General features: G+C 67.5%; 53 protein-coding genes and 1 riboswitch (2 of these 54 running past the window's edge). Of the genes, 27 read left to right on the top strand and 26 right to left on the bottom strand.

The genetic code is table 11. From position 1 onward, the window contains the following. The 5 genes from BM115_RS17795 to BM115_RS17775 form a co-directional block, all read right to left on the bottom strand. Positions 1 to 514 carry the 5' portion of an amidase gene (locus tag BM115_RS17795; protein ID WP_092296754.1) on the bottom strand. Its footprint begins 959 nt before the window's first position, so only the first 514 of its 1473 coding nucleotides appear in the window; the start codon lies at positions 512 to 514; its stop codon lies beyond the left edge, outside the window. Positions 515 to 533: 19 nt separating this feature from the next. Beyond that, positions 534 to 1382, bottom strand: a complete 849-nt coding sequence (gene fghA / locus BM115_RS17790) for an S-formylglutathione hydrolase (protein ID WP_092296873.1) — start codon at positions 1380 to 1382, stop codon at positions 534 to 536. Between the two features lie 11 nt (positions 1383 to 1393). Continuing rightward, positions 1394 to 2500 (bottom strand): S-(hydroxymethyl)glutathione dehydrogenase/class III alcohol dehydrogenase, encoded by a 1107-nt coding sequence (locus tag BM115_RS17785; RefSeq protein WP_092296751.1) that lies wholly within the window; start codon positions 2498 to 2500, stop codon positions 1394 to 1396. A gap of 99 nt (positions 2501 to 2599) precedes the next feature. After that, positions 2600 to 3964, bottom strand: coding sequence for an NTP/NDP exchange transporter (locus tag BM115_RS17780; protein WP_092296748.1), 1365 nt, complete (start codon positions 3962 to 3964; stop codon positions 2600 to 2602). A gap of 9 nt (positions 3965 to 3973) precedes the next feature. Beyond that, positions 3974 to 4918, bottom strand: a complete 945-nt coding sequence (locus tag BM115_RS17775) for an aldo/keto reductase (RefSeq protein ID WP_092296745.1) — start codon at positions 4916 to 4918, stop codon at positions 3974 to 3976. Between the two features lie 167 nt (positions 4919 to 5085). Here BM115_RS17775 and BM115_RS17770 point away from each other — a divergent pair, with 167 nt between their 5' ends. From BM115_RS17770 to BM115_RS17750, 5 genes are all read left to right on the top strand, one after another. Beyond that, on the top strand, positions 5086 to 5949 hold the full coding sequence (locus tag BM115_RS17770) for a branched-chain amino acid ABC transporter permease (protein WP_177219959.1): 864 nt from the start codon (positions 5086 to 5088) through the stop codon (positions 5947 to 5949). Further along, positions 5946 to 6968, top strand: a complete 1023-nt coding sequence (locus tag BM115_RS17765; RefSeq protein WP_092296740.1) for a branched-chain amino acid ABC transporter permease — start codon at positions 5946 to 5948, stop codon at positions 6966 to 6968. The genes BM115_RS17770 and BM115_RS17765 overlap by 4 nt, the downstream gene beginning before the upstream one ends. Next, positions 6965 to 7717: an ABC transporter ATP-binding protein gene (locus BM115_RS17760; RefSeq protein ID WP_092296737.1), complete on the top strand. Its 753-nt coding sequence runs from the start codon at positions 6965 to 6967 to the stop codon at positions 7715 to 7717. Before BM115_RS17765 ends, BM115_RS17760 begins: the two co-directional genes overlap by 4 nt. Beyond that, on the top strand, positions 7710 to 8414 hold the full coding sequence (locus BM115_RS17755; RefSeq protein WP_092296734.1) for an ABC transporter ATP-binding protein: 705 nt from the start codon (positions 7710 to 7712) through the stop codon (positions 8412 to 8414). Before BM115_RS17760 ends, BM115_RS17755 begins: the two co-directional genes overlap by 8 nt. A gap of 150 nt (positions 8415 to 8564) precedes the next feature. Further along, positions 8565 to 8852: a hypothetical protein gene (locus BM115_RS17750; protein WP_143093916.1), complete on the top strand. Its 288-nt coding sequence runs from the start codon at positions 8565 to 8567 to the stop codon at positions 8850 to 8852. Here the strand turns inward: BM115_RS17750 and BM115_RS17745 are convergent. From BM115_RS17745 to BM115_RS17715, 7 genes are all read right to left on the bottom strand, one after another. Beyond that, positions 8831 to 9151 carry a c-type cytochrome gene (locus tag BM115_RS17745; RefSeq protein WP_369823487.1) on the bottom strand — a complete coding sequence of 107 codons (321 nt, stop codon included), beginning with the start codon at positions 9149 to 9151 and terminating at the stop codon, positions 8831 to 8833. The two genes, BM115_RS17750 and BM115_RS17745, sit on opposite strands and share 22 nt — an antisense overlap. Further along, entirely contained in the window at positions 9148 to 10347 is a 1200-nt protein-coding gene (locus BM115_RS17740; RefSeq protein ID WP_255370884.1) for a PQQ-dependent sugar dehydrogenase, read from the bottom strand. The genes BM115_RS17745 and BM115_RS17740 overlap by 4 nt, the downstream gene beginning before the upstream one ends. 186 nt (positions 10348 to 10533) lie before the next feature. Next, entirely contained in the window at positions 10534 to 11715 is a 1182-nt protein-coding gene (locus tag BM115_RS17735; RefSeq protein WP_092296722.1) for an ABC transporter substrate-binding protein, read from the bottom strand. 126 nt (positions 11716 to 11841) lie between these two features. Beyond that, on the bottom strand, positions 11842 to 13203 hold the full coding sequence (locus BM115_RS17730) for a GntP family permease (protein WP_092296719.1): 1362 nt from the start codon (positions 13201 to 13203) through the stop codon (positions 11842 to 11844). A gap of 116 nt (positions 13204 to 13319) precedes the next feature. Further along, positions 13320 to 13712 (bottom strand): RidA family protein, encoded by a 393-nt coding sequence (locus BM115_RS17725; protein WP_092296716.1) that lies wholly within the window; start codon positions 13710 to 13712, stop codon positions 13320 to 13322. Positions 13713 to 13744: 32 nt separating this feature from the next. After that, positions 13745 to 15208: an N-acyl-D-amino-acid deacylase family protein gene (locus BM115_RS17720; RefSeq protein WP_092296713.1), complete on the bottom strand. Its 1464-nt coding sequence runs from the start codon at positions 15206 to 15208 to the stop codon at positions 13745 to 13747. A 2-nt stretch (positions 15209 to 15210) separates the two neighbouring features. After that, positions 15211 to 16113 carry a MurR/RpiR family transcriptional regulator gene (locus BM115_RS17715; RefSeq protein ID WP_092296710.1) on the bottom strand — a complete coding sequence of 301 codons (903 nt, stop codon included), beginning with the start codon at positions 16111 to 16113 and terminating at the stop codon, positions 15211 to 15213. Between the two features lie 126 nt (positions 16114 to 16239). Between BM115_RS17715 and BM115_RS17710 the strand changes: the two genes are divergently transcribed. From BM115_RS17710 to BM115_RS17700, 3 genes are read left to right on the top strand one after another with little or no spacing between them, the layout of a single operon-like run. Continuing rightward, a complete protein-coding gene (locus BM115_RS17710) occupies positions 16240 to 17520 on the top strand; it encodes an amino acid deaminase (RefSeq protein WP_092296707.1) in 1281 nt (426 codons plus the stop codon). Between the two features lie 15 nt (positions 17521 to 17535). Next, positions 17536 to 18471 carry a sugar kinase gene (locus tag BM115_RS17705; protein WP_092296704.1) on the top strand — a complete coding sequence of 312 codons (936 nt, stop codon included), beginning with the start codon at positions 17536 to 17538 and terminating at the stop codon, positions 18469 to 18471. Positions 18472 to 18529: 58 nt separating this feature from the next. Continuing rightward, positions 18530 to 19171: a bifunctional 4-hydroxy-2-oxoglutarate aldolase/2-dehydro-3-deoxy-phosphogluconate aldolase gene (locus tag BM115_RS17700; protein ID WP_092296701.1), complete on the top strand. Its 642-nt coding sequence runs from the start codon at positions 18530 to 18532 to the stop codon at positions 19169 to 19171. 115 nt (positions 19172 to 19286) lie between these two features. Here the strand turns inward: BM115_RS17700 and BM115_RS17695 are convergent, their stop codons facing one another. The 5 genes from BM115_RS17695 to BM115_RS17675 all read right to left on the bottom strand — a co-directional run bounded on the left by BM115_RS17695 (position 19287) and on the right by BM115_RS17675 (position 23345). Continuing rightward, on the bottom strand, positions 19287 to 19418 hold the full coding sequence (locus BM115_RS17695; protein ID WP_092296698.1) for an entericidin A/B family lipoprotein: 132 nt from the start codon (positions 19416 to 19418) through the stop codon (positions 19287 to 19289). 151 nt (positions 19419 to 19569) lie between these two features. Further along, positions 19570 to 20892 carry a GGDEF domain-containing protein gene (locus tag BM115_RS17690; RefSeq protein WP_092296695.1) on the bottom strand — a complete coding sequence of 441 codons (1323 nt, stop codon included), beginning with the start codon at positions 20890 to 20892 and terminating at the stop codon, positions 19570 to 19572. Between the two features lie 353 nt (positions 20893 to 21245). Next, positions 21246 to 22559 carry a hemolysin family protein gene (locus tag BM115_RS17685; protein WP_092296692.1) on the bottom strand — a complete coding sequence of 438 codons (1314 nt, stop codon included), beginning with the start codon at positions 22557 to 22559 and terminating at the stop codon, positions 21246 to 21248. Positions 22560 to 22701: 142 nt separating this feature from the next. Beyond that, the gene (locus BM115_RS17680; protein ID WP_092296689.1) at positions 22702 to 23049 is read right to left on the bottom strand and encodes a HigA family addiction module antitoxin; all 348 of its coding nucleotides are present in this window, start codon (positions 23047 to 23049) and stop codon (positions 22702 to 22704) included. Next, a complete protein-coding gene (locus BM115_RS17675; protein WP_092296686.1) occupies positions 23046 to 23345 on the bottom strand; it encodes a type II toxin-antitoxin system RelE/ParE family toxin in 300 nt (99 codons plus the stop codon). The genes BM115_RS17680 and BM115_RS17675 overlap by 4 nt, the downstream gene beginning before the upstream one ends. A 175-nt stretch (positions 23346 to 23520) precedes the next feature. Between BM115_RS17675 and BM115_RS17670 the strand changes: the two genes are divergently transcribed. The 4 genes from BM115_RS17670 to BM115_RS17655 all read left to right on the top strand — a co-directional run bounded on the left by BM115_RS17670 (position 23521) and on the right by BM115_RS17655 (position 27915). Continuing rightward, positions 23521 to 24411 (top strand): helix-turn-helix domain-containing protein, encoded by an 891-nt coding sequence (locus BM115_RS17670; RefSeq protein ID WP_092296683.1) that lies wholly within the window; start codon positions 23521 to 23523, stop codon positions 24409 to 24411. A gap of 79 nt (positions 24412 to 24490) precedes the next feature. Next, a riboswitch (FMN riboswitch) is annotated at positions 24491 to 24658 on the top strand. A gap of 128 nt (positions 24659 to 24786) precedes the next feature. Next, entirely contained in the window at positions 24787 to 25476 is a 690-nt protein-coding gene (gene ribB / locus BM115_RS17665; protein ID WP_092296680.1) for a 3,4-dihydroxy-2-butanone-4-phosphate synthase, read from the top strand. Positions 25477 to 25622: 146 nt separating this feature from the next. Next, positions 25623 to 26099 carry a surface-adhesin E family protein gene (locus tag BM115_RS17660; protein ID WP_092296677.1) on the top strand — a complete coding sequence of 159 codons (477 nt, stop codon included), beginning with the start codon at positions 25623 to 25625 and terminating at the stop codon, positions 26097 to 26099. A gap of 97 nt (positions 26100 to 26196) precedes the next feature. Continuing rightward, complete coding sequence (locus tag BM115_RS17655) at positions 26197 to 27915, top strand: mechanosensitive ion channel family protein (RefSeq protein WP_092296674.1); 1719 nt, start codon at positions 26197 to 26199, stop codon at positions 27913 to 27915. A gap of 24 nt (positions 27916 to 27939) precedes the next feature. Here the strand turns inward: BM115_RS17655 and BM115_RS17650 are convergent, their stop codons facing one another. Then, positions 27940 to 28356, bottom strand: a complete 417-nt coding sequence (locus tag BM115_RS17650; RefSeq protein WP_092296671.1) for an RT0821/Lpp0805 family surface protein — start codon at positions 28354 to 28356, stop codon at positions 27940 to 27942. A gap of 602 nt (positions 28357 to 28958) precedes the next feature. On the opposite strand from BM115_RS17650, the gene BM115_RS17645 reads away from it, so the two are divergent. Further along, a complete protein-coding gene (locus tag BM115_RS17645; protein ID WP_177219958.1) occupies positions 28959 to 30473 on the top strand; it encodes a glucan biosynthesis protein G in 1515 nt (504 codons plus the stop codon). Next, positions 30446 to 33049, top strand: coding sequence for a glucans biosynthesis glucosyltransferase MdoH (mdoH, locus tag BM115_RS17640; protein WP_092296668.1), 2604 nt, complete (start codon positions 30446 to 30448; stop codon positions 33047 to 33049). Before BM115_RS17645 ends, mdoH begins: the two co-directional genes overlap by 28 nt. A gap of 114 nt (positions 33050 to 33163) precedes the next feature. Here mdoH and BM115_RS17635 read toward each other — a convergent pair whose 3' ends face one another. Further along, the gene (locus BM115_RS17635; RefSeq protein WP_092296665.1) at positions 33164 to 33748 is read right to left on the bottom strand and encodes a hypothetical protein; all 585 of its coding nucleotides are present in this window, start codon (positions 33746 to 33748) and stop codon (positions 33164 to 33166) included. Positions 33749 to 33940: 192 nt separating this feature from the next. Between BM115_RS17635 and BM115_RS17630 the strand changes: the two genes are divergently transcribed. Next, positions 33941 to 35158, top strand: coding sequence for a Bcr/CflA family multidrug efflux MFS transporter (locus tag BM115_RS17630; protein ID WP_092296662.1), 1218 nt, complete (start codon positions 33941 to 33943; stop codon positions 35156 to 35158). Here BM115_RS17630 and BM115_RS17625 read toward each other — a convergent pair whose 3' ends face one another. Continuing rightward, positions 35159 to 36025, bottom strand: coding sequence for a mechanosensitive ion channel family protein (locus BM115_RS17625; RefSeq protein WP_092296659.1), 867 nt, complete (start codon positions 36023 to 36025; stop codon positions 35159 to 35161). It lies immediately after the preceding gene. A gap of 153 nt (positions 36026 to 36178) precedes the next feature. Further along, entirely contained in the window at positions 36179 to 37381 is a 1203-nt protein-coding gene (locus BM115_RS17620) for an ammonium transporter (protein ID WP_092296656.1), read from the bottom strand. A 508-nt stretch (positions 37382 to 37889) separates the two neighbouring features. On the opposite strand from BM115_RS17620, the gene BM115_RS17615 reads away from it, so the two are divergent. The 3 genes from BM115_RS17615 to BM115_RS17605 all read left to right on the top strand — a co-directional run bounded on the left by BM115_RS17615 (position 37890) and on the right by BM115_RS17605 (position 39284). Then, entirely contained in the window at positions 37890 to 38171 is a 282-nt protein-coding gene (locus BM115_RS17615) for an HU family DNA-binding protein (protein ID WP_008651272.1), read from the top strand. A gap of 148 nt (positions 38172 to 38319) precedes the next feature. Beyond that, complete coding sequence (locus tag BM115_RS17610; RefSeq protein WP_092296653.1) at positions 38320 to 38805, top strand: acyl-CoA thioesterase; 486 nt, start codon at positions 38320 to 38322, stop codon at positions 38803 to 38805. A gap of 2 nt (positions 38806 to 38807) precedes the next feature. Next, entirely contained in the window at positions 38808 to 39284 is a 477-nt protein-coding gene (locus BM115_RS17605; RefSeq protein ID WP_369823485.1) for a CreA family protein, read from the top strand. 20 nt (positions 39285 to 39304) lie between these two features. On the opposite strand, the gene BM115_RS17600 is transcribed toward BM115_RS17605, so the two are convergent. From BM115_RS17600 to BM115_RS17590, 3 genes are all read right to left on the bottom strand, one after another. After that, entirely contained in the window at positions 39305 to 41065 is a 1761-nt protein-coding gene (locus BM115_RS17600) for a class I adenylate-forming enzyme family protein (protein WP_092296650.1), read from the bottom strand. A 90-nt stretch (positions 41066 to 41155) separates the two neighbouring features. Continuing rightward, positions 41156 to 41920: an SDR family oxidoreductase gene (locus tag BM115_RS17595; protein WP_092296647.1), complete on the bottom strand. Its 765-nt coding sequence runs from the start codon at positions 41918 to 41920 to the stop codon at positions 41156 to 41158. A 194-nt stretch (positions 41921 to 42114) separates the two neighbouring features. Further along, positions 42115 to 43014, bottom strand: coding sequence for an arylamine N-acetyltransferase family protein (locus BM115_RS17590; RefSeq protein ID WP_092296644.1), 900 nt, complete (start codon positions 43012 to 43014; stop codon positions 42115 to 42117). 212 nt (positions 43015 to 43226) lie between these two features. Here BM115_RS17590 and BM115_RS17585 point away from each other — a divergent pair, with 212 nt between their 5' ends. Both BM115_RS17585 and BM115_RS17580 read left to right on the top strand, forming a co-directional pair. Then, positions 43227 to 43724 (top strand): Mpo1 family 2-hydroxy fatty acid dioxygenase, encoded by a 498-nt coding sequence (locus tag BM115_RS17585; RefSeq protein WP_092296641.1) that lies wholly within the window; start codon positions 43227 to 43229, stop codon positions 43722 to 43724. 297 nt (positions 43725 to 44021) lie between these two features. Next, positions 44022 to 44480 carry an HU family DNA-binding protein gene (locus BM115_RS17580; protein WP_092296638.1) on the top strand — a complete coding sequence of 153 codons (459 nt, stop codon included), beginning with the start codon at positions 44022 to 44024 and terminating at the stop codon, positions 44478 to 44480. 99 nt (positions 44481 to 44579) lie between these two features. Here BM115_RS17580 and BM115_RS17575 read toward each other — a convergent pair whose 3' ends face one another. After that, entirely contained in the window at positions 44580 to 45569 is a 990-nt protein-coding gene (locus tag BM115_RS17575; protein ID WP_092296635.1) for an isopenicillin N synthase family dioxygenase, read from the bottom strand. A gap of 368 nt (positions 45570 to 45937) precedes the next feature. Further along, complete coding sequence (gene kdgD, locus BM115_RS17570; RefSeq protein ID WP_092296864.1) at positions 45938 to 46852, bottom strand: 5-dehydro-4-deoxyglucarate dehydratase; 915 nt, start codon at positions 46850 to 46852, stop codon at positions 45938 to 45940. A 427-nt stretch (positions 46853 to 47279) separates the two neighbouring features. Between kdgD and BM115_RS17565 the strand changes: the two genes are divergently transcribed. The 7 genes from BM115_RS17565 to BM115_RS17535 all read left to right on the top strand — a co-directional run. Beyond that, positions 47280 to 48644 carry an MFS transporter gene (locus BM115_RS17565; protein WP_092296632.1) on the top strand — a complete coding sequence of 455 codons (1365 nt, stop codon included), beginning with the start codon at positions 47280 to 47282 and terminating at the stop codon, positions 48642 to 48644. Positions 48645 to 48672: 28 nt separating this feature from the next. Beyond that, positions 48673 to 50268: a galactarate dehydratase gene (gene garD, locus BM115_RS17560; RefSeq protein WP_092296629.1), complete on the top strand. Its 1596-nt coding sequence runs from the start codon at positions 48673 to 48675 to the stop codon at positions 50266 to 50268. Between the two features lie 274 nt (positions 50269 to 50542). Beyond that, positions 50543 to 51523 carry a hypothetical protein gene (locus tag BM115_RS17555; RefSeq protein ID WP_092296626.1) on the top strand — a complete coding sequence of 327 codons (981 nt, stop codon included), beginning with the start codon at positions 50543 to 50545 and terminating at the stop codon, positions 51521 to 51523. 18 nt (positions 51524 to 51541) lie between these two features. Next, a complete protein-coding gene (locus BM115_RS17550; protein ID WP_092296624.1) occupies positions 51542 to 52882 on the top strand; it encodes a hypothetical protein in 1341 nt (446 codons plus the stop codon). 47 nt (positions 52883 to 52929) lie between these two features. Further along, positions 52930 to 54930 carry an 8-amino-7-oxononanoate synthase gene (locus BM115_RS17545; RefSeq protein ID WP_255370883.1) on the top strand — a complete coding sequence of 667 codons (2001 nt, stop codon included), beginning with the start codon at positions 52930 to 52932 and terminating at the stop codon, positions 54928 to 54930. A gap of 18 nt (positions 54931 to 54948) precedes the next feature. Further along, positions 54949 to 56094 (top strand): aminotransferase class I/II-fold pyridoxal phosphate-dependent enzyme, encoded by a 1146-nt coding sequence (locus BM115_RS17540; RefSeq protein ID WP_092296621.1) that lies wholly within the window; start codon positions 54949 to 54951, stop codon positions 56092 to 56094. After that, on the top strand, positions 56087 to 56167 hold the 5' end (the start) of the coding sequence (locus BM115_RS17535; RefSeq protein ID WP_177219955.1) for a GIY-YIG nuclease family protein. The gene runs 732 nt beyond the window's last position; the window shows 81 of its 813 coding nt (coding positions 1-81); it begins with the start codon at positions 56087 to 56089; its stop codon lies off the right edge, out of view. The genes BM115_RS17540 and BM115_RS17535 overlap by 8 nt, the downstream gene beginning before the upstream one ends.

Raw genomic sequence — 56167 nt, 5'->3', positions numbered from 1 at the left:
TGCGCAGCGCCAGTGCCGCCGCCGCGCCGCCACTGCTGCCGCCCGCCGTGCGCGTGGCATCGTAAGGATTCAGCGTGGCGCCGTACACCGGGTTGAACGTCTGCGAGCCCAGCCCGAACTCGGGCGTGTTGGTCTTGCCGATCAGGATCGCCCCGGCGCGCCGCGCGCGCTCGACCACGATGGCATCGATCGTCGGCACATTGTCCTTGTAGATCGGCGAGCCGAACGTCGTGCGGATGCCGCGCGTCATCGCCAAATCCTTGGGCGCCTGCGGCATGCCGTGCATCCAGCCTGCGGAGCGGCCCGCCGCCAGCGCCTCGTCGGCGGCGGCGGCCTCGGCCATCAGCGCCGCTTCGTCGCGCATGGCCACGATGGCGTTGCTGCCCGGATTGACCTGTGCGATATGGGCCAGGTAGGCCGCCATGACCTGCCGGCACGACATCTCGCCCCCGTGGATGGCCTGCGACAGCGCCCGCGCGGACAGCATGACGATGGGATCGGCGGCGTAAGGCATGGCGGGCTCGGTGTCAGCGTCAGAGTTGGGCGGCGTGATGCCGGATATGGTCGGCCATGAACGTCTGGATGAAGTAGTAGCCGTGGTCGTAGCCGGCGTGCCGTCGCAGCGTCAGCGGCTGGCCGGCGACCTTGCAGGCGGCCTCGAACGCTTCCGGATGCAGTTGCTCCTCGAGGAAGCGGTCGGCCAGACCCTGGTCGATCAGGATGCCGGCGGGGAAGGGCGGCGCGTCCTGCCCGGTCATCAGTTCGCTGGCGTCGTGCTCGGCCCAGCGCACCGGATCGTTGCCGAGGTAGCCGCTGAATGCCTTGATGCCCCACGGGCATTTCATCGGCGCGGCGATCGGCGCGAAGGCGGACACCGAGCGGAAACGGTGCGGATAGCGTTGCGCCAGCACCAGCGCCCCGTGGCCGCCCATCGAATGGCCGAAGATGCCCACGCGCGCGGCATCGCCGGGCAATTCGGTGGTGGCGATGGCGAACAGCTCGCTCGCCACGTAGCTCTCCATATGCCAGTGCATGTGCCACGGCGCCTCGACGGCATCCACGTAGAACCCCGCCCCCACGCCGAAGTCCCACGAATCGGCCTCGCCCGGCGCGTTGGCGCCGCGCGGGCTGGTATCGGGCGAGATCAGCATCATGCCGTGCTCGGCGGCGTAGCGCTGGGCGTCGGCCTTGATCGGGAACGTTTCCTCGGTGCAGGTCAGCCCGGCCAGGTAGAACAGCGCCGGCACGCGCGTGGTGCCCGTGCCCAGCGCTTCCTTCGGCAGGAACACCGAGAACCGCATCGGCAGCCCGATGGCGGCCGAGTGGTGCCGGTAGAAGCGCTGCACGCCGCCATGGCAGCCGTGCTCGGCGAGCAGTTCCAGGTCGGTCTGCATCAGTACAGCACCACCGAGCGGATCGATTCGCCGCGCTTCATCAGGTCGAAGCCTTCGTTGATGCGCTCCAGCGGCAGCGTGTGGGTGATCAGGTCGTCGATGTTGAGCTTGCCTTCCATGTACCAGTCGACGATCTTCGGCACGTCCGTGCGCCCGCGTGCGCCGCCGAATGCCGAACCCTTCCACTCGCGGCCCGTCACCAGCTGGAACGGGCGCGTCGAGATTTCCGCGCCGGCTTCCGCCACGCCGATGATGATCGACTTGCCCCAGCCCTTGTGGCAGCACTCCAGCGCCTGGCGCATGACCTGCGTGTTGCCGATGCACTCGAACGAGTAGTCGGCGCCGCCGTCGGTGAGCTGGACGATGTGGTCCACCACGTTCGGCACGTCCTTGGGGTTGACGAAGTGGGTCATGCCGAACTTGCGCGCCATCGCCTCGCGGCCCGGGTTCAGGTCCACGCCGATGATCTTGTCAGCGCCGACCATCTTGGCCGCCTGGATCACGTTCAGGCCGATGCCGCCGAGGCCGAACACCACTACGTTGGCACCGGCTTCCACCTTGGCCGTGAACAGCACGGCGCCCACGCCGGTCGTCACGCCGCAGCCGATGTAGCAGACCTTGTCGAACGGGGCATCCGGGCGGATCTTGGCCAGCGCGATCTCCGGCACCACGATGTGGTTGGCGAAGGTGGACGTGCCCATGTAGTGGAAGATCGGCTTGCCGTCGATCGAGAAGCGCGAAGTGCCATCCGGCATCAGCCCCTTGCCCTGCGTGGCGCGGATGGCCTGGCACAGGTTGGTCTTGCGCGACAGGCAGAACTTGCACTGGCGGCATTCCGGCGTGTAGAGGGGAATCACGTGGTCGCCCGGCTTGAGCGAGGTCACGCCGGGGCCGACGTCGGTGACGATGCCGGCGCCCTCATGGCCCAGGATGGCCGGGAAGATGCCTTCCGGATCGGCGCCCGAGAGCGTGTAGTAGTCGGTATGGCAGATGCCGGTGGCCTTGATTTCCACGAGCACCTCGCCGGCGCGCGGGCCGTCCAGGTCGACATCTTCGATGGTCAGCGGGGCGCCGGCTTTCCAGGCGATGGCGGCTTTGGTCTTCATGGGGGGCTCCTAGGCAAGCGTGTGGGGGCGGCGCGCGTGGCGCGCGAACAGGCCACGACTATACGGCCATCGGCGGCGCGCGGCCAGACGGATGCTCGATTATCGGCCGCCCGGCGCGCCGCGCGCGAGCACCGTGGACGCCTCCCCGGCGGGTGTCAGCTGGCCTTCGTGCCGCCGACCCAGCCACCAGCCCAGCCAGGCCCACGCGATGGCCAGCACCGCGCCGGCCAGCGCCACGGAGGCGGGATGGCCGGAGATGGCGTCGATGGCGGTGCGCACCCAGGCGCTCACCGCGTCGCCCGCGCGATACACCGCCGTGTCGATGACGTTCTTGGCCTTGTACTTGGTTTCCGGGTCCACCACGGTGAACAGCATCTCGCGCCCGGGGCGCAACAGCGCGTACTCGCCCACGCGCCGCACGATCATCGCGCCGGCCAGCACCGCGAAGGTCGGCCAGACCGCCAGCGCCAGGAAGCCGAGGGTCACCAGCACAGGCACGCCGGTCAGCAGCGCGGTCACGCCGTAGCGCCGCGCCACGCGGCCCGAAAAGAACAGCTGGATCACGATGGTCAGCGCCTGCACCGTGGCATCGAGCGCGCTGAAGACCTGTGTCTGCTGCGCGCGCGACGGATACGCGGCGGCCACCAGCTTGGCCTGCTCGAAGTACAGGAAGGTGCTCGCCGTGGCGAGCAGGATCACGAACACGCTGATGCCGAGCAGGTAGCGCGAGCGCGCCACGAGCACCAGCCCCGCCCACAGCCCGCCACCGACCGGCTCGGCCGGGTCCTGCCCCGCACCCGTGCTGCCCACACCGGCCATCCCTGCCCCCGAGCGGCGTCGCCAGCCGAACAGGAAACCCACGCCGGGCAGCGTGGCGGCCAGCAGCGCCGCCGACAGCACCATCAGCCCCGTCAGCCCGATGCTTCCCACCAGCCAGCCGCCCAGCAGCGGACCCGCCAGCCCGCCGGCGCTGGCGCCCGCCGCCAGCAGCGCGAACAGCCGCTTGGCCTGATCGGGACGGAACACGTCGGCCATCAGGCTCCACGCCACCGACACCACGAACAGGTTGAAGACCGAGAGCCAGACATAGAACACGCGCGCCAGCCACACGTTGTCCGGCATCGCCCGCGTGGCAAAGGCAAAGCCAAGCAGGTTGGCGATGAAGAATGCGTAGACCCACGGCACGAAGCGTCGACGGGGCAGCCACTTGCAGCAGGCGCCGTAGAACGGGATGGCCACCAGCATCACCACGAAGGTGGCGGTGAACAGCCATTGCAGGTTCTGCACGCCGCCGGCGATGCCCATGGTCTCGCGCACGGGGCGCAGCATGAAGTAGCTGGCGAACAGGCAGAAGAAGAACAGGAAGCCCGCCACCACGGCGGGGGCTTCGCCGGGGCGCATGCCGAGGCCGCGTTGCAGCGGACGGGCCGCGTCAGGCTGGGGCAGGGGCGGGGGCGTAGCCATGACCGGCGCTCAGGCCAGCGCGGCGGCAATGCGGGCCCGCTCGCGCGTATCGGGCATGCGGCCGAACGCCGCGCCGAGGTTGTCGGCCATATTGCGCGGCTTGGAGGTGGCCGGGATGGCCGCCGTCACCGCCGGGTGGCTGACCACGAACTTCAGGAACAGCTGTCCCCAGGTGGTGCAGTCCACCTCGCCGGCCCAGTCGGGCACCGGCTTGCCTTTCACCGCGCTGAATAGCCGCCCATCCTGGAACGGCCGGTTGACCAGCACCGCCACGCCGCGCTCCTCGCACAGCGGCAGCAGCGTCTTCTCGGCGTTGCGCTCGCCCAGCGAGTAGTTGATCTGGAGGAAATCCATCTTTTCCTGCCGCAGGATCTGCGCCAGGGTGTCGTGCGAGTCTTCCCGATAGTGGGTGATGCCGATATAGCGGGTCTTGCCGGCTTCCTTCTGCTGGCGCAGCCAGCGCAGGTTGTTCTGCCAGTCGATCAGGTTATGCACCTGCAGCAAATCCACGCTGTCGACGTGGAGATCGGACAGCGACCGGGCGAACTGCGCCGGCACCTGCGCCACGCTGGTAGAGACCTTGGTCGCCAGGAACACCCGCTGGCGGGCCTTGGCCGCTTGCAGGAGGTCGCCGGTGACGGCTTCCGCGCTGCCGTAGCTGGGCGCGGTGTCCACCACGGCGCCGGGAATGCGCTGCAGCAACAGCGCCATGACCTCGGTGAGCGGGGTGCGTTCGTCAGCGCCGGTGCCCACGTTGAAGGTATCGGCCGTGCCCATGCCGATGACCGGCAACTGCACATTGGTGCCCGGGATCTTGCGCCGCATCGGCGCCTCCATGGTGGCGGCATGAGCGGCTGCATGAGCGGCTGCATGAGCGGCGGCCAGGGCAGGGGTGGCCGGCAAGGCGGCCAGCGCGGCGGAAAGTCCCAGGAAGGTGCGGCGGTCGATCGGCATGGCAATGTCCCTCGCGGTCGGGTTTCAGGACGTTAGCGCGTGGCCGGGGCGATGTAAACCAGACAACAGGCCAACATCGGGCACGGGCGGGTGGGGCCCGATTGCAAAAAAGCGGCGCACACTGAACAATCCGGCGGCAACCCTGAAAACGGAGGACGACCCCGGTGATCGCGAGTTTCCTTGGCGTGCTGTTCGACGGCCTGGCGTACGGCAGCCTGCTGTTCCTGATCAGCATTGGCCTGTCCGTGACCATGGGGCTGATGAACTTCGTCAACCTGGCCCATGGCGCCTTTGCCATGCTCGGCGGCTATGTGGCCGTGGTGCTGATGAACCGCGCCGGCGTGCCGTTCCTGGCGGCGCTGCCGCTGGCCTTCCTGGGCGCGGCGGCGGTGGGCTGGCTGCTCGAGCGCACGCTCTATCGGCGCCTGTACCGGGCCAGCCACCTCGACCAGGTGCTGTTTTCCATCGGCCTGACCTTCATGGCGATGGCCGGCGCCACGTGGCTGTTCGGCCCCGGCCAGCAGCCGGTGGCGCTGCCCGAGTTCCTGATCGGGCAGGTGCAGGTGGCCGGGATCGACCTGGGCGCCTATCGGCTGTTCCTGATCGGTGTGGTGGTGGTGATCACGCTGGCGCTGGGGTGGCTGGTGGCGCGCACGCGCTTCGGGGCGCAGGTACGGGCTGCCGTCGATCACCAGCAGGCCGCGCGCGGTCTCGGCATCAACGTGGAGCGGGTGTTCAGCCTGACGTTCGCGCTCGGCTCGGGGCTGGCCGGCCTTGGCGGCGGACTGGGCATCGACGTGCTCGGGCTCGATCCCGCCTTCCCGCTCAAATACATGGTGTATTTCCTGCTGGTAGTGGCCGTGGGCGGCGCCGGCTCCATCCGCGGCTCGCTGCTCGCGGCGATCGTGCTTGGCGTGGCGGACGTAGCCGGCAAGTACTACGTGCCGGCGGTGGGCGCGTTCGTGATCTACGCGATGATGGTCGTGCTGCTGGTGGCCTTCCCGGCCGGCCTGTTCGGGAGGCGCGCATGAAATCCGTCCTGCGTACCGATCAAGCCGTCCAGCCGGCGGCGGCCCAGCGCCACCGCCTGCCCGATGGCCGCTGGCATCCGGCCGAAATCGTCTTCTGGCTCGCCCCGGTGGCGGTCTTCTTTCTCCTGCCCGACTACCTGATCCTCGGCAGCCAGATCCTGATTACCGGCCTGTTCGCGCTGTCGCTGGACCTGATCCTCGGCTATGCCGGCATCGTCTCGCTCGGCCACGCGGCCTTCTTCGGGCTGGGCGCCTATACGGCGGGCCTGCTGGGCGCGCACGGCTGGGGCGAGCCGATTTCCGGCCTGCTGGCCGCCGGCGCCGTGGCCGGGCTGGCGGGCTGGCTGTGCAGCTTCCTGGTGGTGCGCGGCGGCGACCTGACCCGGCTGATGGTCACGCTCGGCATCGGCCTGATGCTGTTCGAGGCCGCCAACAAGGCCGCTTTCCTGACCGGCGGGGTCGATGGGCTGTCCGGCGTGACCATGGGCAAGGTGCTCGGGCTGTTCGAATTCGACCTGTTCGGCAAGACGGCCTATCTATATAGCCTCGTGGTGACCTTCCTGCTGTTCGTGGCGGTGCGCCGGATCGTGGCGTCGCCGTTCGGGCTGTCGCTGCGCGGCGTGCGCGAGGGCGTGCGGCGCATGCCGGCGCTGGGCGCCAACGTGCCGCGCCGGCTCGGGGCGGTGTTCGCGGTGTCGGCGGCGGTGGCCGGGGTGGCCGGCGGCCTGCTGGCCCAGACCACGCAGTTCGTCGGGCTCGATGTGCTGGGCTTCCCGCGATCGGCCGAGCTGCTGGTCATGCTGGTGCTCGGCGGCACGGGCCGGCTCTACGGCGCGCTGGTCGGCGCGGCGCTGTTCATGATCGCGCAGGACGTGCTGGCGGGCATCAACCCGGTCTACTGGCAGTTCTGGATCGGCCTGCTGCTGGTGCTGATGGTGCTGTTCGCCAAGGGTGGGGTGATGGGCGCGGCCAGCGCCATTGCGGGCCGGCTGCGGCGCGGCCGGGGGGAAGCACCATGACGGCCACGCTCCGCACGGCAGGGCTCGGCAAGTCCTGGGGCGCCTTCGCCGCCAATAGCGACATCTCGCTCAGTTTCGCGCCGGGCGCGCGCCACGCGCTGATCGGGCCGAACGGCGCCGGCAAGACCACCTTCATCAACCTGCTGACCGGGGCGCTGCCGCCATCGGCAGGGCGGATCTGGCTGGGCGACCGCGATATCACGGCGCTGCCCCAACATGCGCGCGTGCGGCTCGGCATGACGCGCACGTTCCAGATCAACACGCTGTTCCCGGGGCTGACGGTGCTCGAATCCGTCGTGCTGGCGGTGGCCGAGCGCACCGGGGCCGCACGCATCTGGGCGCGCACGGTGGCTTCCCAGACGCCCCTCGTCGATGAAGCCATGGCGGTGCTGGCCATGCTGCGGCTGGACGCCGATGCTGACGTCGAGACCCGCCAGCTGCCCTACGGCAAGCAGCGGCTGCTGGAGATGGCGCTGGCGCTGGCCACGCGGCCGTCGATCCTGCTGCTGGACGAACCCGCCGCCGGCATTCCCACGGGCGAGAGCGCGGAGCTGTTCGCGGTCATCGCCGGGCTGCCGCGCGACATCACGATCGTCTTTATCGAGCACGACATGGATCTGGTGTTCCGCTTCGCCGAGCGCATCACGGTGCTGGTGGCGGGCCGCGTGTTGACCGAGGGCACGCCGGCCGAGATTGCCGCCGATCCGCGTGTGCGCGAGGTGTATCTGGGGGAGGCCGCCCATGACTGAACTGCTGCGGATGGAGGGCGTCAGCGCGGGCTATGGCGACGCGCTGGTGCTGGACGGCATCGACCTGACGCTCTCCGCCGGCGACAGCCTGGCGCTGCTGGGCCGCAACGGCGTGGGCAAGACCACGCTGCTGGCTACGCTGATGGGCTTCACGCGGCTGCGCGGCGGGCGCCTGCACTGGCAGGGGCGCGACCTCGCCCGCGTGCCGCCGCACCGGCGCGCGCAAGGTGGCATCGGCTGGGTGCCGCAGGAGCGCTGGGTGTTTCCGTCGCTGACCGTGGCGGAGCACCTGAGCGCCGTGGCACGCCCCGGGCCGTGGGACATCCCCCGCGTTTTTCAGGTCTTTCCGAGGCTCGAGGAGCGCCGGAAGAACCTCGGCAACCAGTTGTCGGGCGGGGAACAGCAGATGCTGGCGATGGCGCGCGCGCTGATGGTCAATCCTTCACTGCTGCTGCTCGATGAGCCGATGGAAGGGCTGGCGCCGATCATCGTGCAGGAGCTGCGGCGAGTGATTGCCGGGCTGATCGCGGAAAGCGGCATGGCGGTGATCGTGGTGGAACAGCACGCCCGGCTGGCGCTGGCGATGACGCAGCGCGCGATGGTGCTCGACCGGGGGCGCGTGGTGCACACCGGCGAGAGCGCCGGGCTGCTTGCGGATCGTGCCCTGCTGGATCGGCTGGTGAGCGTGGCGGCGTAGGTGGTGGCGTAGGTGGTGGCGTAGGTGGTGGCGTAGGTGACGGCATAAGACGAGTCTGATTGCTTTTCAGAAACGTCTCATATCTCTGGGCGCGCTTCATTCCCAGAATGCATGGATCGACATCATCCGCTCAGACAGCAGGAGATCGCCATGCACAAACCGAAACCGTCTTCCCGGACATCCATTACACCCGGCATGCTCGGCACCCCGGGGTTCCCCGGGCCGATGGCGCCGTCGGCCCCGGCCCTGCGGCAACTGGAGCGCATTCAGGAAGCGCTCGGGGTGATGTCGGCGGCGCTGGATAACGCGGCCTCGCCGGACTTCGGCAACGCCGGCGCCGCGCTGATCATCCGGCTGATCCGGCGCGAGGCGGCGTCAGCCATCTCGGTGCTATCGCCGCCGAAGGAACGCTCCGGTCACGGCTTCAAGCCGCTGTAGAACGCCGCGAGGTTGGCGATGTCCTTGTCGGTCAGCGGTTTGGCCATCAGGTTCATCATCTCGTCCTTGCGCGCGCCGGTCTTGTAGTCCTTGAGCGCCTTCACGAGGTAGGTCTCGTTCTGGCCGGCCAGGTGCGGCGCCTCGGGCAGCTTCGACTTGCCGTCCAGGCCATGACAGGCCTGGCACTGCAGTGCGCGGGCCTTGCCGGCCTGGGCGTCTGCGGCCAGGGCAGGAGCCCCGGCCACGGCCATTGCCATCCCCAGCCAGGCGGCGATTGTCAGCGAACCGTGTCGCGTCACTTGGCCCCCGCGTAGGAGATGCGGTAGATCGCCCCGGCGTAGTCGTCGGACACCAGCAGCGAGCCGTCCTGCAACTGCTGCACGTCCACCGGGCGGCCCATGTACTCGCCGTTGGCCGTCAGCCAGCCTTCGGCGAAGACCTCGGTGGTGCCGACCGAGCCGTCGGCGTTGACCGGCGTGTACACGATGCGGGCGCCAATCGGCTTGGTGCGGTTCCAGGAGCCATGCTCGGCCGCGAACACGCCGTTCTGGTACTTGGCCGGGAACATCTTGCCGGTATAGAACGACATGCCGAGGTCGGCCGCGTGGGCGGCGTACTCCACCACCGGGAAGACGGCGTCTGCTGGCGGCTTGGCGTCCTTGTACTCGACCGTGCGGACCTTGCCGCCGCCGTACCACGGGAAGCCGAAGTTCTGGCCGCCCTTGGTGGCCCGGTTCAGCTCGCCGGGGGGCTGGTCGTCGCCCATGCCGTCCACCTGGTTGTCGGTGAACCAGAGCATCTTGTCGACCGGGCTGAAGTCCAGGCCCACGGAGTTACGCACGCCATGGGCATAGACCTCACGATTCTTGCCGTCCTGGTCGATCCGGATAATGCCGCCGACGCCGTTCTTGTCGAGCGTGGCCAGCTTGTCCTTGGGCGGCACGTTCCACGGCTGGCCGAGGGCCACGTAGAGCTTCTTGTCCGGGCCGATGCGGCAGGCGCGCGCGCCGTGGTTGAAGCTCTCGAACTCGGTCGGGACCAGCTTGCCCTGCGGCACGACCACGCCGACGGCCACGTCGGGGCCGCCCTCGCCGAAGAACTGGGCGGCCGGGAACGCCAGCACGCGGTTCTGCTCGGCCACGTAGAGGATGCCGTCGGGGGAGAAACAGACGCCGTTGGGCACCTTGAAGGCGACGGAACTGGCGAACTGCACCACGTCGTCCGCCACGCGGCGCTTGTTGCGGTCCGTCACCTGCCAGACCTTGGTCTTGCGCGTGCCGACGAAGACCACGCCCGTGGACGGCTCCACCGCCATGTGGCGGGCTTCGGGCACCACCGCGTACAACTCGATCTTGAAGCCCTGCGGCAGCTTGATCGTCTTGAGGTTCTCGCGGATGGCGTCGGCGCGCGTGCCGGTCTGCGGCACGGTTTCCGGCGTGGCGGTGCCGGTCGGCTTGAAGCTCTGGAGCTTCTGGAGGTTGTCGGGGGCGGCCATGGCAGGCGCCAGGGCCAGGAATATCGCGGCGGCGGCCGCGGAGGATATGGCAGTCCTGATCATTTTGTCGTCTCCGGAGTTCTTCTTGTGTGCATCAAACAGCTTAGGTCAAGAATCGGAACCCGCGTGATGCACTTTCTTGACGACGCAATAAAAGATGTTCAGGACGGCCGCCGCCGGGCAGGCTTACTTGCCGGAGTCCTTCACCCCGTCGAATTTGTCGAACTCGACGTTGTAGAGCTCCCCGTTGACCTTTTCCACCTTGCGGATGTAGACCGTCTGCACCACGTCGCGCGTGGCCGGGTCGATGGTGATGGCGCCGCGCGGGCTCTGGATCTTCATGCCCTTGAGCGCCGCCAGGAACTTGTCGCCGTCCGTGACGCCGTTGGTTCTCTTCAGGGCTTCGTAGATGGCGGCCATGCCGTCGAAGGCGGCCACGGCCATGAAGTTGGGCCGGCCGGCGCCCGGGTTGGCCTCGGCAAACGCCTTCAGGAACGCCTTGTTTTCCTTCGAATCATGGGCGGCGGAGTAGTGGAACGAGGTGATCACGCCCAGCGTGGCGTCGCCCATGGCCGGCAGCACGTGGTCGTCGGTCAGGTCGCCCGTGGCAATCACGCGGATGCCGGCGGCGGCCAGGCCGCGCTCCCGGAAGCCCTTCATGAAGGCCACGCCTTGCTCGCCGGCGGGCAGGAACAGGAACACGGCCTCCGGCTTGGCGTCCTTGATGCGCTGGATGAAGGGCGCGAACTCGGGGTTGCGCAGCGGCACGCGGATCGACTCGATAATCTGCCCGCCGCCGCCCAGGAAGTTGGTCTTGAACGCGGTTTCGGCGTCGATGCCGGGCGCGTAGTCCGCCACCAGCGTGACCACCTTGCGGATGTTGTTGCGCACCGCCCAGGTCGCCATCGGCGCCGAGATCTGCGGCAGCGTCATCGACACCCGTGCGATGTAGTTCGACTTGGTGGTGATGACGGAGGAGGCCGCGTTGAAGATCACCATCGGCTTTTTCGCCTGCTCGGCGATGGGCGCCACGGCCAGCGCCTCGGGCGTGAGGCCGAAGCCGGCCAGGATGTCCACCTTGTCGCGCACCACCAGTTCCTGGGCCAGGCGCTTGGCCACGTCCGGCACCGGGCCGGTGGTGTCCTTGAGGATGACTTCGATCTTGCGGCCGCCCACGGTGTCGCCGTGGAGCTTCTGCCAGGCCTTGACTCCGCCTTCCATCTGCTTGCCGTAGTCGGCAAAGCTGCCCGAGAACGGGGCGATCAGCCCGATCTTGACCGGATCGGCCGCAAAGCTGGAAGCGGGGAATGCCAGGACGGCGAGGGCGCCGCACGCCAGGACGGCGCGCCGCAGCGGGGTGAAGGTCATCGAAGTCTCCCGAAAAGTGCGGTACTAGGCGACCGCATCGAACGGGAGTGTAGGGGGGAGGGCGGCTGTGCGCAATCCCGTGTTTCGCTCCCCCTCCCGCAGGCGGGAGAGGGGGAAAACCAAGGCTCAGACCACCGTTGCCAGGGCCAGCGTCAGGCCCAGCGCCACCACCGAGATGATGGTTTCGCAGACCGACCAGGTCTTGAACGTCTGCGCCACGGACATGTTGAAGTACTCCTTCACCAGCCAGAAGCCGCCGTCGTTCACGTGCGAGAGGATCAGCGATCCGGCGCCCGTGGAGAGCACCAGCAGTTCCGGGCGGGTGCCCGGCACGCTGGCGGCGATCGGGGCGACGATGCCGGCGGCCGTGGTCATGGCCACCGTGGCCGAGCCCGTGGCGATACGGATCATCACCGCCACCAGCCAGCCCAGCACCAGCACGGACACGTGGGCGCTGGTCGCCACGTCCACGATGGACGTGGAGATGCCCGAGTCGCGCAGGATGCGGCCAAAGCCGCCGCCGGCGCCCACCACCAGCGTGATGATGGCCGTGGGGGCCACGCACTCGTTGGTGAACTTCAGGATCATCTCGCGGCTGAAGCCGCGTGCCTTGCCGAAGGTGTAGAAGCTCACCAGTGCGGCGATCAGCAGCGCCATCACCGAGTTGCCGATCAGCTTCAGGAAGTCGTTGGCGAAGGTCTTCGGCGTGGTGAACAGGTCGGCCCAGCTACCGATCAGCATCAGCATCACCGGCAGCAGGATGGTGAACACCGTGATGCCGAAGCTCGGCAGGGCGTGCGTGGCCTTGACGCCCTCGTCTTCCTCGGTGAACTGCGCGGCCAGCGGGTTCACATCGGGCAGCTTCACGTAGCGGTCCATCAGCTTGGCGAACAGCGGGCCGGCGATGGCGGCCGTGGGCACGCCCACGATCAGCGCGTACATGATGGTCTTGCCGATGTCGGCGCCATAGGCCGTCACGGCCAGCAGCGCAGCCGGGTGGGGCGGGATCAGCCCGTGCACCACGGACAGGCCGGCCACCATCGGAATGCCCACCAGCACCATCGAGGTACCGGTGCGCTTGGCCACGTTGAAGGCGATCGGCACCAGCAGCACGAAGCCGACCTCGAAGAACACCGGCAGGCCGACGATGAACGCGATGGTCACCATGGCCCAGTGCACGTTCTTCTCGCCGAAGAAGTCGATCAGCGTCAGCGCGATGCGCTCGGCGCCGCCCGACTCGGCCATCATCTTGCCGAGCATGGTGCCCAGCCCGATCACCAGCGCGATGTGGCCCAGCGTGCCGCCCACGCCGGCCTCGAACGACTTGATGATGTCGCCCATCGGCATGCCCACGGCAAAGCCGAGCGCGACGGACACTATCACCAGCGTGATGAACGGGTTGAGCTTGAACCTGGCGATCAGTATGACCAGCGCGATCACGGCGATCAGCGCATAAACCAGGAGTGTGGTTCCTGTTACGGCACCCATATTGTCTCCTTGCGCGGGTGCCGTCCGGAGGACGGTCCGCTTCCGCTATGAAAAGGCCGCTATTCCTGTGGGGCTTAGCGGCCGGGTTGATAAATCGGTTGGCTCACCGTGCGGGCTTATGCCGCGGTTTTCTTGTAGGCAATGCAGTCCACTTCGACCTTGCAGTCCACCACCATGCTGGACTGCACGCAGGCGCGGGCCGGCGGGTTGGCGCCGAAGTATTCCTTGAAGATCTTGTTGAACGAGGTGAAGTCGCGGGCGTCGTCCAGCCAGACGCCGCAGCGCACCACGTGCTCGGGGCCGTAGCCGGCCTCGGCCAGGATCGCCAGCACGTTCTTGATGGCCTGGTGGCTCTGCGCCACGATGCCGCCGTCGATCACCTCGCCGCCCACCATCGGCACCTGGCCGGATACGTAGAGCCAGCCGTCGGCGGCTACCGCGCGGGCGAACGGCATGTGCGAACCGCCCTGGCCCGTGCCGCCTTCCACGCCGAAACGCTTGATGTCCATGAAAACTCCTGTTTACTGAATGATGAAAGGGGTCAGGCCGTGGCGCGGGGGCCGCGCGGCAGGAAGCGGCCGGCGCGCACGCCGGTGGCCTCGCGCTGCTGCCACGACAGCTCGCCGTTGACCCAGACCGCCGCGATGCCCTCGGCGGGCTGCATGGGGTCGGTGAAGCTGGCGGCGTCCCGGATCGTGGCGGCGTCGAACAGGACCAGGTCGGCCCAGTAGCCTTCGCGCACGAAGCCGCGCCCGGTCAGCCCGAAGCGCTCGGCGGAGAGGCCGGTCATCTTGTTGACGGCCACGCTCAGCGGAAATAGCTCGCGGTCGCGCGCGTAGTGGCCCAGCACGCGCGGAAACGCGCCCCAGAGACGAGGGTGCGGCAGCGGGTCATTGGGCAGGCCGTCGGAGCCGACCACCGTGGCCGGATGGCGCAGGATGCGGTCCACATCGGCATCTTCCATGCAGTGGTAGACCGCGCCGGCCGGTTGCAGTCGCCGCGCGGCTTCCTCCAGATCGACATTCCACTCGGCGGCGATGTCGGCCAGCAGGCGGCCGCCCATGGCCGGGTGCGACTCCGACCACGTGACCTGGATGTCGAAATCGCTGGTCACCTGCTTGAGGTCGAGCGTGGACGAGCTGGCGGTGTACGGATAGCAGTCGCAGCCCACCGGCTGCCAGCGCTGGGCGCCTTCCAGCGCGTCCAGCACCTCGCCGCTGCGGCCCCAGTTGGGCACGCCGGCGCATTTCAGGTGCGAGATGACCACCGGCACGCGCGCATGGCGGCCGATGCGGAAGGCTTCGTCCATGGCGTCGAGGATCTCGGCGAACTCGCTGCGCAGGTGGGTGGCGTAGAGCGCGCCGGCGTCCGCGAGCGGCTCCGCCAGGGCGAGGACTTCCTCGGTCGGCGCGCAGAAGGCGTTGGCGTAGGCCAGCCCGGTGGAGAGGCCCAGGGCGCCGTGGGTCAGGGCTTCCTCCAACTGCGCGCGCATCGCGGCGGTCTCGTCGGGGGTGGCGGCGCGGTCGAGCCGGTCCATATGGTTGCTGCGCAGGGCCGTGTGGCCGACCAGCGCGGCCACATTGACGGCCGGCTGCGCCGCGTTGACGGCCTCGACATAGGCCTGGAAGCTCGGGTAGCGAAACGCCTCGGCGCGGCCCAGCAGGTTCATCGGATCGGGCGGATCGCCCGCCAGCGTGACCGGCGCCGCGCTGATGCCGCAGTTGCCGACGATCACGGTCGTCACGCCCTGCGAGATCTTCGGCGTCATCTCGGGCTGGCGGACCACGTTGGTGTCGTCGTGCGTGTGGACGTCGATAAAGCCGGGCGAGAGCACCATCCCGTGGCCTTCCACCACGTGGGAGGCGGTGTCCGGGTCGATGGCGCCGGGGGCGTCGATGCGCGTGATGCGGCCGTCGCGGATGCCCACGTCGGCCAGCCGGGGCGCGGCGCCCGAGCCGTCGATCAGGCTCACGAGGCGGATCAGGGTGTCGAACAGGTGTGGCATGGTCAGTCTCCCAGCGGCTGGCGGCTGTCCGGCCCGTCGCTGTCCTGGCTCACGCCGCGGTGGGCGTCGAGCACGTATTTGAGGCGGCGCAGCTTCTCGGCACTCTGTTCCTGCGTCAGCAGGGCCAGGCGCGTGGCGAGCACGTCGAGCACCAGCAGCATCGCGTAGCGCGAGGCCGATGGCTTGAAGATGAAATCCGTCTCCAGCGAGCGCACGGGCAGCAGCACATCGGAACGCGCCGCCAGCGGCGAACCGAGCGCCGTCACAGCGATCAGCCGGGCGCCGTACTCGCGCGCGATGTCGCAGCTGGCCAGCATCTCGGGCATGTTGCCGCTCGCCGAGAACGCCAGGACCACGTCGTCGCGCGTCAGCGTGGCTGCCACCATCTTCTGGAGGACCGCGTCCTGATAGCTGGCCACGGGATGCCCGAGCCGCGCCAGCCGGTAGCGCGCCTCGTCGGCCATGAACGTCGAGCCGCCACCCATGCCAAAAGCGTAGACCATGCGCGCGTCCAGCAACAGCCGCGCGGCAATGCCGATGCGTTCCGGGTCGATCAGCTTGCGATTGACCTCCAGCGTGTTGATGACATCGGCGTGAATGCTTTCTGCCAGCGAGGCGGGCGCCCCGGGCTCCGCCAGCGGCACCGGCTGCAGGAAGCGCGAGCCTACGGCGGTGGCCTGGGCCAGCCGCAGCTTCAGGTCGCGCACATCGCGGCAGCCGATGGCCTTGGCGAAGCGCGTGACACTGGCCTCGCTCACCGCCGCCTTGCGCGCCAGTTCATTGATGCTGGCCGCCGCCGCGCCGGCCAGGTCTTCCAGGATCACCTGGGCGACCTTCTGCTCGGCCAGGCGCAGCGCGGGGCCACGTTCGGCAATGCGGGTCAGGATGTCGAAAGGCGCGGTCATGGCGGGCGGATGCGCGTCCCCCGGCAGGGCTGTCGGGCGAGGCATGTTACTTTATAACAAGGATGAAATATCGTAGTTTCAAGGCTATGATTACGTCAATCAGAATTTTTGCGGGGTGATGACAGCATGCGTGAGACAAAGTATCAGGGTGAATACCAAGCCGGAATCATCGATCCGCTGAACAAGGCGCTGGGCCGGATGGACACCCCGCTGGCCCCCGCAAACGCCAGCCAGGTCGGCTGGAACCTGTTGTGGGAGGACCTGAGCCTGCCCGCGGCTGTGCTCTATGAGGAACGTCTCGCGCACAACCTCACATGGATGCGCCGCTTCATGGGTGAATACGGGGTGCAGCTGGCGCCGCATGGCAAGACCACCATGGCGCCCAAGCTGTTTGCGCGACAGTTGCAGGAAGGTGCCTGGGGCATCACCCTGGCCACCGCGCACCAGACCGCAGCCGCCGCCGCGCATGGTGTGAAACGCGTGCTGATGGCCAACCAGCTGGTTGGCCGCCGCAATATGGAGATCGTGGCGGACCTGCTGCGCGATCCTTCCTTCGAATTCTTCTCGCTCGTCGATTCAGCGGATCTCGTCGATCAGCTCGGCGCGTTTTTCCGTGCGCGCGGCCAGAAGCTGCAAGTATTGGTGGAACTGGGCGTGGAGGGTGGTCGTACTGGCGTGCGTGACGCCGCCCAGCAGCAGGCCGTGATGGACGCGTTGGCGCGCTGGCCCGACGCGCTCGCGCTGGCCGGCGTGGAAGTCTACGAAGGCGTGCTCCAGCAGGAGGCCGACATCCGCGCCTTCCTGCGGCGCACTGTGGCCGTGACGCGCCAGCTGGCCGCCGAAGGCCGCTTCAGCCGCAGCCCAGTGGTCATGTCGGGCGCGGGCTCGGCCTGGTATGACGTGGTGGCCGAGGAGTTCTCGCGGACCGACATCGGCGCCCCCATCGACATCGTGCTGCGTCCCGGCTGCTACCTGACCCACGACGTGGGCATCTACCGTGCCGCGCAGACGCGCATCCTGGCCAACAACCCCGTGGCGCAGCAGATGCGCGAGGGGCTGCTGCCCGCGCTGCAGCTCTGGGCCTATGTGCAGTCGATTCCCGAGCCGACGCGCGCGATCATCGGCATGGGCAAGCGCGATGCCGCGTTCGACGCCGGCATGCCGATTCCCGCGCGCCTGTACCGGCCCGGCACGGACGCCCCGGTGGACACCCCGGCGCACTGGCAGGTGACCGGCATGATGGACCAGCATGCCTATTTGCAGATTCAGGCTGGCGACGATGTGCGCGTCGGGGATATGATTGCCTTCGACATCTCGCATCCCTGCCTGACGTTCGACAAGTGGCGGCACATCCCCGTGCTGGACGACCAGTTGCGCGTCATCGACATCGTGCAGACGTTCTTCTGAGGGAGACCCTGCGACATGAGCATCGACATTCTTGCCTACGGCGAGCCGCTGGTGGAATTCAACCAGCAGCCCGACGACGCCAGCCGCTACCTGCAAGGCTTTGGCGGCGACACCTCGAACTTCTGCATCGCCGCCGCGCGGCAGGGCGCCACCACCGGCTACATCAGCGCGGTGGGCGCCGACAGCTTAGGCGAGCGCCTGCTGGCGCTGTGGACCACCGAGCGCGTGGATACGCGGCACGTCAGCGTGAATGCGGCGGCGCCCACGGGCGTCTATTTCGTCTCGCACGACAGCCACGGCCATCGTTTCGACTACCTGCGCGAGGGCTCGGCCGCGAGCCGCTATCACCATGACCAATTGCCGCTGGCGGCGATTGCCCAGGCGCGCTTCCTGCACCTGTCCGGCATCAGCCTGGCCATCAGCACCAGCGCCTGCGACGCCGGGCTGGCCGCGATGGAGCACGCGCGCAAGGGCGGCACGCAGGTGTCGCTCGATACCAACCTGCGGCTGCGGCTGTGGTCGCTGGCCCGCGCGCGCGGCATCATGCGCGAGGCGTTTTCGCTGACCGACGTCTGCCTGCCGAGCTGGGACGACATTACCGTGCTCACGGGGCTGGACGACCGCGATGCCATCGTCGATTACCTGCTCGGCTGCGGCATCGGGCTGGTGGCGCTGAAGCTGGGCGAGGAGGGCAGCTACGTGGCCACGCCCGAGGCGCGCTCGCTGGTGCCGCCGTACCCGGTGCGGCCGCTCGACGCCACCGGCGCGGGCGATTGCTTCGGCGGGAGCTTCATCGCCCGGCTGGCTGCGGGCGCGGATCCGTTCGATGCCGCGCGCTACGCCAACGTGGCGGCTGCGCTGTCCACTACGGGCTACGGCGCGGTCGCGCCGATCCCGCGCGCCGATACCGTGCAGGCGCGCCTGGAACAATCCGTGTCGGTGATTGCCTGACTGGAATCAGACGGGCGTGCTTCGCCCCCCATATTTGCCACCCAACATCGGGACTGTCATGCCAAATCAACCTTCCCCGCTGCTAGAACGACTCGTCAATGTGCCGGTGATTCCGGTGCTGGAATACCACTCGGTGGACGACGCGCTGCACGTCAGCGAGGCGCTCGTCGCCGGCGGCCTGCCGCTGCTGGAGATCACGCTGCGCACGCCGGTCGCCCTGGAGGCCATCCAGGCCGTGGCCAAGGCGCTGCCGCAGGCCGTGGTGGGTGCCGGCACGGTGCTGACCGTGGAACAGCTTCACGCCGTACGCGACGCCGGCGCCCAGTTCGCGGTCTCGCCCGGCCTGACGCGCAAGCTGGCCGATGGCGCGCAAGGCGCGGGCATCACGCTGTTGCCGGGCGTAGCGACTGCCAGCGAGGCCATGGCGGCGCTGGAATCCGGCTTCACCTTCCTGAAGTTCTTCCCGGCCGAGGCAGCCGGCGGCGTGCCGATGCTGAAGTCGCTGTACGGGCCGCTGGCGCAGCTCAAGTTCTGCCCGACCGGCGGGATCGACCTCATCAAGGCCCAGCACTACCTGGCGCTGCCGAACGTGGTGTGCGTGGGCGGCTCGTGGGTCGTGCCCAAGGACGCCGTGGCCGCCAAGGACTGGGGCCGCATCCGCAAGCTGGCCGAGGAAGCCGCACGGCTCTGCAAGGGCTGATCGCCCGACCGCTGGAAAGCGGGGAGTAAAAACTACAAAGCCGACCGGGAATTCATTCCCGGTCGGCTTTTTTAGTCCTCGGAGCGCCCGCTACGGCGCCTCGGCTGGAGAGCGTTTACTTCGCCTTTTCAGCGGAGTTCTCGAGTTTCTGACCGCCCTTCTGCACGTCCTGGCCGACGCCGGCCATGGTGTTGCAACCTGCCAGCAGGGTGGCACACAGTACGCACCAGATCCATCCTTTTTTCACGAGTGGCTCCTTTAGGGATAGTGAGAAGTGGGCACATTCTACCGTCGCCCCAATCGATCTCGATGCAGGATGTGTGCCAATTTGTAAGTAGGAAAACGCTGACAAACGGCTACAAACGGCTGACAAACAGGCCCTCCGGCACCGTGCCCGATCAAGGGCGAAGGCCGGGGCCGAGCAGTTGCCGCGCGCGGTCCACGATGGCCGCGTGGGTCTGCGCCAGCCAGTGCGCGGGGAAGGGCTGGGCGAGCAGATAGCCCTGGACGCTGTCGCAGCCCCAGTCGCGCACGGCCTCCAGCTGGGTGCGCGTCTCCACGCCCTTGGCACAGACCGGTACGCCATGCGCGTGGGCCAGCACGCACGCCGCGCGCAGGTGGGCGGCGATGTCGCCGCTGCGGGTAGCGTGCCCCAGATGGCGCGCATCGAGCGTGACCACATCGGGCCGGGTGATTTCCAGTGCGCGCAGGCTTGCTGCGTTGTCGGTGAAGTCACTGAGCGCCATGCCGATGCCGGTGTCATGCAGCAGCGTAGCCTTGTGGGCGGTCTCCGGACTGTCCGGCACGATGCTCACCGGCACCTCCACACACAGCCGGCCGGGGCCCACGCCGTAGGCCTCGACGGCCCGGCGCAGCATGTCGATGCTGCCGGGCGACTGCAACTGCGAGCTTGACGCCAGCAGCGTGAAGGGCACCGGCGCCACGGTCTCCGTGGCCCGCATCAGGGGCAGCAGTTGCTGAAGAATCCATTGCCCCATCTCGTCCATCATGCCGAGTGCCTCGACGGCGGGCAGGAAGTCGTGCGGCGCAATGCGGCCCAGCACCGCGTGCTGCCAGCGCAGCCGCACCGTGTAGGCGACGATCTCGGCGGTGGAAAGTAACGCGCGGGGCTGCAGATGCAGGCTCAGTTCGCCCCGGGCGATGGCATGGGGCAGGGCGGCGAGCAGCGGTGCCATGCGCGGGGGCGTGGGCAGGCTGGCGCGGCCAACGCCGTCGCCGCCGCGCCGGTTGATCTGCAGCATGGCGTCGAAGGCCTGCTGCAGGTTGCGTTCGGTGGCGCTGTCGGGGTGATCCATCGCCGCGCCGATGCTGCACGACAGAAACAATTCGAAACCATCGACCAGATAGGGCCGGCCCAGCACGGCTGCAATCGTCATGCTCAGGCAGCCGGGGTCGTCCGTGCCCTCGGGGAGCAGGCAGGCAACGCCGAGATCGGCCGGGCCCAGCCATTGCATCACGGCCGGCATGGTGGCGAGGCTGGCCACCCGCGACTTGACCTCTGCGCGCAGCAGATTGGCGCGCGCCGGACCGAGGGTGTCGCAGGCATGCTGGAAGCGGTCGAGGCGGATGACCAGCACGGCCAGAGGATGGGCCGTGCCGACCTGCGCGCGATGTTCGTCCAGCGCGGCAATGAACACCGCCGGCTGGGCCGCGCGGTTGCCGTCCATGGCTGGTGGCGTGTCGTGAGTGTCCGCGCTCATCAGTGACTCGCGGCGCCGTAGAGGCCGTGGCAGACATCAGCCACCGGCAATACCCGTTTTGCGTTCCCGTTCATGCATTCCATCTTTCGGGGCGCTCTGCTGGCGCCGCTCGATTTTGTTAGCGACTGCGTGGTACTGCGGATGCTGCAAGGCAGATCATACGGCAGCCGCGTAGAACTAGGAGAACGGCTAGGTCCACGTGCACAGTGCGTAACAGCGATGTTTGATTCTGCACAACGAATCGCATGTCGCTACAAAAGTCGTCTTGACCAGTGAGCAGGAATCGCGTTAGGGCGCGGGCAATAAAAAACGGACGCATAAGCGTCCGTTTCGGGGTGAGGCGGGCAGGGCGGTCAGCCGGTGGTTTCGGGCTCCGGGCCGTCCTCGGGCGGCACCTGGGAGGCCAGCACCTTGTCGATACGCTTGCCGTCCATGTCGATGATCTCGAACTTCCAGTCGCCCCATTGCACGCTGTCGGTGGTCTGCGGCAGGCGGCCGAGCAGCAAGAGCAGCATGCCGGACAGCGTGTGGTAGCGCTCCTTGTCTTCCTCGGGCACGGCGCGCAGGCCCAGGCGGTCCTTGAATTCCGGCACCGGGATCATGCCATCCAGCAGCCATGAGCCATCGTCGCGCTGCACGGCCCACTCGCCACCTGCCTCATCGGGCTTGAACTCGCCGGTAATCGCCTCGATCAGGTCCTGCAGCGTGACCAGACCCAGCACCTCGCCGTACTCGTCGATCACGAAGGCGATCTGGCCGCCGGAGGCGCGGAAGTTCTCGAGCAGCTCCATGCCGGTGACGCTTTCCGGCACGAACACGGCCGGCTGGAGCACCGCGGTCAGTTCGGCACGCTCGCCACGGAGGCGGCGGGCCAGCAACTGACGCGCGCTGACCACGCCCAGAATGTCGTGCATGCCACCCCGCACCACGGGGAAGCGCGAGTGGTCCGATTCCTCGATCCGGCGCAGGTTCTCTTCTTCGGAGAGGCCGGCGTCCAGGTAGACCACATCGCCGCGCGGCACCATCAGCGAGGCCAACTGGCGATCATCGAGCCGGAACACGTTGCGCACCATCGTGTGCTCGTGACGTTCGATGACGCCTGCCTCCGAGCCTTCCACCAGCAGCGCGTGGATTTCTTCCTCGGTCACGGCCGGGCCGCGATCGGTCTTGACACCGAGCAGCCGCAGCACGAGCCGCGTGGAGCCGCCCAGCAGCTTGACGAATGGCGTGGACGCCGTGGCGAGGAACGAGATCGGGCGCGCCACCGCGCGCGCGATGGCCTCGGGCGCCAGCTGGCCGAGCCGTTTGGGCACCAGTTCGCCAAGGACGATCGAGAAATAGGTCAGGCCGGCCACCACGATGGCCGTGGCGGTATAGCCGGCGGTCGTCGGCGACAGGCCCAGGCCCGCGAGCCATTCGCCGAGCGGCGCCGCCAGCGTGGATTCCCCGACCACGCCGTTCAGCACGCCGATGGAAGTAATGCCGATCTGGACGGTGGACAGGAACCGCGTGGGGTCCTCTCCGAGCTTGACGGCCTCTATCGCGCCACGGTCGCCGTTCTCGATCTGCCGCTGCAACCGGGCCTTGCGGGCCGTGACGAGTGCGATCTCGGACATGGCGAACAGGCCGTTAACCAGAATGAGCGCCAGTAATATGGCTATTTCCATCAGGGTGCGCGCCCTATGCGCGCGGGAATTGAAAAGTCAAAGCATACCATCGGCATGTGACCGGACCACTGCGCGGTGGCGCACACGTCACAAGAAAATGGCCCGTCCGGTGGACGGTCTTGCACGGCAGCGCAAGCACGGATCATGCCGTCAGCGGCTGGATGTCCCGCTCGATCTTCTCGCCGGCCTTCTCCTGGGCGATGCGCAGGTCGTACGCCGCCTGGAGATTGGCCCAGAACTGTGGCGTCGTGCCGAAGTAGCGGGCGAGCCGCAACGCGGTTTCGGGCGAGATGGCGCGGCGCCCGCGCACGACGTCGTTGATGCGCGGCGCGGGCACGCGCAGGGCAATCGCCAGCGCATTGGCCGAGAGCCCGTGCGGGGCCATGAAGTCCTGGCGCAGGATCTCGCCCGGGTGCACCGGCGCGAGGGGCTCGCCCGTTTCGACGTCCCTGGCATCGAGGCGCGGCAGGTCTTCACGCGTGATGGTCATGCTGGCTCCGGTTGTCGGTGATAGTCCGCAATGTCGACGTCCCATGCTTCGCCGTTCTGAAAACGGAAGCAGATGCGCCACTGGTTGTGAATCTGGATGCTCCATTGGCCCCGCCGCGCGCCACGCAGGGGTTCCAGCCGGTTCGCCGGCGGGGCCTGCATGTCGACCAGCGATGCCGCCGCGTCCAGCAGCCCGAGTTTCCTGAACGCCGTGGCCTGAATATGCCGTGGCAGGGTGTTGACGTACCGGCCGCAGAACAGGGCCGCCGTGGCTTTATTGGCGAACGTCCGGATCATGGATGTCGATGGTATAACGTATTGCATTAAATGGCCAGCATCTAGGATGAGGGTGAACCGTCATCCTAGAAAGCCGCGCGCCATTGCGACATGGGACGAATCTGAAACCTGTGAATCACGATGATTACCTGCAAGGGAATCGTCACGCTTCCCGGCCCATGCTGTAATACCCGCCATGGAATCCCTCACGCCCGGCTCCGAAGCCGCTCTCGATTTCCCCGCCCTGCTGCGCTACTGGCGCGGCAAGCGCGGTTACAGCCAGCTCGCGCTGTCGCTCGCGGCCGGTGTATCGCAGCGCCATATCAGTTTTCTGGAGTCGGGCCGGGCGCGGCCCAGTCGCGAGATGGTGCTGGCGCTGGCAGACCGCCTCGCCGTGCCGCTGCGGCAGCGGAACCGCTTGCTGCTGGCGAGCGGCTTCGCGCCGGCCTATAGCGAACACGCGCTGGCGGCGCCGCCCTTGCACATGGTGCGGCAGGCCATTGCGCTGATCCTGAGCAAGCAGGAGCCCTATCCCGCCGTGGTGCTGGACCGGTTCTGGAATCTGGTGGACGCCAACACCGCGTACCGGCGCATGTTCGGCACGCTGCTGGCGGGGCGCCGGCCCGCTTCGCTCGATGAGGACGGCCGGCGCATCAACCTGATGCTGACCGTGTTCGACCCGGACGGCCTCTGGCCGATGATCGAGAACGCGCAGCAGGTGGGCCGCTACCTCGTGCGCCGGGTCTGGCAGGCGTTGCAGGCGCAGGCGCACGATGAGGTGGCGCGTGAGATGTTTCGCCGCATCGCCGCATGGCATCCAGACATGGTGGGGCCCGGCGGCGAGCTGCTGGCGGATGAGGATGACCCCGAGGCGGACGGCGCGCCGCCGCCGGTCTTGCCCGTGATCGTCCAGGCTGGACGGTTCCGCGCGTCGCTGTTCTCCACCCTGACCACGCTGGGCATTCCGCAGGACGTCACGCTGGAAGAGTTGCGCATCGAGTGCTTCTTCCCGGCCGACGAGGCCACCCGCGACCTGTTTGAGTCCCTGGCCGGCACTCCCGCGCCCGAGCGCGCGCTCGAGTCGTAGTTCAGCCAGAATCGCACGCTCGTGCTAACATCGCCGGGCCGTTGTGGCAGTGCGGAAAACGCCTGCCGCCACGGCGTCGTTACGTCTTCAGGGCGGGGTGAAAGTCCCCACCGGCGGTATGTTGCCAGCGTCGTGCATCGATGACGCGAGGCAGCGAGCCCGCGAGCGCCCGCATTCCCGTGCGGGGTCAGCAGACCTGGTGAGAGGCCAGGGCCGACGGTCAGAGTCCGGATGAAAGAAGATGGGCGAAAATCCGCAAGCCGGCCTTGCGCGCGTGGACACGTCCGCCCGCGCGGCGGAGCGTCGTCGTATTTTTGCGGGTTTTCGCTGATCCACCCTGAAACGCCCACTGATCCCTATATATGGAGCGTTTCAATGCTGCACCACACCGAAGTCAATCTCCCGAACGTTAATTCTGGCGCCAACCTTGCCATCGCCGATGCCGATCCGCGCCCGCTGGCCGAGCGCATCGCGCACGCGCTCGAGGCCATGCGTGAGGGCCGTCCCGTCGTGCTGCTCGATGACGACGACCGCGAGAACGAGGCGGACCTGATCCTGTCCGCCGAGCGCCTGACTACGGCCAATATGGCGATGATGATCCGCGAATGCAGCGGCATCGTCTGCCTGTGCCTGACCGAGACCAAGGTCCGCGAACTCGGCCTGCGCCCGATGGTGGAGAACAACCTCAGCCAATACGGCACCGCCTTCACCGTCTCCATCGAGGCGCGCGAGGGCGTGACCACTGGCGTGAGCGCCGCCGACCGCATCACCACCATCCGCGCGGCCATTGCCGAGGATGCCGGCACGGACGCCGTGGTCAGCCCCGGCCACGTGTTCCCGCTCGTGGCCCGCGACGGCGGCGTGCTGGTGCGGCGCGGCCATACCGAAGGTTCGGTGGACCTCGCGCGGATGGCGGGACTGTCGCCGGCGGCGGTGCTCTGCGAGCTGATGAATCCGGACGGCACCATGGCGCGCCGCCCCGAGGCGCTGGCGTTTGCCGAGATGTACCAGTTGCCGGTGCTGACCATCGAAGACCTCGCCGCCTGGCGTGAAATCAACGGCTGAGGGAGCCCGGAAGGGCGCCTCAGGCGCCTTCGGCCCGGCGCGATGACGCAATCTGATGCAGTTTCATCGCGCCAAACGGGCGAATAGGCAGCCTCGCTGTGCGACAATGCGGGCTGCTTTTTTCCCGTCATGACGAGGGCTTCCCGATGTCTGTTCGCGCGTTCCTCCCGCATTTTTCGCGATTTCCCCGATTTCTCGCACGCCTGACCGTCCTGGCCGGCGCGTGCTTCTGCCTGACCGCCCACGCCGGCGGGCAGGCCGATCCCGCCCCGCCGGACCCCCAACGCTGGGTGCCGATGGTGGGCGCCACCGGCATGACCTCCTACTTCGATCAGACTGCCGTGCGCCGTCGCGGCCCCGAGGTGGGCGTCGTGCTGATGCATAACGCCCCAACGGGCGGCGTGATCCGCACCGCCAGCGGCGACGCCATCCGCTCGTCGCTGAAGCGGATGGTGCTGAATTGCGCCACGTCGATGTTCGCGGTGGTGGAGCAGACCCTCTACAGCAAGCGCTACGCGCGCGGCGAATCGCTATATACGATCCGCGCCCCGCAGACGGGCATGCCCCAGCCGATTGCCTCCGGCACCCTCGCCGGGGAGCTGATGAGCCGGCTCTGCCGCTGAGGCCAACCGCCACGGGCTAAGGCCGCTCGTCAATAGCGGTCCCGTTTTCCGCCGCGACACGCTATGCTTCGCCTCACGTCCACACGAGGGGGCAGGCATGGCGCACGCATGGCGGCAGGTGGCATGGTTCTGGCTGACGACTATTGGACTGGTCGGCATCTTCTGTGGATGGGTGCACGCGGCGTCAGCGCCGGCCGCACCATCCTCTCCTCCGGCGGCCGCCACGGCCGCAGCCCAGTCCACGCCCGTGGAACTGCGGCTGATGAACCGGCCCGTCGCCACCCTGCGCGGCACCCTGGGCGGCGCCGGCCCCGCCACCCGCGCCGAGCGGGCCGAAACCACGTTCGACAACCTGAGCGAGTCAGAGCTGGGGCTGCCACTGAGCCAGTTGAGCGGCACGCTCGGCGATGTCAGCGGCGTGGCCTTCCGCCTTGGCGACCGCGTGCTCTTCGCCCTGGTCGAGGGCGATCTCGATCCTACCGATGGCCTGACGATCGAAGTGGCAGCCGCCCAGACGCGCGCGCGGCTCCAGGCCGTTATCGACGCCCGCCGGGCCCAGCTCTACTGGCCTAACCTGCTGCGCGGGGCCTTGTTGTCGCTGGGCAGCCTGGCGCTGATGGTCGGGTTGATCTGGGGCATTGGCCGCGCCCGCAGCCGCATGCGCGGCGCACTGCAACACGCGCTGGACGTTCATCTGCAACAGCGCAGCGGCAGCCAGTTCGACTGGACCGGCGCGGTCTACCAGCTCGTCAGCCGCATCGTCCAGATCCTGGCGGTGGGCTCGGTCATCGCGCTGGGCTTCCTCTGGCTCCAGTTCGCGCTCGAGCAGTTTCCGCTGACCGAACCGCTCGGCGACCGCATGGGCGCCTTCTTCCTTGGCCTGCTGCGGCATATCGGCGTGTCGATCGTGGAGTCGATCCCGGGGCTGGTCACGGTGGTGGTCATCCTGCTGATCACCCGCGCGATCCAGCGGCTGGTCGGCAATATCTTTGTCGCCGTGCAGAAGGGGCAGATCACGGTGCCGGGCATGCACCCGGAAACGGCCGGCGCCACGCGGCGGCTGGCCAGCGTGCTGGTCTGGGCGCTCGGGTTCACCTTCGCCTATCCCTATATCCCCGGCTCTCAGAGCGACGTGTTCAAGGGCCTGTCCGTGCTGATCGGCTTCATGATCACGCTGGGCTCGGCCAATATCGTCAACCAGATCATGAGCGGGATGGTGGTGGTCTATTCGCGCGCGCTGCGCCGGGGGGACATGGTCAGCATTGGCGATACGGTGGGCACGGTGATCGGGCTGGACGCGCTGTCGGTCAAGGTCGTCAACCTGCGCAACGAGGAGGTGACGCTGCCGAACGCAGTGGTGGTGGGCAGCGCCATCCACAACTTCTCGCGCCATGGCGCCACGCGCGACCCTGGCACCGCCGAGCAGGGCGCGATGGTGTCCACTTCGGTCACCATCGGCTATGACACGCCGTGGCGGCAGGTCCACGCAATGCTGCTGGAAGCCGCCGCCCACGCCACCCACGTGGTGGCGGCGCCCACGCCGTTCGTGCTCCAGCGCGGGCTATCGGATTTCTACGTCGAATATGAGCTGTTCACGGCGATCGACAATCCGCGCAATCGCTTTTTTGCGCTGTCGGCACTGCACGCGGCCATCCAGGATGTGTTCAACACCCACGGCGTGCAGATCATGTCGCCCCATTTCATCGACCAGCCGGGCCAGAGCGTGGTGGTACCGCAGGCCCGCTGGTTCGAGGCGCCGGGCCATGCCGAGGTGGACCCGGCCGCGCACCCGCATCGCCGGGCCACGCGGCCGTGAGTGCAACCTCGGCCAGCTTCGGACTTACTCCGCCACGTGGCGGGCCTTCCAGGCGCCGTTGGACTGCTTGCAGAACCAGCCCGACCACGCTTCGGTGGCGCTGCCGCGCTGCAGTTCGGACTTCAGGCGCCGGCACTTTTGGCCCTTGTCTTCCTTGGTGGTGACGGGCGTGATGGTGCCGAGGATGGCGGCGCGCTTGCCGGCGCCCGGGTAGTTCCAGGTCACGCTTTCGTTGTCGGGGCCGCCGTCGAGGATCTTGCGCACGGTCTGTTGCAGCGAGGCGGCTTCCTTCTGGTTCAGCGTGCCGATGATGCTGCCGGACAGGTAGTTGTCGAAGTAGGCGAGGGCGGGCTGGGCGGTGCCAAGCAGCAGGGCGCAGCCAAGGCTGGCGGCAAGCGCCAGTCGAAGATGGGAACGGCGAAGGGTACCCCGGGCGTGCATGACGATTCCTCGTGAGAATGGATGACGAGGCGATTGTAAGCGCGCCCACGCCGCTTGGGGGCATCGCGATGCTTCCCGAGACACTTGGCGCCCCGGTGCGGCGCAGCATCGCCTCCGCCGCAGTGCGGTTTGACACCGTGCCGCCGCTGACCTAGCGTGGATTGCCATGTGTCCGCGCAGCCATCCGGGCGCGGCACGGTCATGGGCCGGACGCTGGGGCGAACCCTGCCCATATGCCGGAAACGCTTGTCCCAAGCGGCTTTGGAGCTACCGCTTGAACATTTTGTTGCAAACGTTGCGCCAGCGAAACGTGACTTTTAAGTCTCGAATTGTTATGGTTTCGCATCGCAATGCAACAAATCCGTTACGGACCGGTCGATACCGATCCCGACTGAATCGGATCCGACGCCTGGTCCGTCTCTTGCTCTGGAGACCTGCGGCCGACAGTCGGACGCACGCTGAAACGTCTGTTGAACACTTTCGATCCGCGCCGACGTGCCGGGTCGCCATCCATCCATTTTCCGGCCTTCATGACCGCAACCACCTCGCCGTTCCGCCCCATCCACGCCCCGACCGATGCGCCCGCGCGCCGCTTATCCGGGATGCTGGGAGGGCTGGGACGCTGGCTGGGGGGCGGGGTGCTGGCCGTGGCGGCGCTGTCCGCGCATGCGTTCGACTTCGAGACCGTGGCCGCCAAGGCGCGCCAGCTCTCGGGCGCGCCCTACAAGCCGGCGCCGCAGAACCTGCCCGCCGAGCTGAAGGACCTGAGCTACGAGCGCTATCGCGAAATCGAATACAAACCGGAGCGCTTCGCATGGCGCGGCGCGCGACTGCCGTTCGAGATTTCGTTCTACCACGAGGGCATGGTGTTCGATCAGCCCGTGCGCATCAACGAGGTGGTGGGCAACAGCGTGCGCGAGTTCCGCTTCGACCCGGGCGCGTTCAACTACGGCTCGCACAAGGTGGATGCGGCCAAGCTCAAGGGACTCGGCTTTGCCGGCTTCCGCCTGCTATACCCGCTGAACCAGGGCAAGCGCAAGGATGAACTGGCCTCGTTCCTGGGCGCCAGCTACTTCCGCGCGCTGGGCAAGGACCAGTGGTATGGCCTGTCGGCCCGCGGGCTGGCTGTGGACACGGCACTGAATTCGGGCGAGGAATTTCCGCGTTTCGTCGAATACTGGATCGAGCGGCCGTCCGCCAACGACAAGCAGGTGACGATCTACGCGCTGATGGATTCGCGCCGCATGAGCGGGGCGTACCGCTTCGTGATCAAGCCGGGCAACGAGACGGTGATGGAAGTGAAGTCGCGCCTGTTCCTGCGCGAAAACGTGACCAAGCTCGGTCTGGCCCCGCTGACCAGCATGTACCTGTATGGCGAAAACCAGCCGACCGCCAATGCGGACTTCCGACCCGAGGTGCATGACTCGGACGGCCTGTCCGTGCAACTGGGTACCGGGGAGTGGGTCTGGCGCCCGCTGGTCAATCCCAAGCGGCTGCTGGTGACGTCGTTCGCGGCGACCAACCCGCAGGGCTACGGCCTGATGCAGCGCGACCGCACGTTCGACAATTACCAGGAGCTGGGCGCGTGGTACGAGCGCCGGCCAAGCGGCTGGGTGGAGCCCAAGGGCAACTGGGGCTCGGGCCGTGTGGAGCTGGTGCAGATTCCGACGCCGGACGAGACCAACGACAACATCGTGGCCTTCTGGGTGCCGGACAACCCGCCCAAGCCCAAGCAGGCCTTCGACTATGAATACCGCCTGAAATGGCAGAAGGATGGCGAGAACCTGCCGCCGCTGTCGTGGGTCACGCAGACCCGGCGCGGCCAGGGGCTGACCCGCAAGCAGGACGACACGAGTTTCTCGCTGACCGTGGATTTCGAAGGCCCGGCCTTCAAGAAGCTGGCCGAGGATGCGCGGCTGGACCCCGTGATCTCGGCGGACGCCAACGGCGAACTGCTGAAGACCTCGGTCCGCCGCAACGAAGCCACGGGCGGCTGGCGCATGACGCTGTTCATGCGCCGCAAGGACGAGACAAAGCCGGTTGAGTTGCGCGGCTATCTTCGCAACGGCAATACAACCCTATCCGAGACATGGAGCTACATCATTCCCCCCGGCTAAAGCATCGCCCGGCCCAGGCGGCAGCATGCGAGCGCTATGTCGACCGCCTGCCTGCCTCGCCCGAGCTGCGCAGCGAACTGCTGGCCGACACCCCCATGCCGCCGGTGACCTCCGTGCCCGCCGAGGGCATCGAGGTGCCTTCCGCAATGATCGAACTGCAGACCCGCCTGGCCCGCCGCGACCCCAAGGAGCGCGAGGGCGATGAGGCCGCTGTCACCGCCACGCCCGGCGGTCCGACCTACGCCTCGGTGCCGCGCCGCCTGACGATGGCCTACGGCAATCCGCAGGTGGACGGCGAGCCGCTGCTGCAGCGCCGCGACGATGGCACCGTGCGCGTGGATACCGGGCCGAAGCCCGAGCGCGCGTCGATGGTGCCGCGCCAGTGGCCACCCCATGTGGTGAGCGGCTGGCTGCGCAATACCTGGCGCAAGATGATGGGCCGCCCGCCCGTGCCCGAGACCTGGGACACCCTGCACGATGGCCCCGACGCCGAGGGCAAGTGGCATCCCGCCGGCTCGCATCGCCGCTGGTTCCTGCTGGGGCTGGTGGTTGCCCAGACCACGGTGGCCACGTACTTCATGGCCAAGGTGCTGCCGTACCACGGCGCCGATCCGCTCGAAGTGGCCATCCTGGCCCTGTTCGCGATCCTGTTCTCGTGGGTGTCCGCCGGGTTCTGGACGGCGATGATGGGCTTCCTGGTGCTGGCCAAGGGCGGCGACCGCCATCTGATCTCGCGCAGCGCCGCGCCGGACGCGCCAATCGATCCATCCGCCCGCACGGCGGTGATCATGCCGATTGCCAACGAGGACGTGACACGCGTCTTCGCCGGGCTGCGGGCGACGTATGAGTCGCTCGAACGTTCGGGCGACCTCGCCCACTTCGATTTCTTCGTCCTCTCTGACAGCGGCAACCCCGACCTGCGCACCGCCGAGCACGATGCCTGGATGGAAATCTGCCGCGCCGTGGGCGGCTTCGGCCGTATCTTCTACCGCTGGCGCCGCCATCGCGTGAAGCGCAAGACCGGCAACGTGGCCGACTTCTGCCGCCGCTGGGGCAGCAAGTATCGCTACATGATCGTGCTCGACGCCGACAGCGTGATGAGCGGCGAATGCCTGGGCACGCTGACGCGCCTGATGGAAGCCAACCCCGGCGCCGGGATCATCCAGACCGCGCCGCTGGCGGTGGGACGGGACACGCTCTATGCGCGGGTGCAGCAATTCTCGACGCGCGTCTACGGCCCGCTGTTCACGGCCGGCCTGCATTACTGGCAGCTCGGTGAGTCCCACTACTGGGGCCACAACGCGATCATCCGCATCAAGCCGTTCATGGAGCATTGCGCGCTGGCGCCGTTGCCGGGCAAGGGGCCGCTGTCGGGCGAGATCCTGTCGCACGACTTCGTCGAAGCCGCGCTGATGCGCCGGGCAGGGTGGGGCGTGTGGATTGCCTACGACCTGCCGGGCTCGTTCGAGGAACTGCCGCCGAACCTGCTGGATGAGGTGAAGCGCGACCGCCGCTGGTGCCAGGGCAACCTGATGAACTTCCGGCTCTGGATGAAGCAGGGTTTCCACATGGTGCACCGCGCCGTGTTCCTGACCGGGATCATGGCCTACCTGTCGGCGCCGCTCTGGTTCCTGTTCCTGCTGCTGTCCACCGCCGCGCTGGCCAAGCACGCGCTGGTGCCGCCCGAGTACTTCACGCAGCAATACCAGCTGTTCCCGACCTGGCCCGAGTGGCACCCGGAGAAGGCGCTCGCGCTGTTCTCGGCCACGGCCACGCTGCTGTTCCTGCCGAAGCTGGCCAGCGTGATCCTGCTGCTCAAGGACGCGCGGCAGTACGGCGGCCCGGTGCGGCTCATCGTCAGCATGCTGCTGGAAATGCTGATGTCGGCGCTGCTGGCACCCACGCGGATGCTGTTCCACACCAAGTTCGTGGTCGCGGCGTACAGCGGCTGGGGCATTTCGTGGAAGTCGCCCCCGCGCGAGGATGCCGAGACCTCCTGGGGTGAGGCGTTCCGCCGCCACGGCTGGCACACGGTGCTGGGCCTGGTCTGGGGCGCGGGCGTGTACTGGCTGAGCCCGGGCTTCATCTGGTGGCTGCTGCCGATTGTCGGTTCGCTGGCGCTCTCGATTCCGCTGTCGGTGCTGCTCTCGCGCGTGACGCTGGGCCGGGCCATGCGCCGCGCCGGGCTGTTCGTGATTCCCGAGGAAGCCAATGTGCCGCGCGAGATCGTGGAAACCCAGCAGCACGTGGAGGCGGCACAGGACGTGCCGGGCTTCGTCGACGCCGTGGTGGACCCGGTGACCAATGCGCTGATGTGCGCCACGGCCACCGCCCGCAAGGTGCAGCCCACGCCCACGCGCCTGCAGCATGGCACGCTGGTGCAGCATGCGCTGACGCATGGTCCGCAATCGCTGTCGGCGGCGCAGAAGCATGTGCTGCTCGGCGATCCGTTCGCACTCTCCAAGCTGCACGAACTGGTCTGGGGCTCGCCCCTGGCCGATGCAGCGTGGAAGGAGACGCGCGTGCTGATGCGCCGCGCCGCCAACGTGCTGCCGCTGCGGCCGCGCGCGGCCTGATCGACGACTCAAGCCGCGCGCAAAGTCAAAACGGCAGGTCAGCCTAGGGAAGGCTGACCTGCCGTTTTTTTCGTCCTGTCGTTTTAAACCGTTGTATCGGGGGAGGGGTGGGTCTTATCTCAGGGCCGACACGCAGATCGGCGCATTGATATAGACATCGCCCACGCGGCGCTCGCCGCGGTCCTTGCGGGTCATGTAGCGGAACATCATGCTGACGCCAAGCTTGGTCAGAATTTCCACGTCGCGGTTGGCGCAGATGTTACGTTGCAGCGGCGCGGCGTAGTTGACCTCGAAGCTGGCCAGGTCAAGCATCGGCCCGCGATAGTTGGTCAACTCCAGCTGGAAGAGCACATGCTTGCCCGGCACCGACTGGCAGCGGCGCAGGCGCGTCTCGCCATCGATCTCGATCGGCAGGGCATCGTTGAGCTGGCGGCAGGCGCGGGCCAGCACGCCGTCGGGGCGGCTGGTGTTGCGGAGCAGTTCGGGAACGCCGGCGCCGCCGGTGTTCTGCCCGGTGGCGGCACCCTTGAGCATGCGCGACAAGGCGTCGGCTTCATCCACCACAGGCACGGGAGCGGGTGCCGGCGCGGAAGCCGTGACCGGCGCCCTGACCGGCGCGGCCCACGCGGGCAACGGCGGCAGGGTTGCCAGGGCAACCAGGCTCAGCGAAACAATAATCGGCGTTTGTCGTATGGTCATGCGGGCTAGCGTTGCCGGGGACGGCTCCCGTGACCCGTCTCCCGCTGTGCGTCCGACTACGCGGTCGGCGCAACATCCGTGCCGACAGGCAGGCATTGTACCCTCCACCCCCGTGCATGCGAAAGCCACGCCACACCGAAAGCACGCTTTGTAACCTGTGCAACAATTGCGCCTTGTCTTCGGAACCGTTTCATGACTGCCAGCCCTCGCGCCTCCACATCTGCTCCACGTTTTCCCCTCTGGCTGTTGATCTGCGCGTCGCTGACCGCGTTGGCGCCCCTGTCCATCGACATGTATCTGCCGAGCTTTCCGGCGCTCGCGGCAGACCTCCACACCGAGATCGGGCAGGTGCAACTGACGCTGGGCACCTTCCTGGTCGGGCTGGCGATCGGGCAGGCGTTCTATGGTCCGATCAGCGACCGCTACGGCCGCAAGGCGCCTCTCTATATAGGACTGACGCTGTACGGCGCCGCCGCTGCCGGCTGCGCGCTGGCCGGTAGCGTGGAGTCCCTGATGCTGTGGCGCTTCCTGGAGGCGCTTGGCGGCTGCACCGGCCTGGTGGTGTCGCGCGCCGTGATCCGGGACCGGCTCGAGGCCAAGGATTCGGCGCGGGCGTTTTCTTCCCTGATGCTGGTGATGGGCCTCGCGCCGATCCTCGCGCCGCTGATCGGCGGGGCCGTCCTCTCTGCCCTGGGCTGGCGCGCGATTTTCTGGATCCATTGTGGCGCGGCCGTGCTGATCCTTTGGTTCGTTCACGCACGGATGGAGGAGTCGCTCGATCCGGCGCACCGCCGCACGCTGCACCCGGGCACCGTCTTGCGCAACTACTGGGAGCTGCTGCGCGACCGCGAATTCCTGGGCTACTCGCTGGCGGCCGGCTGCGTGCAGGCAGGCATGTTCGCCTATATCGCCGGTTCGCCGTTCGTGCTGATCGAGTTGCATGGCATCGACCCCTCGCACTATGGCTTCGTGTTCGGGGCGAACGCGTTCGGGCTGATCGCGATGTCCCAGATCAATACGCGCCTGGTGCGTGCGCGCTCGCTCGACGCCGTGCTGGGCATGGCCCTGTACGCGCCGCTGCTGGCCGGCCTGATGCTGGCCGTCGCGGCGCTGGCGGGCATGGCCGTGCTGCCGGTGCTGCTGGTCGGCTTCTTCGTCTTTCTGGCGGGTATGGGGTGCATCACGCCGAATGCGTCGGCGCTGGCGTTGGCGCACCAGAGCCATCGCGCGGGCACCGCGTCCGCGCTGATGGGCACGCTGCAGTTCGGATTCGGCACGCTGGCTGGCGCCGCCGTCAGCGTATGGCACGACGGTACCGCGCTGCCACTGGCCGTGGTGATGGCCGTGTGCGGCTGCAGCGCGGTCCTGCTGCGGCGCTACGGGCGGGCCGGCGCGGCCGTGCCCGCCTGATCAGGCGGCCTGGTTGGCGGGCGTCGCCGGCGCCATCGGCATGGCCGGCGCGGGCTGCATGACCACCATCTGCGCCGGCATCGGGGCGGCAAATCCGGCTTGGCCAAAACTCTCGCGAATCACGCGGTTGGTATCGAAATAGACCTGCCAGTAGTGATCGTTATGGCAGTAGGGCCGCACGGCGAGCACCGGGCCGACCAGCGTGAATTCGAGGATCTCCACGTCGACCGGCGGTTCCGCCAGGACGTTGGGAATCGCGCCGATGCGCTCCTTGAGCAGTGCCACGGCGGCCATCGCGTCGGTCGAGCCGGCCAACTGCGCCTTCAGTTCCACGCGCCGGTAGGCATTGGCGGTGAAATTCTGGATGGTGTCCGAGAAGATCTTGTTGTTGCCGACTACGGTCAGCACGTTGTCCGGCGTGTCGAGCGTGGTGGCGAACAGGCCGATCTCCCTGACTGTGCCGGTCACGCCGCCGATGGTCACGAAATCGCCCACCTTGAACGGCCGCAGCACCACGAGGAAGGCGCCGGCCGCGAAATTCGCCATCAGCCCCGACCACGCCATGCCGATGGCCACGCCAGCCGCCGCAATCAGCGCCGCGAAGGTGGTGGTCTGGATGCCGAAGTAGCCGAGGATACCGATCACCAGCACCACGTTGAGGGTGACGGTGACGATGGAGCCGACGTAGCGCAGCAGCGTGGGGTCCACCTTCTGCCGGGCCAGCGAGTTCTGGACCAGCCGGACGACGAAATGGATCAGCCAGCGGCCGATCACCCAGAAGGCCAGCGCGGCCAGGATCTTGACGCCGAACACGGTGGCGTAACCGACGATCAACTCGCGAAAGCTCTGCAACGAAGAGGTATCCATGGGGCATGCTCCTGTTAGGCAAGGGCATTATTGGCCTCGTCGCGGGCAAGTTCAAGTTAATAATTTCGCGAAAATCCGCCGTTCGATATGCGCAAATAACAAAGCGGCCGGAACGCTGTCCGGCCGCTTTCTCCCAGTCCCAACAAGGGTGGATTACCAGTTGGTCTCGCGCTCCGGGGTGGCCGAAATGCGGTGCAGGGTCAGGTCCGCGCCATTGAACTCGGCTTCGGCATCCAGTCGTATTCCGACGAATTTCTTCAGTGCACCGTAGACTACCGTGCCGCCCACCAGCGCGATGACGATGCCGAGCGCCGTGCCGATCAGCTGCGCGACCAGCGACACCCCGCCCATGCCGCCGAGCGCATGGGTGCCGAAGATGCCCGCCGCGATGCCGCCCCAGGCGCCGCACAAGCCGTGCAGCGGCCAGACGCCCAGCACGTCATCGATATGCCACTTGTTCTGGGCCAGCGTAAACAAATAGACGAACAGCGCGCCGGCCACCGCGCCGGTGATCAGCGCGCCGAGCGGATGCATGAGGTCCGAGCCGGCGCACACGGCCACCAGCCCGGCCAGCGGGCCGTTGTAGGCGAAGCCGGGGTCGTTGCGGCCGGCCCACCACGCCGCCAGCGTGCCGCCGGCCATCGCCATCAGCGAATTGATGGCCACCAGGCCGCTGATCTTGTCCACGGTCTGGGCGCTCATCACATTGAAGCCGAACCAGCCCACCGCCAGCACCCAGGCGCCGAGCGCCAGGAAGGGGATGTTCGAGGGCGGATGCGCGCTGATGCGGCCGTCCTTCGAGTACCGGCCGCGCCGGGCGCCCAGCAGCAACACGGCGGGCAGGGCGATCCAGCCGCCCACGGCATGCACGACGACCGAGCCTGCGAAATCGTGAAACGGCGAGCCTGCAACCGAGGCGATCCAGTCCTGGATGCCGAAGCGGTTGTTCCAGGCGATACCTTCGAAGAACGGGTAGACAAAACCTACCAGGATGAAGGTGGCGACCAGTTGCGGATTGAATCGCGAGCGCTCCGCAATGCCTCCCGAAATAATCGCCGGAATGGCCGCCGCAAATGTGGCGAGGAAGAAGAATTTCACCAGTTCATATCCGCTCTTTTGTGCCAGGACTTCGGCACCGGACATGAATTGCACCCCGTACGCCACCGTATAACCGACAAAAAAGTAAGCAATCGTGGAAACGGCAAAATCAACAAGGATTTTCACCAGTGCATTCACCTGGTTTTTCTTGCGCACCGTGCCGAGTTCCAGGAATGCAAATCCCGCGTGCATGGCGAGTACCAGGATGGCGCCGAGCAGGATGAACATCGCATCGGCGCCCGTTTTCCAGTTTTCCATTGCTACCTCAATGCTCAAAATGGGAGCACGAGTATGCAAAATCCGTTCCAGACAGCGATGCAAAATGGGGAAAATAGCGCCGAGGCGGTGCGTGGCGCACTGGTGTGGCGTTTCCGGGCGAGTTGTCGGATCAACTATTGCGCGCAGCGGCTGCGCCGCCGTACGAGCCACGCCTCATTATGGATCGCCATGCGCCAAAAGCGGGCGTATAGCGCGCGCGGTGCGATCCAGAATGGTGCGTCCTCGCCCGGGGGGAGGCCGACGAAGCGCGGCCCCGTGCATGTGCGCCGCACGATACGTGTCGGGCTGAAAAAGTGACGATTCCATTTGGGGAAAAGAGGGGTAAAACCCCCGCTAAGTCTTGCCAGAGAACGTTTTCCGGCCGTTTTCGTTGCTTCGGTGCCACTGGGGATTGCCCAAGGCGCAAAGGGCAGATTAGACTGCGCCGATCGGTAATTTGCCGGCAGGCAGATGTCCGGTGACGACGACCAACAAGGGAAATCTAGCCATGAATAAAGGTGAACTGGTATCGGCCATCGCCGCGGAAGCAGAACTCAGCAACGCCGCCGCCGAGCGCGCGCTGAACGCCGCGCTGGACAGTATCAAAAAGGCAGTGGCCAAGGGGGACTCGGTCACCCTGGTGGGGTTTGGTAGCTTCAGCTCGGGCAAGCGTGCTGCCCGTACCGGCCGCAATCCGCGCACCGGCGAAACGATCAAGATCCCGGCCGCCAAGACGGTGAAGTTTTCCGCCGGCCAGGGTTTCAAGGACGCCGTGAACAAGAAGAAGTAAGCAAGTTCGCGTTCTTGAAAGTAAGGAAAGCGGCCTTCGGGGCCGCTTTTCTTTTTGGGCCATGATGTCCACGCGCGGATTTGCCCATTGGCGCGCCTCGTCGGGTTACACTGCCCGCGCCTCAGGCTCGATTTCTGGATTTTCTGCGATGAACGATCTGTCCCACCAGCTTTCCATGACCGTGCTGATGACGCCGGACATGGCCAACTTCTCCGGCAACGTGCACGGGGGCACCATCCTGAAGTACCTGGACATGGTGGCCTACGCCTGCGCCAGCCGCTACGCCGGCCGCTATGTGGTCACGCTGTCAGTGGACCAGGTGATGTTCCGCCAGCCGATCCACGTGGGCGAACTCGTCACCTTCCTGTCTGCCGTGAACTACACCGGCCGCAGCTCGATGGAAATCGGCATCAAGGTGGTGACTGAGAATATTCGCAGCAAGGTGGTACGGCATACCAATAGCTGCTACTTCACGATGGTGGCCGTGGACGACAACGGCGCGCCAGCCGAGGTGCCGCCGCTGCAACCGCGTGACGAGGTGGAGCGCCAGCGCTTTGCCGCCGCCCAGCAGCGCCGCGCGCTGCGCCAGGAAATGGAGCGCCGGCACGACGAGATCAAGGGTTCGGCGGACTGACCATGGCGAACATCCGCATCGGAATGATGGCCGTCGCCGGCCTGTGGGCGCTCTCCGGCATCACGCAGGCCGAGGAAATCGGCAGCGTCAGCACGAATTTCCGCGTCACCGGCTCCGACAAGGTGGTGATCGAAGCCTATGACGATCCGCAGGTGGACGGCATCACCTGCTACGTCTCGCGGGCGCGCACGGGCGGCATCAAGGGCTCGCTCGGCATGGCCGAAGACCCGCCGGAAGCGTCGATTGCCTGCCGCCAGGTGGGCCCCATCACCTTCAAGGGCCCGGTCAAGGCGCAGGAAGACGTGTTTTCCGAGCGGATGTCGATCCTGTTCAAGACCCTGCACGTGGTGCGTGCGGTGGACCGCAAGCGCAACACGCTGGTCTATCTGACCTACTCCGACCGCATCGTCAGCGGCAGCCCGCAGAACGCGGTGACGGCGGTACCGGTGCCGGCCGGGACACCGATCCCCGTCAAGTAAGCCTCAGCCCCTCAGCAACCTCAGGCTTCAAACAGCTTGCGCAGATTCGATTTCAGAATCTTCCCATTGGGATTGCGCGGCAGCATCTCCCCGCTGACGATAATCCGCACTGGCACCTTGAACGCCGCCAGCTGCTGCCGCACGAAATCCTGCAACTCCGCTTCCGTGGCAGCCATGCCCGGCTTCAGGCTCACCACCGCACCGGGCTCCTCGCCCAGCGTGCGGTGCGGGATGCCGACCAGCGCCGCATCCATGATGGCCGGATGGGCGTACAGCGCGCTTTCCACCTCGATGCAGTAGATGTTCTCGCCGCCGCGGATCAGCATGTCCTTCATCCGGTCGACGATATAGAGGAAGCCGTCCGCATCCAGCCGGGCGATGTCGCCAGTGTGCAGCCAGCCATCGACGAAGGTCTTGGCCGTCGCCTCGGCCTTGTTCCAGTACCCGTGCACCACGTTCGCGCCGCGCACCATCAGCTCGCCGGTCTCCCCCAAGGGCAGCGCGCGCCCGAAGCCATCGTCGATCTTCATCTCGCCGATGGGCAGGGCCGGGCCGCTGCTGTCTGGCCGGAACACGTACTCTTCCGCGCTGTGGCTGGTGAAGGTGGCCGAGGTCTCCGTCATGCCCCAGCCAATGCCGGGAGCCGCGTGTGGAAACACTTCCTTGATGCGCCGCACCAGTTCCGGCGAGGCCGGTGCGCCGCCATAGTTCATGTTCTCCAGCGATGACAGATCGAAGTCGCCGCGCTGGGGATGCTCGATGATCTGCCAGGCGATGGTCGGCACGCCGCCGGCCCCCGTGCAGCGTTCGCGCTCGATCAGCGCCATGGCCTGGAGCGTGTCCCAGCGATGCAGCAGCACGATTTTGCCGCCCGTCGCGAGTGCGCCATTGAGCACTGACATGCAGCCCGTGACATGGAAGAACGGTACCGCCAGCAGCGCCGCCTTCTGCGGGGCGTTCGGATCCGGCTCGGGCACCGGCTCGCCGCGCCGCAGCAGGTTGCGCAGCGGGCTGAACTGGGCCGCCACGGCCACGGAGGTGGCGTTGCGGTGCGAGCCCACGGCGCCCTTTGGCTTGCCGGTAGTGCCCGAGGTGTAGAAGATCGTCGCGTCCTCGTCCGGGTCCAGCGGGATGGCCGGCAACGATTGCGAGGGCAGGCCGTTCCAGGCCGACGACGGGCCGATCACCGATTCGAGCGTAGCGATATGGGCGTCGCCCGTGATTTGAGAAAAGTCGCCGCTCTCCGGCAGTCGCGACACATAGACGCGCTCCAGCGCCGGGCAGGCCGGCAGGTGCTCGAGGATGCGGCCGAGCCGCTCGTTATCGACGATGGCGATCCGGCTGCCCGAATCGGCCAGCCCGTATTCGAGTTCGGCGCCCGTCCACCATGCATTGAGCGGCGTGACGATGGCGCCCGCCAGCAGCGCGCCAAAGAACGCCACCGGCCATTCGGGCAGGTTGCGCATGGCCACGGCAACGCGGTCGCCCTTGCGTACGCCGTCCCGGATCAGCTGGTGCGCCAGCGCCGTGGCGGCCAGTGCGAACGCGCGGTAGCTGACGCGCTCGTCCTCATAGACGACGAAGGTCTTCTCGCCCCAGCCGGCGGCCACCAGGAACAGGTCGCGTAGCGTGGGCGGGGCGTTTTTCCAGACAGTCGTGGGAATGCCACGGATCACGCGCGTCTCGGTTTCGAAGGGCGCGCCGGGCGCGGTCAGGCGGGCGTGGGCTTCGGCGAGGGACATCACCGGCCACGCGGCGGTTTGCTGAGGATGTTGCGACATGACTGCCTCCGGGGCTGCATTGCAGGTGGACGTGCAGAAACGCGAAGGGCGGCAGGGGCCGGAGCCACCGCCGCCCGGGAGGGGGTGGGGTCAGATCGTGACGCCGCCGTCCACGACCATCGCCTGGCCGGTCATGAAGGTGCTGGCGGCCGAGGCCAGGAAGCAGGCGGCGCCGGCAATCTCGACCGGCTCGCCGATGCGGCGCAGCGGGGCGCCCTGGGTCGATTGCTTGTAACGCTCGGGATCTTCCCACAGCGCGCGCGCAAAATCGGTCTTGATCAGACCGGGGGCGATGCAGTTCACGCGCACGTTATGCGGCCCGAACTCCACGGCCAGGTTGCGCGCGAGCTGGAAATCGGCCGCCTTGGAGACGTTGTAGACGCCAATCGTCGGGGAGCCGCGCAGGCCGCCAATCGACGACACGATGATGATTGAGCCCTCGCGGCGTTCGATCATCTGTGGCGCCACCATCTGGATCAGCCAGTGGTTGGAGATGACGTTGTTGTCCAGCACCTTGCGGAACTGGTCGTCCGTCACGCCGCTCATCGGCCCGTAGTACGGGTTCGAGGCGGCGTTGCAGACCAGGACGTCCACCTTGCCGAAGGTGCGGTTGGTCTCGTCCACCAGGTGCTGGAGGTCTTCCTTCGACGAGATATTGGCCGGCACGGCGATGGCGGTACCGGCGCCGTGGCGCGCGTTGATGGCGTCCACCACTTCGGCGCAGGCTTCGGCCTTGCGCGACGAAATGACCACCTTGGCGCCTTGCACGGCCATCTGCTCGGCGATGGCGCGGCCGATGCCGCGCGACGAACCGGTGATGATGGCAACCTTGCCCGACAGATCGAACAATGACATGGTGTCTCCTGAGGATCGCGGCGGTCTTGCCGTCGCTGGATATATGAGGTGCCGGGACATTATGGGGACGCCGCCCCCCTCAGTCCACCCGCAAACCGCCACGCCGGGGGTGGTATCAGCAAACTTTCTGCGGGCAATTCACGCGATGCATGACGCGTGCCGCAGCGTGGAATGCTCTGCCCCTTATATGCCCCTCATGCCTCCTTGTCGGCGGCGAGCACGCGCGGCAGGGTGGCGGCCAGCGCACCGCGCAGCGGCGCGTCCAGGGGGATGCCGAAGCGGTGGATGAGCAGGTCGATGACGGCCTCGGCGTCGTCCAGTTCCTGCTTCTGGACGCTGCCGTCGGCGGCGCGCGCGGCGAACTGGCCGTTGCGAAGCGCCAGGCGCACCCCGTCCACCACCCGCGCCACCATCAGCGTCTGTGTGAACTGGCTGTCTGGATGGGTCGACACGTACCAGTTGCGCGCCACGTAATCGATCTTCGGCTGCGGGGTCAGGTCGAAGCGGTACATCACGCGCCAGTCGTCCGCGCCGGTGCCGTCATCGGACCGGAATTCGAGGTCGTAGGCGTGGAACGCGGTGCTGGCCAACTGCGCCGCCGGCGTGGGCGTCAGCCGGAACGGCACGTCAGGGTTGACCGGCAAGGACAGCGGTAGCGCGCGGTCGAGTGTGGTGCCGCCGAAGCCCACGTCGGCCAGATAGCTCTCGTGGGCCACCTCGACGCGCAGCAGCATGTGGGAGAGCCCGGTGGGCGGATGGTCCGCCGGCAGCCGCCAGCGCACGCGCGCGGCCAGGGGCACCACGGAATACCCGAGCGCCTTGAGCCCGGCGCAGAACAGGGTATTGAGCTCGAAGCAGTAGCCGCCGCGCCCCTGGATGACGAGTTTTTCGAACACGTCCGGCACGTCGATCCGCACGGGTCGGCCCGTGAGCGGATTCAGGTTCTCGAACGGGAGATGGGCGAGCTGGGCTGCGATCAGCGCGTCCAGCGCGGGGAGGTCGGGGCTGGCTGGCGCGGCATCGAGGCCGATCCGCGCCAGCCACGCCGGTAGCTGATCGGGCGAGAGCGGGGAAATTTCATCGACGGGAAGCATGGGGTTCGCTGTCTCCGTGGGGGTCCGATAGCGGCCCGGGTGGCGGTTGGTTTGGCGAGAATGCCAGGCTGCGCCGACGGAATCCGCTTCGTCAGCGGTGGGGTAGACCGAGGCCGGCGCGCCCACTACTATAAGTCCACAACGCCACCGGCACCGATGCCCCACGCATGACAGGGTCATCCTCAGCCGGGCCCTCTCACCGGAGACGCCCCGTGAAAACCCTGATCGAGCATCTGTCGCATTACGCGGCCTATCACCGCGATCGCCGCAACATCGTCACCCATTTCGTCGGCATCCCGATGATCGTGCTGGCCGTGACCACGCTGCTCGGCCGGCCCGCCATGCCGCTCGGCGAGGGGGCGGCGTTCCTCACCCCGGCCATGGTCGTCTACGCGCTCTCGTGCCTGTTCTACCTGCGGCTGTCGTTCGCCTTCGGCCTCGCCATGGCGGTCATTCTGGCCGTATTCCTATGGGTTGGGGCATGGATTGCCGCGCTGCCGACGGCGGCCTGGCTCGCTTCCGGCATCGGCCTGTTCGTGGTGGGATGGATCATCCAGTTCGTCGGGCACTACTACGAGGGGCGCAAGCCGGCGTTCGTCGATGACCTCGTCGGGCTGCTGATCGGCCCGCTCTTCCTGGTGGCGGAGACCGCGTTCGCGATGGGCCTTGCCCGCGAAACGCACGACGCAATGGCCGCGCACGTGCACTGATCGGGTCAGATTCCAGATCTTCGGGCACACGCCGCGCACGCCAAAGTGGGGGGACGTACCCCCTTTACGCGTGCGCAAGGCCCGCTCGCGAGCCCGTTGCTGACGCAAAGCAGCGACAAAACCCGGGGTTTTCACTGGGTTTGACGTGCCTCATGTACGAAAACCCCTTGACTTGCGGTACTTTCCGCTATGATTCAGTGCGTACCGGCACCCGTGATTCGCAACGTGCCACTGCGGTGAGACGCAGCGATACGCGGCGATACGCCGGGACACATTCTTCAACTCACGTATATCGATATGGCGACCAAAGCGAAACCGACCACGAAGACTGCAACCAAGCCCGCTGCCAAGAAGGCACCGGCAACCAAGGCACCCGTGAAGGCTGCCGCCAAGAAGGCCGCTCCGGCCAAGAAGGCTGCTCCCGCCGCTGCTCCGGCCCCGAAGCCGCTGAAGGACACCTTCAACAAGTCGAGCCTGGTCGCTCACCTGGTAGCTCAGACCCAGCTGGAAGCCAAGGCCGTGAAGTCGGTGCTGGCCCATCTGGAAAACACCATCGTCAGCGCGCTGAACAAGAAGGGCGCCGGCGAATTCACGCTGCCGGGCCTGCTGAAGGTGACCGCACAGCAAGTGCCGGCCAAGAAGAAGCGCTTTGGCAAGGACCCGTTCACGGGTGAAGAGCGTTGGTTCCCGGCCAAGCCGGCCAGCGTCAAGGTCAAGGTCCGTCCGCTGAAGAAGCTGAAGGACGCCGCGGCCTGATCGCCACGCATCTTTGGTAGTCCTGAAAACCCCACCCGCTCCGGCGCGTGGGGTTTTTTGTTGCCCGGATGCCCGGGCGGCGAGGGCGGCGAGGGCGGGTCAGTACGCCTTGAAATTGGCTGCCACGCGCTGGCGCAGGAAATCGCCCGCCGAGATGGCTGGGTACAGCCGCGCAGGGCCCTCGATCGTCGCCTCGCGGTTGGCCTGGCAGAAGAACGCCAGGCTGTAGCGCGGGCCCATGTACTCGCCCGGCGCGGGGTTGCGCACGCGGTGGAAGTTGGAAGGCAGGCGGTCATCGCTCCAGCGCATCAGCATGTCCCCGATATTGCACGTGATGACGTCCTCGTCCGGGGCGATGGGCGTCCACGCCTGCGCCTCCATCTCCTTGCCCGGACAGACCTGCAGGCCGCCCTGGCCCTGGCGCTGGAACAGCAGCGTCAGGCAGTCGAAATCCGTATGGGCACCGGCACGCCAGAGTTCGAGTTTGTCCTGCGCCTCGGGCGGAATCGCGTAGTAGTGCAGCAGCCGCAGCGTGCTCTGGTAGTCCGGCGCGGCCGGGTCGTGGGCGCGCGTGAAGAATTCCGGATCGAAGCCGAGCTTGTCGGCGAAGCAGGACAGGAGCTTCATGCCCACCTCCCAGCACTGGCGCTCGAAGGCCAGCATGGTGGCCTGGAAGCCGGCCAGCTCCGCCTCGCTGGGCCACAGCGGCGCCATGTGGGGGCGGGTGATCTGGTAGGACTCCTTCTGGTCCGGCGTGCCCGTGGACGGCCGTACCTGCGCGCGGGACTCCCAGCCGGCGTTGTTGGCCTTCTGCAGCGGATACAGGCCCTTCACGGCCTCCGGCAGCGCGAAGAAGCGTTCGGTCATGGCGAAGGCTTCGCGCACGGCGGCGAGGTCGATGCCGTGGTTCGCCACCTGGAAGAAGCCGACGTCCACGGCCGCATGCCAGAGTTCGTCGGCGATCTCGGCCTTGCGGCGGGGGTAGTCGGAGAGGTCGATGCGGCGGATCTCGCGCGCGCTGGTCTCGTGGCCTTGCGCGCCCATGCGGGATTCGCGGGCCAGTTCGTGGAGGGAGGCGGTGTCGGTCATGATCGTTCCGGAGTCAGGAAAGGTTGGGTGCGGCCCTGCCTTTCGCGCGATGACTGCCGGGGGATCTGACCTGCGGACGATCTCTTGAGCCCCGGTGCCAGTCGCGCAAGGGCGGGGCACGGACGTCAAGAGCAATTTCCTGCCGCGCACCGGGGGTGGGCGGTTGAACGCTTCTACTCTTCGGGGGGTGAGATTGCAGGTTTCGGGCCAGCCGGCACGACCCGGTTTTGACCCAGTTCCGGGCCGATTTGCGCCGGGGTGGCGCACGCCATGCCGCAGGATGGTGCGGCGCGCCCAAAAAAAACGCCGGCGCAAAGGCCGGCGTTCAGTTCTTTCCTCCCGCAGCGGGGAGGGCACCACATGACCGCTTACTGCGGTCCCAGCTTGCGGATCAGGGCGTCCAGCTTGCCCAGTTCCTCTTCGTTCAGGTCCGTCAGCGGTGCGCGCACCGGGCCGGCATCGTGGCCAACCAGCTTGGCGCCGGCCTTGACGATCGACACCGCGTAGCCGTGCTTGCGGTTACGGATGTCCAGGTACGGCAGGAAGAAGTCGTCGATCAGGCGACCCACGGTAGCGTGGTCGTCCGCCGCGATGGCGCGGTAGAAGTCCATCGCCGTCTTCGGGATGAAGTTGAACACGGCCGACGAGTACACCGGCACGCCCAGCGCCTTGTAGGCAGCGGCGTAGACCTCGGCGGTGGGCAGGCCGCCCAGGTAGGCCAGGCGGTCGCCGAGCTTGCGGCGCACGCGCACCATTGCCTCGATCTCGCCCACGCCGTCCTTGAAGCCGATCAGGTTCGGGCAGCGGTCGACCACGCGTTCCAGCAGGTCGGCGCCGATGCGCGAGTTGGCGCGGTTGTAGACGATCACGCCGCACTTGGTGGCCTTGCAGACCTCTTCAATGTGGTTGGCGATGCCTTCTTCGCTGGCTTCGGTCAGGTAATGCGGCATCAGCAGGATGCCGTGCGCGCCCAGGCGCTCGGCTTCCTTGGCGTATTCGATGGCCACGCGGGTCGGGCCGCCGGCGCCGGCCAGGATGGGTACCTTGCCACGGCAGGTTTCCACCGCGGTGCGGATCACGTTCGAATAGTCCTGCTGCGTCAGCGAGAAGAACTCGCCCGTGCCGCCGGCTGCGAACAGGGCCGAGGCGCCGTACGGGGCCAGCCATTCCAGGCGTTCGATATAGGTCGACGGGCGGAAATTGCCCTGTTCGTCAAAGTCGGTCACGGGGAACGAAAGCAGGCCGTCCGAAATAATCTGCTTGAGTTCTTGCGGTGTAGTCATGTCGCTCATCCTGATCGCCACATGGCGAAAATGGTGTGGTTTGTTAATGGGGCAAGGCCCGTTCGATGACCTCGCACCCAACTGCTGAGTGGATTCGAGATAAGTCATCGTACAACTAACAACTTGACGGTGCAAGGGCTAAGGGCACGACCGAGGGAAAACCCCGGCATTTTTGCCCGCACCGGGGGTGGGCAGACGAGGGGGGCGTCACATCGCCCAGACCGGCCGATCGCCCGCCAGGCCGCAAGCAGATTGAAAGGAAGGCCATCGGGCCCGATGCCCGAAAGCAGGGCGATTTGCACCGTTCAGGGTAAACGCGCACTGTGTCTGACGGAACCGCGTCCCTATAATCGCAGTCGTACGACGACATATCACAAGCCGGTTCCCACGCATTCTGCACCCGGTCCCCGGCTGTGAGGAGACCCCGATGAACGCAAGCCCCACTTCCAGCACCGCCGCCGCGACTTCTGTCGAAGGCGCGCGCCGCACCAACGTCCGCTACTGGATTCTCCTGCTCATCTTCATTGTGACCACGGTCAACTACGCCGACCGGGCCACGCTGTCGATCACCGGCCCCGCGATGCGCGAGGAGTTCGGCTTCAGCGCCGTGCAGATGGGCTATATCTTCTCCGCCTTCAGCTGGGCCTATGTGATGGCGCAGATTCCAGGCGGCTGGCTGCTCGACCGCTTCGGCGCACGCCGCATCTACGCGGCCAGCATCTTCGTCTGGTCGTTCTTCACGCTGCTGCAGGGCTGGCTGGGCGTGTTCGCCACCATCGGCTCGGTCATGACCGTACTGTTCGCGCTGCGCTTTGCCGTGGGCCTGGCCGAATCGCCGGCTTTCCCGGCCAACGCCAAGGTGGTCGCCAGCTGGTTCCCCACCGCCGAGCGTGGCACGGCATCGGCCATCTTCAACGCCGCCCAGTACTTCGCCGCCGTGGTCTTCACGCCGCTGATGGCCTGGGTCGTCCATAGCTGGGGCTGGCACCACGTCTACCTGTGGATGGGCCTGATGGGCATGGCGCTGGCGCTGGTATGGCTCAAGATCATGCGCAGCCCAGCCACGCACCCGGCCGTGAACCGCGCCGAACTCGACTATATCGAGCAGGGCGGCGGGCTGATCCATATGAACGAAGGCGCCGGCCAGGCCAAGGAAAAGGCACCGGCGGGCTGGTTCTACGCCAAGCAACTGCTCTCCAACCGCATGCTGGCTGGCGTGTACCTCGGCCAGTACTGCATCAACGTGCTGACGTACTTCTTCCTGACGTGGTTCCCGGTGTACCTGGTGCAGGCGCGCGGCATGTCGATCCTGAAGGCGGGCTTCGTGGCCTCGCTGCCGGCTATCTGCGGCTTCCTGGGCGGGGTGCTGGGCGGGGTGATCTCCGACAGCCTGCTGCGCAAGGGCTACTCGCTGACCTTCGCGCGCAAGCTGCCCATCGTGGTCGGCATGCTGCTGTCCGTGTCGATGATTGCCTGCAACTACGTGGATGCCGAGTGGCTGGTGGTCGGCATCATGGCGCTGGCCTTCTTCGGCAAGGGCATTGGCGCGCTGGGCTGGGCTGTGGTGGCCGATACGGCGCCCAAGGAGGTCATGGGCCTCGCCGGCAGCATTTTCAACACCTTTGGCAATATCGCCGGCATCGTGACGCCGATCGTGATCGGCTATATCCTCAGCGTCACGGGCTCGTTCAACGGCGCGCTGGTTTTCGTGGGCATCAACGCCCTGGTCACCGTGGTGAGCTACCTGGTGATCGTGAAGGACATCCGGCGCGTGGAACTGAAGCACGCCTGATATAGAGAGAAGACAAGGACCCCCCAACATGTCTGAACTGGATTCCCCGGTGGCCGCCCAGGCCGTGGCTGCCGACCCCAAGCCGCTGTACATCCGCATCCACGCCGACGACAACGTGGCCATCATCGCCAATGACGGCGGCCTGCCCGCCGGCACGGTGTTCCCGTGCGGCCTGACGCTCGTGGAACGCGTGCCGCAGGGCCACAAGGTGGCGCTGGTGGACCTGAAGCAGGACGACGCGGTCATGCGCTACAACGTGGTGATCGGCTACGCGCTGAAAGACCTGCCGCGCGGCAGCTGGATCAACGAGCGCGTGCTGCGCATGCCCGAGCCGCCGGGCCTGACCGACCTGCCGATCGGCACGCGCGTGCCGGCGCCGCTGCCGCCGCTGGAAGGCTATACCTTCGAAGGCTTCCGCAACCCGGACGGCTCCGTGGGCACCCGCAACATCCTGGCGATTACCACCACGGTGCAGTGCGTGTCCGGCGTGGTCGAGCACGCGGTGCGCCGCATCAAGGCCGAACTGCTGCCGCGCTACCCCAATGTCGACGACGTGATCGGCCTGGAGCACACCTATGGCTGCGGCGTGGCGATCGACGCCCCCGATGCCATCGTGCCCATCCGCACGCTGCGCAACATCGCCCTGAACCCCAACTTCGGCGGCCGCGCGATGATGGTGAGCCTGGGCTGCGAGAAGCTCCAGCCGGAACGCCTGATGCCGCCCGGCACGATCCCCATCCAGACCGGCGCCGGCGAGGTGCAGGTGGGCGTGGTCTGTCTGCAGGATGACCAGCACGTGGGCTTCGGGTCGATGATCGACTCGATCATGACCATGGCCGAATCGCACCTCGAAGTGCTGAACGCGCGCCAGCGCGAGACCTGCCCGGTCTCCGAACTGGTGGTGGGCGTGCAGTGCGGCGGCAGCGACGCCTTCTCGGGCGTGACCGCCAACCCCGCCGTGGGCTACGCCACGGACCTGCTGGTGCGTGCCGGCGCCGCCGTGATGTTCTCGGAAGTGACCGAGGTGCGCGACGGCATCGCCCAGCTCACCGCGCGGGCCGCCACCCCGGAAGTGGCCGAGGCCATGATCCGCGAGATGGACTGGTACGACCGCTACCTGGACCGTGGCCGCGTGGACCGCAGCGCCAACACCTCGCCCGGCAACAAGAAGGGCGGGCTGTCGAACATCGTGGAAAAGGCGATGGGGTCCATCGTCAAGTCGGGCAGCTCGGCCATCTCCGGCGTGCTGTCACCGGGCGAGAAGCTCAAGCAGAAGGGCCTGATCTACGCCGCCACGCCGGCCAGCGACTTTATCTGCGGCACGCTGCAACTGGCCGCCGGCATGAACCTGCACGTGTTCACCACTGGCCGGGGCACGCCGTATGGCCTGGCCGAGGTGCCGGTGATCAAGGTGGCCACCCGCAACGACCTGGCGCGCCGCTGGCACGACCTGATGGACATCAACGCGGGCCGCATCGCCACCGGCGAGGCCACCATCGAGGATGTAGGCTGGGAGTTGTTCAACCTGATGCTGGACGTGGCCAGCGGGCGCAAGAAGACCTGGGCCGAGCACCACAAGCTCTACAACTCGCTCGCGCTGTTCAACCCGGCGCCGGTGACCTGAGTCACTGGCTGGGCAGGGAAGAGAAGGGGCCGCCGTCGCGCGGTCCCTTTTTTTTGCCGATGCGCTGCGCCCGGGGCGAAGCCCGCTTCGCCGCACCCCCATCCCCATCCCCCGGATCACGAATCCGCCTTCGCACTGCCCACGCGCCCGCGTGAGGCAATCCCCTGCAATATCAACGACTTGCCGACGCACACCCGCCTGGCACGCCTGCTGCAATAGGGTTTGACGAGCGAGACGTCCTATCTCGCCAACCCTGAGCGGAAAGGAGTCGCAAATGCACGATATCGGAAGTTCCAGGCCCGGTGGCTGGGGTGCCGGCTACAACGAGTTTGAACAAGGGTTCTCCTCCGAAATGGCCGGCGAATTCGGCCAGGAGCTGGAGAACGAGTTTGCCAACGAGTTCGGGAACGAGTTCGAGCAGGGCGAGGCGTCCTTCGGCAACGAATTCGAGAATGAGTTCGAGAACGAGATCTCCGGCGAGATGCAGGAGATGGAGCTGGCCGCCGAACTGCTCGCCGTCAACAACGAGCAGGAGATGGAGCAGTTCCTCGGCGGGCTGATCAAGTCGGTGGGCCGCGCGGCCACGGGTTTCGCCAAGTCGTCGGCGGGCAAGGCGCTCGGGGGCATCCTGCGCTCGGCGGCGAAGTCGGCCTTGCCGATTGTCGGCAGCGCGCTGGGCAATCTCGTGGTGCCGGGCGCCGGCGGGGCCATCGGCGGCAAGCTGGCCAGCATGGCCGGCAACGCGCTGGGGCTGGAACTGGAGGGCCTCAGCAACGAGGACCGCGAGTTCGAGGTGGCGCGCCGCGTCGTGCGCATCGGCCGCCATGCCGCCAATCACCTGGCGACGACCCCCATCCCCCCGCAGGTGCCGCCAGCCCGGGCGGCGCACGTGGCCTTCCTGCGCGCGGCAAAGCAGGTGGCGCCGGGGCTGCTGCCGGCGATGAAGCAACTCTCGCGCAATGGCGGGGCTGCTCCGCCGCATGGCGGAAATGGTGGCGGGAACGGCAGCGGGATGGGCATGCAGCACCCGGGCACGTCGATCTTCGGCCCGGCGTCGGGCGGGTCCCACTTGCCGGTGCCGATGGGCCAGTCCCATCCGGGCGGGGCCGTGGCGACGGTCGGATGTCCCTCGTGCGGTACGCAGGTCCAGGCCCCGCACACGGGCCACTTCCCACACGGCGGGGTCTGGCGGCGTTCGCGCAACGGGCGCGCCATCATCCTCTACCTCGGTCCGCAGCAGCGGCCGGCGTACTGAGCGCCACGGGACACCGCGATGAACCCGAGCCTCCACGCGCTGCGTCTGCTGGAACAGGAAGCGCTGGGCATCCGCGCACGCCTGGACGCGCAGCTGCCCTATGCGTTGCAGATGCCGATGGTGCCCGCCGCCAATGTCAGCGATGAGGCGATGGGCGCCATCGAGCGCCATATGCAGGCGGAGCGCAAGCAGCTGCGCGTGCGCATCACGGGCTTCCTGCGCCTGCTGCGCGGCCTGCAGCCCACGCCGCGCGACGTGGCGCGGGCCCAGCAGCGCTATGCCCTGCTCAAGCTGTACTTCCATGCGGCGCTCACGCACTTCGAGATCTTCGCGGAAGTGCTGACGCAGCGCAGCCAGCACGGCACCGGCATCTGGCTCTCGGGCCTCGACGTGGCCGCGCAGGATGGCCTCAAGCAGCCCGGCTCGTCGATCGAGGCGCCGCCCGTCATCTGCTACGTCGAGCGCGGCCATGGCGGTGCCATCCGCCGCGCCCGCACCCGGCTGCCGGGCGGCGGCGCCAATCCGGTGGCGGTGATCCGCATGCCGCGCGAGCGGATGGTGGGCACGGGCATCGCGGCGTCCCTGTTCCATGAAGTGGGGCACCAGGCGGCGGCGCTGCTGGACCTCGTCAACGCCTACCGGCGGGCGTCCGCCAGCCGCGTGGGGCAGGGGCGCACCCCGGCGCAGCGGATCTGGCAGGCGTGGGACCGCTGGATCAGCGAGATCGTGGCGGATCTCTGGGCGGTGTCGCGCGTGGGCATCGCTGCCACGTGCGGGCTGATGAGCGTGGTGAGCCTGCCAAAGGCGTTCGTGCTGCGCATCAACCTCGACGATCCGCATCCGGCACCGTGGATCCGCGTGAAGCTGTCCCTGGCCATGGGCCGCGCGCTCTATCCGCATCCGCAGTGGGACGCGCTGGAGCAGGTCTGGGAGCAGCTCTATCCGCGCTGGCAGATGAGCGCGGCCCAGCGCGAAGCCTTCGATCAGCTGGACCGCGCCGTGCCGTGGTTCGTAGCGACCTTGCTGTCGCTGCGGCCCCCGGCGCTGGACGGCCGCTCGCTGGCGGAGGCGCTGCGCCTGCCAGACCGTCACCCCAAGCGGCTGCTGGCCGCCTGGGAGCGGGTCAGGCAGCGCCCGCAGGAGGGGTTGGCGGACACGCCGACGCTGGCCTTCGCGGTGCTCGGCCAGGCGCGCTACAGCGGCCTGCTGCCGGCCAATGACGAGCTGCAGATCATCTCGGCGCTGCTGCAGCGCTGGGCGCTGGCCGGCTACCTGCCCTGGTCGGCGGGCAGCAGGCAGCTGAGTGTGGTGTTGAACCAGCGCCGCCCGGTCCGGACCCCGGTTCCGGCTTATGCATGATTTTCGTGATTTCCGTGATGGCGTGAAATTGCTGAGGGAGAAATGTGATGGTCAATTCGGACGATATCCACCCCTACAAAGACGTCTTGATCGTGAAGACGACCAAGGGGATGGACGGTGACTACGATGTCACGATACCCGTCTACGGGCTCAGCAACAGCCTGCAGGCGCAATGCCACATCGGCGACCAGCCCACGGACACCCGGAAGGTCGCTGACACCGGCAGCCCCCAGACGCTGACGGCGCGCATCACGCTCAGGATGAAGAGCGGTGTGGACCTCCCGGCCAAGATCGAGATCATCAATGGACTGATCGAGCAGCTGGTTGACCCCAAGGCCATCAGCGCCCAGGAGTCGGCCGATATTGGCGTGTACCTGTCCCAGGGGCATGGCGTGGAACTCAGCCGCGACGTCGAGATCCCGCCGAGGGAAGCGGTGCCGAGCGAGCCCAGTTTCCACCCGCTGGACGACCCGATCGCGGACCGCTCCGGGCCGCTCGACACCGAGCAGTACGTCAGCCCGACCACGGTGCGCCTGCAGCGGACCCCGCGCGCGCTCACCGGCGACGTGGCCCTGTGGCTGCTGATCAAGATGAATGCCGACATGCTCGGCTGGGACAACTACGTCAAGCAGATCGATTCGCTGTTCTTCCCGGACGCGAACACGCCGCTGGGCAAGGATGGCGAGCCGTTCCTCTATGGCGGCGCGGCCCGGCTCAGCCGGCGCCGTTTCCTGCCCTTCACGGACACCGACGCCTACCGGGCCCTCAAGGTGGCGACGGAAGCCTTCGTAGTCACCTGGGGGGCCGTGGTGCCCAGCGGGCCGACGGCCAACGACATCGCCCGGCTGCTGGCCTATGACCCGACCGCCATCGCCCTGGCCAACGACCGCCTCGGCCTGAAGATCACCAAGCCGGACGTGCTGGCGAACAAGTATTTCGGCGGCGGGGCCTCGCCCACGCTCCCGTACCTCCAGCGGATTGCCTCCGCCCTGCAGGGCACGGACGCGGCGGAGCGGATCAACCGGGCGCTGACGGACCGGACCGTGCCGGAAGAGCGCGCCGCGCTACCGGGCGAAGGCGTCACGCCGATGCCCCAGCGCCACCTCGACCATTGCGGCGAAGGCTGCCTGTGGCTCGACCACTGGAACCAGGACATCTCGGCCAAGCTGACCTATCCGCCGCTGATCGAGCTGATCTGGAGCTACTGGATGGAGGAACTCCAGCTGGTGCAGACCATGAACGCGATCTCCCGGCGCTTCCAGAACGTCTCCGCCGGCCCACGCGACCCGCTGGCCCAGTTCGAACTCGATTCCCTGCGCCCGCTCAACAACATCATCTGGGGCTGGGTGCAGGACGAGCAGCACCGCCTGCCGATCGAACGGCGCGCGGCGGAGTACCAGCACGAGTACGGTTTCCAGCTCATCGGCCGGGCCGTGCCGCAGGTGCAGCCGGCCGACACGCGCAGCAAGTTCCTGGGCGCGTTCCACACGCTGCTCAACCTGTGCGTGCCGTTCTTCCGCCAGGCCGACGACACCACGGTGGTGCCGGACGGCTTCCCGCTGCTCAACGCGCTGCGCGAGGTCCACCTGATCCTGTCCGAAGGGGCCCACAACCAGTTCCGCGACCTGCCCACCACCTCCCGCGTGGAAATGATGATGCAGCAGTGGATGCTGGCGCGCCCCGAGTTCCGTGAGTTCCTGCCCCGGCGCGCGATGGTGGCGTATCCCGAGCCGTGGATGCACTCGGTGGAGAGCATGCGCAAGCTGCAGGGCTGGGGCGATACCAACACCTACCAGTTCTGGCAGTTGGCCACCACGGGCGAGCAGATCGTCTCGTCGATCCGATGGAGCGACTGGAACTCGGTCAGCGACCCGGTCAATGCCGCGAACTGGGCCGCCTTCTTCCGGCCGGAGATCCAGACCTATATCCACTCCTACCGGGCAGTGACCGGCGTGGATGTGGGCGTGGAGCCGGTGGACGTGCAGGTGCCCGGCATGCACCTGCTGCGCAGGCTGCACGAGCACAAGGGCGGGCTGCGCATCGCCTAGCGCGGACGGAGCGGCGCCATGATCGACTTCGCCTCGGCCTTGTATCTGGGCCTGCGGCACCCGGCGGACCAGTTGGGCGACTACGCCGCGCTGACCACTGGCTACCCGGCCTCGCTGGCCGCTGCGCCACTGGCGCGGCGGCTGGCGGCGGACGCGGCGGCGCTGCAGGGCTGCGAGGCCGGCATGGTGGCGCCATCCACGCTGCATCTGGCCATCGACGTGTTCGAGCAACTGGGCCGCACGCACGCGCTGATTGCCGACGAGGCGCTGTATCCGGTGATGCGCTGGGGCCTGGAGCGCGTACGCGGCCTGGGCGCGCCGGTGGCGTGGTTCCGGCACGGCGATCTGGCCGATCTGGCGCGGCGGATTCGCGATCACCGCCTGCGCCGGCGGGGCAGGCCGCCGGCAGTGATTGCGGACGCCACCCGGCTGGCCGGCCTGCCGTTGCCGCTGGCGCGCTATCTGACGCTGGTACGCCGGCATGGAGGATTGATCGTGATCGATCACAGCCAGATGCTTGGCCTGATGGGCGCCGCCGCGTCGCCGCGCCAGCCGTGGGGCAGCGGCGGCGGCGGCGCGCTGCGCCACGCAGGGTGCGATCCGGCGCAGCCGGTGCTGCTGGTGGCGTCATGGGCCAAGGCCTTCGGCGCGCCGCTGGCCACGCTGTGCGGGCCTGCCGCGCTGGTCCAGGCGATTGCCCGGGACGGCCCCACCCAGACCCACAGCAGCGCCGCCAGCGAGGTCGCGCTGCGCGCCGGGCTCCGTGCGCTGGAAATCAACCGCATGGCGGGCGATGTCCTGCGCGCGCGGCTCTGGCAGCGCCTGCGCCGCCTGCAGGCCGGCCTGCGCGCGCTGGCGCGGGGCTGCCTGCCGGACCTGCACGCGCCGCCGCGCGACCATCCGATGCAACACGTGCGGCTCGCCAGTACGGAACGCACCGTGGCGCTGCACACCGGCCTGCGCGCCGCCGGCTTCCGTACCGCGCTGCTGCGCCAGCCCGAGGGGCGCCACGCGCTGGCGCTGATCGTCCGGGCCAATCATCGCCGCGCGGATATCGACGCCTTGCTGGCCGCCATGACGCGGCTCGCGCCGCACTTGCCCGATGCCGCGCGCCAGGCGCCGTGGCCGTCTTCGACCCCAATGGAGGAACCCCAGCATGTTTAAGACCGCTGATGGAGACACGCTGGAGCTTGCGCCATGGCGCATGCGCCGGCTGATGGGGCTGGTGGCGGCCATG

Source organism: Cupriavidus sp. OV096 (assembly GCF_900115455.1).
GTDB lineage: Bacteria > Pseudomonadota > Gammaproteobacteria > Burkholderiales > Burkholderiaceae > Cupriavidus.
This window is presented reverse-complemented; position numbering and strand designations above follow the sequence as displayed.

Coding starts and splice junctions, on each gene's coding strand:
- BM115_RS17670 (WP_092296683.1), top strand. CDS start 23,521: ATGGAATCCCTCACGCCCGGCTCCGAAGCCGCTCTCGATTTCCCCGCC.
- mdoH (WP_092296668.1), top strand. CDS start 30,446: ATGGAGCTACATCATTCCCCCCGGCTAAAGCATCGCCCGGCCCAGGCG.
- BM115_RS17675 (WP_092296686.1), bottom strand. CDS start 23,345: ATGATCCGGACGTTCGCCAATAAAGCCACGGCGGCCCTGTTCTGCGGC.
- BM115_RS17635 (WP_092296665.1), bottom strand. CDS start 33,748: ATGACCATACGACAAACGCCGATTATTGTTTCGCTGAGCCTGGTTGCC.
- BM115_RS17610 (WP_092296653.1), top strand. CDS start 38,320: ATGAACGATCTGTCCCACCAGCTTTCCATGACCGTGCTGATGACGCCG.
- BM115_RS17630 (WP_092296662.1), top strand. CDS start 33,941: ATGACTGCCAGCCCTCGCGCCTCCACATCTGCTCCACGTTTTCCCCTC.
- BM115_RS17705 (WP_092296704.1), top strand. CDS start 17,536: ATGAGCATCGACATTCTTGCCTACGGCGAGCCGCTGGTGGAATTCAAC.
- BM115_RS17595 (WP_092296647.1), bottom strand. CDS start 41,920: ATGTCATTGTTCGATCTGTCGGGCAAGGTTGCCATCATCACCGGTTCG.
- BM115_RS17600 (WP_092296650.1), bottom strand. CDS start 41,065: ATGTCGCAACATCCTCAGCAAACCGCCGCGTGGCCGGTGATGTCCCTC.
- BM115_RS17765 (WP_092296740.1), top strand. CDS start 5,946: ATGAAATCCGTCCTGCGTACCGATCAAGCCGTCCAGCCGGCGGCGGCC.
- BM115_RS17725 (WP_092296716.1), bottom strand. CDS start 13,712: ATGGACATCAAGCGTTTCGGCGTGGAAGGCGGCACGGGCCAGGGCGGT.
- BM115_RS17620 (WP_092296656.1), bottom strand. CDS start 37,381: ATGGAAAACTGGAAAACGGGCGCCGATGCGATGTTCATCCTGCTCGGC.
- garD (WP_092296629.1), top strand. CDS start 48,673: ATGTCTGAACTGGATTCCCCGGTGGCCGCCCAGGCCGTGGCTGCCGAC.
- BM115_RS17645 (WP_177219958.1), top strand. CDS start 28,959: ATGCTGGGAGGGCTGGGACGCTGGCTGGGGGGCGGGGTGCTGGCCGTG.
- BM115_RS17605 (WP_369823485.1), top strand. CDS start 38,808: ATGGCGAACATCCGCATCGGAATGATGGCCGTCGCCGGCCTGTGGGCG.
- BM115_RS17760 (WP_092296737.1), top strand. CDS start 6,965: ATGACGGCCACGCTCCGCACGGCAGGGCTCGGCAAGTCCTGGGGCGCC.
- BM115_RS17545 (WP_255370883.1), top strand. CDS start 52,930: ATGGTCAATTCGGACGATATCCACCCCTACAAAGACGTCTTGATCGTG.
- BM115_RS17700 (WP_092296701.1), top strand. CDS start 18,530: ATGCCAAATCAACCTTCCCCGCTGCTAGAACGACTCGTCAATGTGCCG.
- BM115_RS17710 (WP_092296707.1), top strand. CDS start 16,240: ATGCGTGAGACAAAGTATCAGGGTGAATACCAAGCCGGAATCATCGAT.
- BM115_RS17650 (WP_092296671.1), bottom strand. CDS start 28,356: ATGCACGCCCGGGGTACCCTTCGCCGTTCCCATCTTCGACTGGCGCTT.
- BM115_RS17715 (WP_092296710.1), bottom strand. CDS start 16,113: ATGACCGCGCCTTTCGACATCCTGACCCGCATTGCCGAACGTGGCCCC.
- BM115_RS17750 (WP_143093916.1), top strand. CDS start 8,565: ATGCACAAACCGAAACCGTCTTCCCGGACATCCATTACACCCGGCATG.
- BM115_RS17555 (WP_092296626.1), top strand. CDS start 50,543: ATGCACGATATCGGAAGTTCCAGGCCCGGTGGCTGGGGTGCCGGCTAC.
- BM115_RS17690 (WP_092296695.1), bottom strand. CDS start 20,892: ATGAGCGCGGACACTCACGACACGCCACCAGCCATGGACGGCAACCGC.
- BM115_RS17565 (WP_092296632.1), top strand. CDS start 47,280: ATGAACGCAAGCCCCACTTCCAGCACCGCCGCCGCGACTTCTGTCGAA.
- BM115_RS17575 (WP_092296635.1), bottom strand. CDS start 45,569: ATGACCGACACCGCCTCCCTCCACGAACTGGCCCGCGAATCCCGCATG.
- BM115_RS17685 (WP_092296692.1), bottom strand. CDS start 22,559: ATGGAAATAGCCATATTACTGGCGCTCATTCTGGTTAACGGCCTGTTC.
- BM115_RS17785 (WP_092296751.1), bottom strand. CDS start 2,500: ATGAAGACCAAAGCCGCCATCGCCTGGAAAGCCGGCGCCCCGCTGACC.
- BM115_RS17775 (WP_092296745.1), bottom strand. CDS start 4,918: ATGCCGATCGACCGCCGCACCTTCCTGGGACTTTCCGCCGCGCTGGCC.
- BM115_RS17740 (WP_255370884.1), bottom strand. CDS start 10,347: ATGGCCGCCCCCGACAACCTCCAGAAGCTCCAGAGCTTCAAGCCGACC.
- BM115_RS17550 (WP_092296624.1), top strand. CDS start 51,542: ATGAACCCGAGCCTCCACGCGCTGCGTCTGCTGGAACAGGAAGCGCTG.
- BM115_RS17730 (WP_092296719.1), bottom strand. CDS start 13,203: ATGGGTGCCGTAACAGGAACCACACTCCTGGTTTATGCGCTGATCGCC.
- BM115_RS17655 (WP_092296674.1), top strand. CDS start 26,197: ATGGCGCACGCATGGCGGCAGGTGGCATGGTTCTGGCTGACGACTATT.
- BM115_RS17735 (WP_092296722.1), bottom strand. CDS start 11,715: ATGACCTTCACCCCGCTGCGGCGCGCCGTCCTGGCGTGCGGCGCCCTC.
- BM115_RS17580 (WP_092296638.1), top strand. CDS start 44,022: ATGGCGACCAAAGCGAAACCGACCACGAAGACTGCAACCAAGCCCGCT.
- BM115_RS17625 (WP_092296659.1), bottom strand. CDS start 36,025: ATGGATACCTCTTCGTTGCAGAGCTTTCGCGAGTTGATCGTCGGTTAC.
- BM115_RS17660 (WP_092296677.1), top strand. CDS start 25,623: ATGTCTGTTCGCGCGTTCCTCCCGCATTTTTCGCGATTTCCCCGATTT.
- BM115_RS17720 (WP_092296713.1), bottom strand. CDS start 15,208: ATGCCACACCTGTTCGACACCCTGATCCGCCTCGTGAGCCTGATCGAC.
- BM115_RS17590 (WP_092296644.1), bottom strand. CDS start 43,014: ATGCTTCCCGTCGATGAAATTTCCCCGCTCTCGCCCGATCAGCTACCG.
- BM115_RS17755 (WP_092296734.1), top strand. CDS start 7,710: ATGACTGAACTGCTGCGGATGGAGGGCGTCAGCGCGGGCTATGGCGAC.
- BM115_RS17780 (WP_092296748.1), bottom strand. CDS start 3,964: ATGGCTACGCCCCCGCCCCTGCCCCAGCCTGACGCGGCCCGTCCGCTG.
- BM115_RS17615 (WP_008651272.1), top strand. CDS start 37,890: ATGAATAAAGGTGAACTGGTATCGGCCATCGCCGCGGAAGCAGAACTC.
- ribB (WP_092296680.1), top strand. CDS start 24,787: ATGCTGCACCACACCGAAGTCAATCTCCCGAACGTTAATTCTGGCGCC.
- BM115_RS17680 (WP_092296689.1), bottom strand. CDS start 23,049: ATGACCATCACGCGTGAAGACCTGCCGCGCCTCGATGCCAGGGACGTC.
- BM115_RS17540 (WP_092296621.1), top strand. CDS start 54,949: ATGATCGACTTCGCCTCGGCCTTGTATCTGGGCCTGCGGCACCCGGCG.
- kdgD (WP_092296864.1), bottom strand. CDS start 46,852: ATGACTACACCGCAAGAACTCAAGCAGATTATTTCGGACGGCCTGCTT.